This window comes from Streptomyces sp. Act143, assembly GCF_003143935.1.
Classification (GTDB): Bacteria; Actinomycetota; Actinomycetes; order Streptomycetales; family Streptomycetaceae; genus Streptomyces.
Window position 1 is genome coordinate 4738646 of record NZ_QFRX01000001.1, and the last position, 55306, is coordinate 4793951.

The 55306-nt window shown below is 69.8% G+C and carries 57 protein-coding genes and 1 pseudogene (2 of these 58 cut by a window edge); 26 read left to right on the forward strand and 32 right to left on the reverse strand.

The features are described 5' to 3' along the window. Nucleotides 1-107: the start of a hypothetical protein gene (locus DI272_RS21400; protein WP_181387269.1), read on the reverse strand. 664 nt of this gene lie to the left of the window's left edge; the window shows 107 of its 771 coding nt (coding positions 1-107); the start codon lies at nt 105-107; its stop codon lies off the left edge, out of view. A gap of 151 nt (nt 108-258) precedes the next feature. On the opposite strand from DI272_RS21400, the gene DI272_RS21405 reads away from it, so the two are divergent. Next, the gene (locus DI272_RS21405) at nt 259-621 is read left to right on the forward strand and encodes a DsrE family protein (protein WP_109496918.1); all 363 of its coding nucleotides are present in this window, start codon (nt 259-261) and stop codon (nt 619-621) included. On the opposite strand, the gene DI272_RS21410 is transcribed toward DI272_RS21405, so the two are convergent. The 9 genes from DI272_RS21410 to DI272_RS21445 all read right to left on the reverse strand — a co-directional run bounded on the left by DI272_RS21410 (nt 618) and on the right by DI272_RS21445 (nt 6164). Then, nucleotides 618-995: a VOC family protein gene (locus DI272_RS21410; protein ID WP_109496919.1), complete on the reverse strand. Its 378-nt coding sequence runs from the start codon at nt 993-995 to the stop codon at nt 618-620. The genes DI272_RS21405 and DI272_RS21410 overlap by 4 nt on opposite strands. A gap of 10 nt (nt 996-1005) precedes the next feature. After that, complete coding sequence (locus DI272_RS21415) at nt 1006-1266, reverse strand: DUF3099 domain-containing protein (protein WP_109496920.1); 261 nt, start codon at nt 1264-1266, stop codon at nt 1006-1008. Nucleotides 1267-1364: 98 nt separating this feature from the next. After that, nucleotides 1365-1652, reverse strand: a complete 288-nt coding sequence (locus tag DI272_RS21420) for a DUF1416 domain-containing protein (RefSeq protein WP_020122955.1) — start codon at nt 1650-1652, stop codon at nt 1365-1367. A gap of 71 nt (nt 1653-1723) precedes the next feature. Then, on the reverse strand, nt 1724-2563 hold the full coding sequence (locus DI272_RS21425; protein ID WP_109496921.1) for a sulfurtransferase: 840 nt from the start codon (nt 2561-2563) through the stop codon (nt 1724-1726). A gap of 135 nt (nt 2564-2698) precedes the next feature. Beyond that, nucleotides 2699-2779, reverse strand: coding sequence for a putative leader peptide (locus tag DI272_RS46240; protein ID WP_350310325.1), 81 nt, complete (start codon nt 2777-2779; stop codon nt 2699-2701). Between the two features lie 222 nt (nt 2780-3001). Then, nucleotides 3002-3730 (reverse strand): DUF2993 domain-containing protein, encoded by a 729-nt coding sequence (locus DI272_RS21430; protein WP_109496922.1) that lies wholly within the window; start codon nt 3728-3730, stop codon nt 3002-3004. 105 nt (nt 3731-3835) lie between these two features. Further along, on the reverse strand, nt 3836-4984 hold the full coding sequence (locus tag DI272_RS21435; RefSeq protein ID WP_109496923.1) for a hypothetical protein: 1149 nt from the start codon (nt 4982-4984) through the stop codon (nt 3836-3838). Nucleotides 4985-4987: 3 nt separating this feature from the next. Beyond that, on the reverse strand, nt 4988-5242 hold the full coding sequence (locus DI272_RS21440; RefSeq protein WP_109496924.1) for a MoaD/ThiS family protein: 255 nt from the start codon (nt 5240-5242) through the stop codon (nt 4988-4990). 37 nt (nt 5243-5279) lie between these two features. Further along, entirely contained in the window at nt 5280-6164 is an 885-nt protein-coding gene (locus DI272_RS21445; protein WP_109496925.1) for an alpha/beta hydrolase, read from the reverse strand. 118 nt (nt 6165-6282) lie between these two features. On the opposite strand from DI272_RS21445, the gene DI272_RS21450 reads away from it, so the two are divergent. The 8 genes from DI272_RS21450 to DI272_RS21480 all read left to right on the forward strand — a co-directional run bounded on the left by DI272_RS21450 (nt 6283) and on the right by DI272_RS21480 (nt 15215). After that, nucleotides 6283-7062, forward strand: a complete 780-nt coding sequence (locus DI272_RS21450) for a response regulator transcription factor (RefSeq protein ID WP_109496926.1) — start codon at nt 6283-6285, stop codon at nt 7060-7062. 116 nt (nt 7063-7178) lie between these two features. Further along, entirely contained in the window at nt 7179-8201 is a 1023-nt protein-coding gene (locus DI272_RS21455; RefSeq protein ID WP_109496927.1) for a LacI family DNA-binding transcriptional regulator, read from the forward strand. A gap of 143 nt (nt 8202-8344) precedes the next feature. Next, nucleotides 8345-9505: a S1C family serine protease gene (locus DI272_RS21460; protein WP_109496928.1), complete on the forward strand. Its 1161-nt coding sequence runs from the start codon at nt 8345-8347 to the stop codon at nt 9503-9505. 56 nt (nt 9506-9561) lie between these two features. Beyond that, entirely contained in the window at nt 9562-9732 is a 171-nt protein-coding gene (locus tag DI272_RS44570) for a hypothetical protein (protein ID WP_181387270.1), read from the forward strand. Between the two features lie 106 nt (nt 9733-9838). Next, entirely contained in the window at nt 9839-10579 is a 741-nt protein-coding gene (locus tag DI272_RS21465; RefSeq protein WP_109496929.1) for a response regulator transcription factor, read from the forward strand. After that, a complete protein-coding gene (locus tag DI272_RS21470) occupies nt 10576-12018 on the forward strand; it encodes a cell wall metabolism sensor histidine kinase WalK (protein ID WP_109496930.1) in 1443 nt (480 codons plus the stop codon). Before DI272_RS21465 ends, DI272_RS21470 begins: the two co-directional genes overlap by 4 nt. A 78-nt stretch (nt 12019-12096) precedes the next feature. Beyond that, complete coding sequence (locus DI272_RS21475; protein ID WP_109496931.1) at nt 12097-14154, forward strand: pectinesterase family protein; 2058 nt, start codon at nt 12097-12099, stop codon at nt 14152-14154. Between the two features lie 71 nt (nt 14155-14225). Next, nucleotides 14226-15215 carry an immunity 49 family protein gene (locus DI272_RS21480; RefSeq protein ID WP_109496932.1) on the forward strand — a complete coding sequence of 330 codons (990 nt, stop codon included), beginning with the start codon at nt 14226-14228 and terminating at the stop codon, nt 15213-15215. Nucleotides 15216-15254: 39 nt separating this feature from the next. On the opposite strand, the gene DI272_RS21485 is transcribed toward DI272_RS21480, so the two are convergent. The 4 genes from DI272_RS21485 to DI272_RS21490 all read right to left on the reverse strand — a co-directional run bounded on the left by DI272_RS21485 (nt 15255) and on the right by DI272_RS21490 (nt 19437). Beyond that, nucleotides 15255-17003 (reverse strand): ABC transporter ATP-binding protein, encoded by a 1749-nt coding sequence (locus DI272_RS21485; protein ID WP_109496933.1) that lies wholly within the window; start codon nt 17001-17003, stop codon nt 15255-15257. Nucleotides 17004-17076: 73 nt separating this feature from the next. After that, nucleotides 17077-17202: a hypothetical protein gene (locus DI272_RS45425; RefSeq protein ID WP_258314621.1), complete on the reverse strand. Its 126-nt coding sequence runs from the start codon at nt 17200-17202 to the stop codon at nt 17077-17079. 47 nt (nt 17203-17249) lie between these two features. After that, complete coding sequence (locus DI272_RS45430) at nt 17250-17381, reverse strand: hypothetical protein (RefSeq protein ID WP_258314622.1); 132 nt, start codon at nt 17379-17381, stop codon at nt 17250-17252. Nucleotides 17382-17631: 250 nt separating this feature from the next. Then, nucleotides 17632-19437 carry a bifunctional UDP-sugar hydrolase/5'-nucleotidase gene (locus tag DI272_RS21490; protein WP_109496934.1) on the reverse strand — a complete coding sequence of 602 codons (1806 nt, stop codon included), beginning with the start codon at nt 19435-19437 and terminating at the stop codon, nt 17632-17634. Between the two features lie 194 nt (nt 19438-19631). Between DI272_RS21490 and mshD the strand changes: the two genes are divergently transcribed. After that, on the forward strand, nt 19632-20558 hold the full coding sequence (mshD, locus tag DI272_RS21495) for a mycothiol synthase (protein WP_109496935.1): 927 nt from the start codon (nt 19632-19634) through the stop codon (nt 20556-20558). A gap of 225 nt (nt 20559-20783) precedes the next feature. Here mshD and DI272_RS21500 read toward each other — a convergent pair whose 3' ends face one another. From DI272_RS21500 to DI272_RS21520, 5 genes are read right to left on the reverse strand one after another with little or no spacing between them, the layout of a single operon-like run. Further along, entirely contained in the window at nt 20784-21428 is a 645-nt protein-coding gene (locus DI272_RS21500) for an ABC transporter (protein ID WP_258314623.1), read from the reverse strand. Beyond that, nucleotides 21419-22939 (reverse strand): ABC transporter permease, encoded by a 1521-nt coding sequence (locus tag DI272_RS21505; RefSeq protein WP_109496936.1) that lies wholly within the window; start codon nt 22937-22939, stop codon nt 21419-21421. The genes DI272_RS21500 and DI272_RS21505 overlap by 10 nt, the downstream gene beginning before the upstream one ends. Next, a complete protein-coding gene (locus DI272_RS21510; RefSeq protein ID WP_109496937.1) occupies nt 22936-23796 on the reverse strand; it encodes an ABC transporter ATP-binding protein in 861 nt (286 codons plus the stop codon). Before DI272_RS21510 ends, DI272_RS21505 begins: the two co-directional genes overlap by 4 nt. Further along, a complete protein-coding gene (locus tag DI272_RS21515; RefSeq protein WP_109496938.1) occupies nt 23793-24611 on the reverse strand; it encodes a hypothetical protein in 819 nt (272 codons plus the stop codon). Before DI272_RS21515 ends, DI272_RS21510 begins: the two co-directional genes overlap by 4 nt. Continuing rightward, nucleotides 24608-25147, reverse strand: coding sequence for an RNA polymerase sigma factor (locus tag DI272_RS21520; protein ID WP_109496939.1), 540 nt, complete (start codon nt 25145-25147; stop codon nt 24608-24610). The genes DI272_RS21515 and DI272_RS21520 overlap by 4 nt, the downstream gene beginning before the upstream one ends. Nucleotides 25148-25379: 232 nt before the next feature. On the opposite strand from DI272_RS21520, the gene DI272_RS21525 reads away from it, so the two are divergent. Together DI272_RS21525 and DI272_RS21530 are read left to right on the forward strand one after the other, a co-directional pair. Continuing rightward, nucleotides 25380-25943, forward strand: a complete 564-nt coding sequence (locus DI272_RS21525; protein WP_109496940.1) for a GntR family transcriptional regulator — start codon at nt 25380-25382, stop codon at nt 25941-25943. Beyond that, nucleotides 25940-26092, forward strand: a pseudogene (locus DI272_RS21530) (ABC transporter ATP-binding protein); the annotation flags it as partial. The gene DI272_RS21525 and the pseudogene DI272_RS21530, both read left to right, overlap by 4 nt. Nucleotides 26093-26340: 248 nt before the next feature. Here DI272_RS21530 and DI272_RS21535 read toward each other — a convergent pair. The 3 genes from DI272_RS21535 to DI272_RS44575 are packed head-to-tail and all read right to left on the reverse strand — an operon-like array spanning nt 26341 to nt 27031. Then, nucleotides 26341-26625 carry a hypothetical protein gene (locus DI272_RS21535; RefSeq protein WP_109496941.1) on the reverse strand — a complete coding sequence of 95 codons (285 nt, stop codon included), beginning with the start codon at nt 26623-26625 and terminating at the stop codon, nt 26341-26343. Next, nucleotides 26622-26867 carry a hypothetical protein gene (locus DI272_RS44215; RefSeq protein ID WP_146238375.1) on the reverse strand — a complete coding sequence of 82 codons (246 nt, stop codon included), beginning with the start codon at nt 26865-26867 and terminating at the stop codon, nt 26622-26624. Before DI272_RS44215 ends, DI272_RS21535 begins: the two co-directional genes overlap by 4 nt. Next, nucleotides 26864-27031, reverse strand: coding sequence for a hypothetical protein (locus tag DI272_RS44575; protein ID WP_181387271.1), 168 nt, complete (start codon nt 27029-27031; stop codon nt 26864-26866). Before DI272_RS44575 ends, DI272_RS44215 begins: the two co-directional genes overlap by 4 nt. A 500-nt stretch (nt 27032-27531) precedes the next feature. Between DI272_RS44575 and DI272_RS21540 the strand changes: the two genes are divergently transcribed. Beyond that, on the forward strand, nt 27532-28743 hold the full coding sequence (locus DI272_RS21540; protein WP_109496942.1) for a helix-turn-helix domain-containing protein: 1212 nt from the start codon (nt 27532-27534) through the stop codon (nt 28741-28743). Nucleotides 28744-28806: 63 nt separating this feature from the next. Here the strand turns inward: DI272_RS21540 and DI272_RS21545 are convergent, their stop codons facing one another. The 3 genes from DI272_RS21545 to DI272_RS21555 form a co-directional block, all read right to left on the reverse strand. After that, the gene (locus DI272_RS21545; RefSeq protein WP_109496943.1) at nt 28807-30045 is read right to left on the reverse strand and encodes a phage major capsid protein; all 1239 of its coding nucleotides are present in this window, start codon (nt 30043-30045) and stop codon (nt 28807-28809) included. A 1235-nt stretch (nt 30046-31280) separates the two neighbouring features. Continuing rightward, nucleotides 31281-32585 carry an AAA family ATPase gene (locus DI272_RS21550; RefSeq protein WP_146238376.1) on the reverse strand — a complete coding sequence of 435 codons (1305 nt, stop codon included), beginning with the start codon at nt 32583-32585 and terminating at the stop codon, nt 31281-31283. Nucleotides 32586-33493: 908 nt separating this feature from the next. Further along, the gene (locus DI272_RS21555) at nt 33494-35089 is read right to left on the reverse strand and encodes a recombinase family protein (protein WP_109496945.1); all 1596 of its coding nucleotides are present in this window, start codon (nt 35087-35089) and stop codon (nt 33494-33496) included. Here DI272_RS21555 and DI272_RS21560 point away from each other — a divergent pair. From DI272_RS21560 to pstB, 11 genes are all read left to right on the forward strand, one after another. After that, nucleotides 35088-35918 carry an ABC transporter ATP-binding protein gene (locus tag DI272_RS21560; RefSeq protein WP_109496946.1) on the forward strand — a complete coding sequence of 277 codons (831 nt, stop codon included), beginning with the start codon at nt 35088-35090 and terminating at the stop codon, nt 35916-35918. The genes DI272_RS21555 and DI272_RS21560 overlap by 2 nt on opposite strands. Beyond that, nucleotides 35915-36964: a TMEM14 family protein gene (locus DI272_RS21565; protein WP_109496947.1), complete on the forward strand. Its 1050-nt coding sequence runs from the start codon at nt 35915-35917 to the stop codon at nt 36962-36964. The genes DI272_RS21560 and DI272_RS21565 overlap by 4 nt, the downstream gene beginning before the upstream one ends. Continuing rightward, complete coding sequence (locus DI272_RS21570) at nt 36961-37956, forward strand: hypothetical protein (protein WP_109496948.1); 996 nt, start codon at nt 36961-36963, stop codon at nt 37954-37956. The genes DI272_RS21565 and DI272_RS21570 overlap by 4 nt, the downstream gene beginning before the upstream one ends. Continuing rightward, nucleotides 37953-38804, forward strand: a complete 852-nt coding sequence (locus tag DI272_RS21575; protein WP_109496949.1) for a hypothetical protein — start codon at nt 37953-37955, stop codon at nt 38802-38804. The genes DI272_RS21570 and DI272_RS21575 overlap by 4 nt, the downstream gene beginning before the upstream one ends. 233 nt (nt 38805-39037) lie before the next feature. Beyond that, nucleotides 39038-41410 (forward strand): RNA degradosome polyphosphate kinase, encoded by a 2373-nt coding sequence (locus DI272_RS21580; protein ID WP_109496950.1) that lies wholly within the window; start codon nt 39038-39040, stop codon nt 41408-41410. After that, the gene (locus DI272_RS21585) at nt 41391-42509 is read left to right on the forward strand and encodes a CHAD domain-containing protein (RefSeq protein WP_109496951.1); all 1119 of its coding nucleotides are present in this window, start codon (nt 41391-41393) and stop codon (nt 42507-42509) included. The genes DI272_RS21580 and DI272_RS21585 overlap by 20 nt, the downstream gene beginning before the upstream one ends. 34 nt (nt 42510-42543) lie before the next feature. After that, nucleotides 42544-42966, forward strand: a complete 423-nt coding sequence (locus DI272_RS21590) for an NUDIX hydrolase (protein ID WP_109496952.1) — start codon at nt 42544-42546, stop codon at nt 42964-42966. A 230-nt stretch (nt 42967-43196) separates the two neighbouring features. Further along, nucleotides 43197-44324, forward strand: a complete 1128-nt coding sequence (gene pstS / locus DI272_RS21595; protein ID WP_109496953.1) for a phosphate ABC transporter substrate-binding protein PstS — start codon at nt 43197-43199, stop codon at nt 44322-44324. 102 nt (nt 44325-44426) lie between these two features. Beyond that, nucleotides 44427-45431, forward strand: a complete 1005-nt coding sequence (pstC, locus tag DI272_RS21600; RefSeq protein ID WP_109496954.1) for a phosphate ABC transporter permease subunit PstC — start codon at nt 44427-44429, stop codon at nt 45429-45431. Then, the gene (pstA, locus tag DI272_RS21605; protein WP_109496955.1) at nt 45428-46486 is read left to right on the forward strand and encodes a phosphate ABC transporter permease PstA; all 1059 of its coding nucleotides are present in this window, start codon (nt 45428-45430) and stop codon (nt 46484-46486) included. Before pstC ends, pstA begins: the two co-directional genes overlap by 4 nt. A 45-nt stretch (nt 46487-46531) precedes the next feature. Continuing rightward, nucleotides 46532-47308, forward strand: coding sequence for a phosphate ABC transporter ATP-binding protein PstB (gene pstB, locus DI272_RS21610; protein WP_109496956.1), 777 nt, complete (start codon nt 46532-46534; stop codon nt 47306-47308). A gap of 169 nt (nt 47309-47477) precedes the next feature. On the opposite strand, the gene DI272_RS21615 is transcribed toward pstB, so the two are convergent. The 3 genes from DI272_RS21615 to DI272_RS21625 form a co-directional block, all read right to left on the reverse strand. After that, nucleotides 47478-47894, reverse strand: a complete 417-nt coding sequence (locus DI272_RS21615; protein ID WP_109496957.1) for a hypothetical protein — start codon at nt 47892-47894, stop codon at nt 47478-47480. 108 nt (nt 47895-48002) lie between these two features. Beyond that, nucleotides 48003-49001 carry an inorganic phosphate transporter gene (locus tag DI272_RS21620; protein WP_109496958.1) on the reverse strand — a complete coding sequence of 333 codons (999 nt, stop codon included), beginning with the start codon at nt 48999-49001 and terminating at the stop codon, nt 48003-48005. A 7-nt stretch (nt 49002-49008) separates the two neighbouring features. Beyond that, complete coding sequence (locus DI272_RS21625) at nt 49009-49629, reverse strand: DUF47 domain-containing protein (protein WP_015659485.1); 621 nt, start codon at nt 49627-49629, stop codon at nt 49009-49011. Nucleotides 49630-49851: 222 nt separating this feature from the next. Between DI272_RS21625 and DI272_RS21630 the strand changes: the two genes are divergently transcribed. Further along, entirely contained in the window at nt 49852-50178 is a 327-nt protein-coding gene (locus DI272_RS21630) for a metal-sensitive transcriptional regulator (RefSeq protein WP_109500966.1), read from the forward strand. Between the two features lie 33 nt (nt 50179-50211). On the opposite strand, the gene DI272_RS21635 is transcribed toward DI272_RS21630, so the two are convergent. Both DI272_RS21635 and DI272_RS21640 read right to left on the reverse strand, forming a co-directional pair. Next, a complete protein-coding gene (locus tag DI272_RS21635; RefSeq protein WP_109496959.1) occupies nt 50212-50391 on the reverse strand; it encodes a hypothetical protein in 180 nt (59 codons plus the stop codon). A gap of 97 nt (nt 50392-50488) precedes the next feature. After that, nucleotides 50489-51313 (reverse strand): hypothetical protein, encoded by an 825-nt coding sequence (locus DI272_RS21640; protein ID WP_109496960.1) that lies wholly within the window; start codon nt 51311-51313, stop codon nt 50489-50491. 603 nt (nt 51314-51916) lie between these two features. On the opposite strand from DI272_RS21640, the gene DI272_RS21645 reads away from it, so the two are divergent. Then, on the forward strand, nt 51917-53491 hold the full coding sequence (locus DI272_RS21645) for an FAD-binding oxidoreductase (RefSeq protein WP_109496961.1): 1575 nt from the start codon (nt 51917-51919) through the stop codon (nt 53489-53491). Between the two features lie 3 nt (nt 53492-53494). Here the strand turns inward: DI272_RS21645 and DI272_RS21650 are convergent, their stop codons facing one another. Continuing rightward, nucleotides 53495-54202, reverse strand: coding sequence for a phosphatase PAP2 family protein (locus DI272_RS21650; protein ID WP_109496962.1), 708 nt, complete (start codon nt 54200-54202; stop codon nt 53495-53497). Nucleotides 54203-54432: 230 nt separating this feature from the next. Further along, nucleotides 54433-55306, reverse strand: partial view of a bifunctional lytic transglycosylase/C40 family peptidase gene (locus DI272_RS21655; RefSeq protein ID WP_258314624.1) — the 3' portion only. 134 nt of this gene lie beyond the right edge of the window; the window shows 874 of its 1008 coding nt (coding positions 135-1008); its start codon lies off the right edge, out of view; the stop codon is at nt 54433-54435.

Consider the following 55306-nt stretch of genomic DNA (forward strand, 5'->3'; position numbering starts at 1 on the left):
GCCGCGGCGACGAGCAGCGTCGTGCGCCCGCGCCGCCGCGCCGGACGGGGTACCGGCGGCGCTCCCAGCACTCCCGGCGCTTCCAGCACATCCGGCACTTCCAGCACTTCCGGCACCTCGTCAGGTACCGGTGTTTCCTGAACTTCAGGTACTTCCAAGACGTCCCCCCACAGAACGTGAAGAGCGCATTCCGTATGCGCGCACAGGAGACTCATGGCCAACGGTCTGGGTTGTGGCCGCGTTGATTACGATTCAGCCATGGCGAAGAAGCTCGTGATCAAGGTGACCGCGGGGGCCGATGCCCCCGAGCGCTGCTCGCAGGCGTTCACCGTGGCGGCGGTGGCCGTGGCCAGTGGCGTCGAGGTGTCCCTGTGGCTGACCGGCGAGTCCGCGTGGTTCGCCCTGCCGGGCCGCGCCGCCGAGTTCGAGCTGCCGCACGCCGCCCCCCTCCCCGACCTGATCGAGGCGGTCCTGGCCGGCGGCACGCTGACCCTGTGCACCCAGTGCGCGGCCCGCCGGGAGATCACGGAGAAGGACGTCATCGAGGGCGTACGGATCGCGGGCGCCCAGGTGTTCGTGCAGGAAGCCCTGGGCGACGGGACCCAGGCACTCGTCTACTAGGACCGGGACGTCCACAAGCAGAACGGATGCCCCGCCGGGTCGAGGAACACCCGTACGTCGTCCTGCGGCTGGTACTCCGCCAGCCGCGCCCCCTCGGACAGCGCCCGCGCCGTCTCACTGCGCAGGTCGTCGACCTCGATGTCGAGATGCAGCATCATCTGCTGCTCACCGGGCCGGCGGCCGGGCCAGACCGGCGGCACGTACCCGGGCTCGGTCTGGAAGGCCAGCGCCACGCCTCCCCCGGGCGGCCCGATGAGCACCCAGTGGGCCTCTTCCTCGCGCACCACGTATCCCAGGAGGCGCTGGTAGAAGTCGGCGAGCCGGTGGGCGTCCGGTGCGTCGAGTACGACGGTCGACAACCTCATCGGTGGCATACGGTCCTTCCTACCGCCGCCGCCTCTTCCCGTCCAGCTCGTCCCACCACTCGTCGGACTTGGGGTCCCCGGACGGGTCGTCCCACCAGCGGTCGTCGGGGCCGCGGCGGTTGGCGACCATGGCGGCGACCGGCGGGATCAGCATGGCGACCACGCACATGCCGACCGCGACCGGGACCGACCAGAGACGCACGACACCCCACGCCAGGACGAAGAGCCCGATGCAGGTGCCCATCATGGCGAAGTAGACGTGCCGTCGACGCGCCAGCATGACTCCAGCGTAGGTCCGCCGACGCGGAAAGGCCGAAGGGCCGCACCCCCTGGAGTCCAACCCTCGGGGTGCGGCCCTCGGCCGTTCGGGTACGACGCTCAGACGGCGATCGCGACCTCGGCGAGGCCGCCCTGCTGGGCGACGACCGTGCGGTCGGCGGTCGCGCCCGGCACCAGCGCGCGGACGGTCCAGGTGCCCTCGGCCGCGTAGAAGCGGAACTGGCCCGTCGCGGAGGTAGGGACCTCGGCGGTGAACTCGCCGGTCGAGTCCAGCAGGCGGACGTAACCGACCACCGGCTCGCCGTCGCGGGTCACCTGGCCCTGGATCGTGGTCTCACCGGGCTTGATCGTCGAGGCGTCGGGGCCGCCGGCCTTCGCTCCACACATGTCTTTCTCCAGATTCAGATAGGGGTCTGACCGGAAGGAAGGCCGGTCGGGGATGGCTGAAGAGGGGGTGCTTACTTGTTGGCGCCGAGCTCGATCGGGACGCCGACGAGGCTGCCGTACTCGGTCCAGGAGCCGTCGTAGTTCTTGACGTTCTGCACGCCGAGCAGCTCGTGCAGCACGAACCAGGTCAGCGCGGAGCGCTCACCGATGCGGCAGTAGGCGATGGTGTCCTTGGCGAGGTCGACCTGCTCGTCGGCGTAGAGGGCCTTGAGCTCCTCGTCCGACTTGAAGGTGCCGTCGTCGTTGGCGTTCTTCGACCACGGGATGTTGCGGGCGGACGGCACGTGGCCGGGGCGCTGGGACTGCTCCTGGGGCAGGTGGGCGGGGGCCAGCAGCTTGCCGGAGAACTCGTCGGGCGAGCGCACGTCGACCAGGTTCTGCGAGCCGATCGCGGCGACGACGTCGTCACGGAAGGCGCGGATGGAGGTGTCCTGGGCCTTGGCCTTGTACTCGGTCGTGGGGCGCTGGGGGACCTCCTCGACCAGCTCGCGGGCGTCCAGCTCCCACTTCTTGCGGCCGCCGTCGAGGAGCTTGACGTTCTCGTGGCCGTAGAGCTTGAAGTACCAGTAGGCGTAGGAGGCGAACCAGTTGTTGTTGCCGCCGTAGAGGATGACCAGGGTGTCGTTGGCGATGCCCTTGGCGGACAGCAGCTTCTCGAAGCCGGCCTGGTCGACGAAGTCACGGCGGACCGGGTCCTGGAGGTCCTGGGTCCAGTCGATGCGGATCGCGTTGCGGATGTGGTTCTTCTCGTAGGCGGACGTGTCCTCGTCCACCTCCACGATCGCGATGTTCGGGTTGTCGAGGTTGGCCTCGACCCAGTCGGCGTCGACCAGGACGTCGCTGCGGCTCATGCTCTTTCTCCTCCGGGGCAGTTGCGGCGGGGCGTACGAATACGTGGATGCGCGGACCGGGCGGACCGCGGCGCACGGGTGCCCATGAACAGGGCGGGGGGATGCGGAGGCCGCCGGTCGGTCGGCGCCTGCCGCTCAGAAGGTGCGACAGAGCATGGCGGCAACGCGGCACAGGTCCACTGCCCGCCGCTTCGTGAGATCCGCCTGTCGCTTCATGCCGTCGATCGTAGGGACGGACAGCGGGGCGTGTCACCGGTGTGTCGTATTTTGAGATGCGATCGTCCGGCATGTGGGACCAGAACGCCCCGAGGGCCCTGTTCGCACGGGTTCCGGGCGCCGGTGGCCGTCGTCACATCTGCCCTGCGGACGACTCGTCTCGCCCCTCGGACAACCGTTGTCCACCGCCTCGCCCCGGCAGCCGCGCCCGCCGCCCGCGTCCTACCCGGCCAGCTCGACGTTCGAACCCTTCACCGTGACCTCGACACCGTCCTGCGCGGCCTCGACCTTGTCGAGCCGGATGCCGCCCGGCAGGTCGTCGATCTTCTGCTCGAAGTCGGTTATCGACCGGACCTTGCCCTCCGCGACCTCGACGACCAGGTTCGGCAGGTTGTCGGCGTGCACTTTCACGGTGTCGCCGTCGACGGTGACCGTGCTGAGCACCGGGTACGTCGTCGACCGGCCCAGGGCCGTGACCTTGACGTTCACCTTGATCTTGCCGTTGCCGCCGTCGGCGAGCCCGACGACCTCGGCGGTCGCCCCGGGGAAGATCTGCGTCGGTTCGGACTCGGCGGCCTTGAGCAGCTCGTCGTAGGAGATCGACGCGGTACCGCTCGCCGTGGCGGCCGTGGCGGAGCTGTAGTCGCCGGAGAAGGAGACGCCCTTGAAGTTCGCCTTGATGTCGTCGATCCGGATCTTCTCGCCGGAGGTACCGGCGGCGGCCTCGTAGTCCTTGATCCCGACCTCGGCGTCGTCCAGCTCCCCGGAGACGACCTGGGTGAGGAAGGGGAAGCCCTTGATCGAGACATCGGGCGTACTGGCGAGGTTCTCGGTGCTCCGGAGCTTGTCCGCCACCTCACCCTCGGCGAAGTGGACCGCCACCCGGTCGGCGATGACGAAGAGCCCGCCCAGCACGACAACAACAATCAGCAGTATTCGCAGTGCGCGCATTCTTTGGTGTTCCCCCACCTAGGCGGTCTACGTCGCCTGTCACCGTAACGCCGCGGGCAAGGCCTCCCGGCACATTGTTGATCACCTGTGACAGGCGACCGCCCGCTACCCGAGCGCCCGCCCCAGCACATAGACGGCAGGAGCCGCAGCGGCCAGCGGCAGGGCGACGCCGGCCGTGAAGTGCACGAACCGGGACGGGTAGTCGTAGCTCGCCACCCGGTGCCCGACCAGCGCGCACACCCCCGCACCGGCCCCGAGCAGCGCGCCCTCCGCGCCCAGCCCGGTCATCCCGCCGACGGCGATGCCCGCCCCCGCGGCGGCGAGCAGCGAGACGACCACCGACGCGGCCGTGGGCAGCGGCAGCGCCCGGGCCAGTACGGCCACCGCGACCGCGGCCGCGCCGACCGACACCGCGTCCGCCGAGGCGGCGAGGTGTCCGGCCGCGACGATCGCCAGCGCGGACGAGGCGACGGTCGCCATCAGGCCGTACATCCGCTCGTCGGGGTCGGCGTGCGAGCGCAGTTGCAGCACCAGGCACAGCAGCACCCACACCCCCAGCGTGCCGAGGATCGCGGCGGGCGAGCGGTCGGCGGCCAGCAGCGCCGCGTCCGCGACCAGCGCGCCGAGGAACGCCAGCGCGATGCCTTGCCGGGCGGGCCACATGCCGTTCAGCCGGAACCAGCCGGCCGCCGTGACGGCCTGGAGCAGGACGAGCGGGACGAGCAGGGCGTACGAGCCGACGGCCGCCGCGCCGGAGAGCAGCAGCCCGAGCAGCGCCGTGAGGGCGGCGGGCTGCATACCGGGCTCGATGATCGGCGAACGCCCTTCGAGCCGGGCCCGCTGGGCGTCGGTGACCCGGGCGTTGCCGCCCAGGGTGGCGGGGCCGTAGTCGGCGGAAGGCGCGGCGACCGGCTCGGGCGCGGGAGCGGGGAGCGGCTCGCGGTAGGCGGGTTCCTGGTAGGCCGGGGCCTGGTGCGCCGGGTTCTGATACCGCGGCTCTTCGTAGGCCGGCGGCTCATGTCCCTGCGGCGGCAGATAGGCCGTCTCCGCGGACGCCTGGGCGACCGGCGCGACCGGGGACTGCATCTGCGTCTCCCAGGTCTGCCCCTGCCACTGCTGGGTGTACTGCTGGGCGGCGTGCGGGTCCTCGTACGCCTGCTGCCACGACGGGTCGTACCCCTGCGGGTACTGCTGCCCCTCGTACGGCCCGTGCTGCCCGTACGTCTCGTGCGGCTCATACGGCTGGTTCGTCATCGCTCACCCTCCTGCGAACGGCGGGAGCACCTCGACCGTGCCGCCGTCGGCCAGCCGTACCGTCTCATGTCCGCGGGTGCCCACGGGGTCACCGTCGATGAGGAAAGAGCATCGCTGCAGCACGCGCGTGAGTTCACCGGGGTGTCGCTCGCGCACCGCGTCGAGCGCCTCGGCGAGGGTGGCGGCGTCGTACGCCTCCTCGGCGACCCCGGCCGCGGCCTTCGCGGCGGCCCAGTAGCGCACCGTGACCTTTGGCATCCGGTTCCTCAATCGATCGGCTGTGTACACGGTCAGGCTAGCCGCCCTGTGCGACGGCCCAGTCCGCGATGCGCCGCAGCAGCTCGTCCGGGGCCGCGTTCTCGGCATGGCCCATGCCGTGCTCCACCCAGAGTTCGGCGTGGCCGGGGGCGGCGTCGGCGAGCATGCGGGGGTGGTCGAGGGGGAAGTAGCCGTCGCGGTCGCCGTGGACGACGAGGAGCGGGGTCGGCGCGATCCGCGGGACCGCCTCCACCGGGGACAGCGGGACCGGGTCCCACTCCTTGTGGTGGATGCGGGTACGGAATCCGTACCTCCCCACCAGCCGCCCCGCGGGCCGCGTTACCAGCCAGTGGAGCTTCCGCATAGGTGCCGTGCCCCGGTAGTACCACCGGGCGGGGGCACTCACCGACACCACCGCGTCCGTGTGCGCACCCGTGCGCCCGTCGTGCCCCGAGTCGCCGCCCGGCCCCTCCGGCCGGTACAGCGCCGCGTGCCGCAGCACCACGGACCCGCCCATGGAGAAGCCGACGGTCACCACGCGCGGGTGCCCGAGCGAGCGGGCCCACTCCACCGCGGCGGCCAGATCGAGCACCTCGCGGTCGCCGACCGTGGAGCGCCCTCCGGAGGCCCCGTGGCCGCGGAAGGAGAACGTGACCACGCCGCCGTACTGCGCGAACACCGCCGCCACCCTCCGAACATGAGGACGGTCGGCGTCGCCCGTGAAACCGTGCGCGACCACGAACACCGGGTGACGGGACAGTGGCCCGGAGGCGTCGTATACGGAGGCCGGCGGATCGTATACGGAATCGATCGTCACCCCGTCGGCGGTGTGCAGAAACGTCCGTATAGGTGCGGGTCTGCTCGTCTCAGAGTGCGGACGCGCGGTGGATCGCACCACACGACCTGCCGGATCAACGCTCATGTGGGCTATTCTCCTGGGAAGAGGACTCGGGCGACGCAGCCCCCGGGTCCTTTTGTGCTTTCGGAACCCCTGTATACGAAAGCTACGACCTCGCCGGGACCGAGGAGGAACCAGCCGTATGAGTTCTCTGCTGCTCCTGACCAACGCCCTCCAGCCGTCGACGGAGGTGCTCCCCGCTCTCGGCCTGCTCCTGCACAACGTGCGAGTGGCTCCGGCGGAGGGCCCCGCCCTCGTCGACACCCCGGGTGCCGACATCATCCTGATCGACGGACGCCGCGACCTGCCCCAGGTCCGCAGCCTGTGCCAGCTCCTGCGCTCCACCGGCCCCGGCTGTCCGCTCATCCTCGTCGTCACCGAGGGCGGCCTCGCCGCCGTCACCGCCGACTGGGGCATCGACGACGTCCTCCTGGACACCGCGGGACCGGCCGAGGTCGAGGCCCGGCTCCGGCTGGCCATGGGCCGCCAGCAGATCGTCAACGACGACTCCCCCATGGAGATCCGCAACGGCGACCTGTCGGTCGACGAGGCGACGTACTCCGCCAAGCTCAAGGGCCGGGTCCTGGACCTGACCTTCAAGGAGTTCGAGCTCCTCAAGTACCTGGCCCAGCACCCGGGCCGCGTCTTCACGCGCGCGCAGCTGCTCCAGGAGGTCTGGGGCTACGACTACTTCGGTGGCACCCGGACCGTGGACGTGCACGTACGACGTCTGCGCGCCAAACTCGGCCCCGAGCACGAGTCGCTGATCGGGACCGTCCGGAACGTCGGTTATCGATTCGTTACGCCGGAGAAGGGCGAGCGCTCCGCGGACGAGGCCAAGGCCCGCGGCGGCCAGCCAAAGGCGGCGGATGCGGACGAGACGGCCGCCCTGGACGCCGCAGAGGTCAGCGCCGACGCATAGCGCCGCTCGGGCGAGCACAGGGACCGCTCGGGCGAGCACAGAGGTCGCTCAGCCGGAGCACAGGGAAGCCGGCTTACGCCCTGCCCAGAGCGGGTCCATCCGCGTAGACTCCGCGCGTGGCCAAGGTGACTCGAGATGATGTGGCGCGGCTGGCAGGGACGTCCACTGCCGTCGTCAGTTACGTCATCAACAACGGACCCCGGCCGGTCGCCCCGGCCACGCGCGAGCGCGTTCTCGCCGCGATCAAGGAGCTGGGGTACCGGCCCGACCGGGTCGCCCAGGCGATGGCGTCCCGCCGGACGGATCTCATAGGCCTGATCATCCCGGACGCCCGTCAGCCGTTCTTCGGCGAGATGGCGCACGCGGTCGAACAGGCAGCGGCCGAGCGGGGAAAGATGGTCCTCGTCGGCAACACCGACTACGTCGCCGAGCGCGAGACCCACTATCTGCGGGCCTTCCTCGGGATGCGGGTCTCCGGCCTGATCCTCGTCAGCCACGCCCTGAACGACCTGGCCGCCGCCGAGATCGAGGCCTGGGACGCGCGCGTGGTGCTGCTGCACGAGCGGCCCGAGGCGATCGACGACGTCGCCGTCGTCCTGGACGACCTCACCGGCGCGAAGACCGCGGTGGAACACCTGCTGGGGCACGGCCACCCCTACGTCGCCTGCATGGGCGGCACGGCGGACACCCCCGCCGTCGGCGACCCGGTCTCCGACCACGTCGAGGGCTGGCGGCGCGCGATGGAGGAGGCCGGCCTCCCCACCGAGGGACGGCTCTTCGAGGCGCCGTACAACCGCTACGACGCCTACCAGGTGGCGCTGGGGCTGCTGTCGGGCCCGGACCGGCCCCCGGCGATCTTCTGCTCGACCGACGACCAGGCCATCGGCCTGCTGCGGGCGGCGCGCGAGCTGCGCATCGACGTACCGGGCGAGCTGGCGGTCATCGGCTTCGACGACATCAAGGAAGCCGCGCTCACGGACCCGCCGATGACAACGATCGCATCGGACCGGTCGGCGATGGCGCGGGCCGCGGTGGATCTCGTCCTGGACGACGGGCTGCGGGTGGCGGGGTCGCGGCGGGAGCGGCTGAAGGTGTTCCCGTCGCGGTTGGTCGTACGGCGGTCGTGCGGTTGCGAATGAGGCTCTGAGGGGCCTTTATGAGGCTTCCCTGAGAGAGCTCCAACGGGTCCCAGTACCGGCTTTATATCGGGCGAACGAGGTTCTGGCGGCGTTCTCAGGGAGCACTCAGGAAGCTCTCATGGTCGGGCGACAAGCTCAGTGTCATGACCGAGAGCTTCCGCCGCGACGGCGAGTACGACCAGTACGCGAACCCGTATCAGGGCGCCCAGCAGCACGCCTCCTCCCCCGCGAACTCCTCCCCGGTGAACCCGGAGTGGCCGCCCCCGCCGGCGCAGCCGCCCGCGCCGCAGCCGGTGACGGTCGAGCCCGGGACGACGGTGTGGCCGGCGCAGACCCAGGTCGCCGGCGGCGGTGACGGAGACGGCATCGGCGGCGGTACGGCAGTCCTCACGGCGGTCCCGGCGGAACCCGCGGCGCCCGCGCAGCAGAAGCGCGCCCGTGGCCCCTTCGCCCTCCTCGCGGCCGTCGCGATCGTCGCCGCGGCGATCGGCGGCGGTACGGCCTACGGCATCCAGGAGCTGACCGGCACCGACACGGTCGCCTCCAGCAGCACCAGCACCAACGTGGTCCCGTCCGCCGACAAGGGCACGGTCTCCGGCGTCGCCAAGGCGGTCAGCCCGAGCATCGTCGAGATCAACGCGACGCTCAGCAACGGCTCCTCCACCGGCTCCGGCGTGATCATCACCAGCGACGGCGAGATCATCACCAACAACCACGTCATCTCCGGCGCCACCTCGATCAAGGTCTCGACGAGCGACGGCAAGGAGTACACCGCGAAGGTCGTCGGCACCGACAGCGCCAAGGACCTCGCCCTGATCAAGCTGGAGGGCGCCTCCGGCCTCAAGACCGCCACCCTCGGCAACTCCGACGGCGTCCAGGTCGGCGACACAGTCGTCGCGATCGGCTCCCCCGAGGGGCTGACCGGCACGGTGACCAGCGGCATCGTCTCCGCCCTCGACCGTGACGTGACCGTCTCGACGGACGAGAGCCAGGGCCAGCAGCAACAGCAGCAGGGCGGCGGCTGGCCCTTCGAGTTCGGCGGCCGGCAGTTCAACGGCGACACCGGTTCGTCGACGACGACCTACAAGGCGCTCCAGACGGACGCCTCGCTGAACCCCGGCAACTCCGGCGGCGCGCTGATCGACATGAACGGCAACATCATCGGGATCAACTCGGCGATGTACTCGGCGGCGGACTCCTCGTCCTCCTCCAGCGCCGGCAGCGTCGGCCTCGGCTTCGCCATCCCGATCAACACCGTCAAGGCCGACCTGGCGAAGCTGCGGGCCGGCGGCACCGACAGCTAGTCCCTGCGGGACCCGGGCCGAGTCCCCGTACGGCCTGAACCGAGAAGGAGTACGTCATGATCAAGCAGGTTTCCCACCCGGTGGCCGGTACCGACCCGGCCGGGTTCGCCCTGGCCCTCGCGGTGGCGTACGAGCTGCACGCGCCGGCGGCGCCGGCGGTCCGCGCCCCCGAGATCTCCACGGTGGCCGCCCGCCGCACCGCCCGCCGCCGCAGGGTGCGCGCCTGACCCTGCGCCTGACCTCCGAGCTTGACCCGTCAGCGGCCCGTCGGCCCGGAAACGTGCGAGGCTGAAGGCGCCCCCCGTCCCACCGCACCCTGAGGAACCGCGAGCGATGAGCCCCGCCGATGGCGACCGTGACCCCCAGCGCATCCTGATCGTCGACGACGAGCCGGCGGTGCGCGAAGCACTCCAGCGCAGCCTCGCGTTCGAGGGGTACGACACGGAGGTCGCGGTCGACGGCGCGGACGCGCTGGAGAAGGCGACCGCGTACCAGCCCGATCTGGTGGTCCTGGACATCCAGATGCCGCGCATGGACGGTCTGACGGCCGCGCGGCGGATGCGGGGCGCGGGGACGACGACGCCGATCCTGATGCTGACGGCACGGGACACGGTGGGCGACCGGGTCACGGGGCTGGACGCCGGAGCCGACGACTACCTGGTCAAGCCCTTCGAGCTGGACGAGCTGTTCGCACGCGTGCGTGCGCTGCTGCGGCGCAGCTCGTACGCGGCTGCCGCGGCCGGGGCCGGGGCGGTGCCGGACGACGAGGCGCTGACCTTCGCCGACCTGCGGATGGACCTGGCGACGCGGGAAGTGACGCGAGCCGGGCGGCCGGTGGAACTGACGCGCACCGAGTTCACGCTGCTGGAGATGTTCATGGCGCACCCGCGTCAGGTGCTGACCCGGGAGCAGATCCTGAAGGCGGTGTGGGGCTTCGACTTCGAGCCGTCGTCGAACTCGCTGGACGTGTATGTGATGTACCTGCGCCGCAAGACCGAGGCCGGTGGCGAGCCGCGGCTCGTGCACACCGTGCGGGGCGTGGGGTACGTGTTGCGACAGGGCGGCGCGGAGTGAGGAAGGTGCTGCGCCGCTTCCAGACGCTGCCGATCCGGGCGCGGTTGTCGTTGCTGGTGGCTGCGGCGGTGGCGTTCGCGGTGGCGGCGGTTTCGGTCACTTGCTGGTTCATCGTGCAGGGGAAACTGTACGACCAGCTGGACAACGACCTGCAGCGAGGCCGGCCTGCGCAGTTTCAGCAGGTCGAGTTCGCCCTCAACAACTGCTCGAAGAGCCCGCAGGGCACGACCACCCTCTTCCGCAACAGCTACTCCCAGGTGGTCACGGAGGACGGAAAGGTCTGTGTCACCGGCGACTCCACGGGCACCGTCAAGATCGCCCAGGCCGACAAGGAAGCGATCAAGAAGGGGGAGCCCAACCGGCTCTACTTCCGCAACGGCACTGCCGAGGACGGCACCGCGGTGCGTGTGATGACCCGGTACGTGGGCTCCACTGCTACCGCCACCGGCGAGACCGGCCCCAACGTGGGGCTCGTCGTGGCCGTACCGCTCAAGGGCACCCAGGACACCCTCAACGAACTCGCCCTCATCCTCCTCCTCGTCTCCGGCATCGGTGTCCTCGGGGCCGGTGCCGCCGGTCTTGCCGTGGCCCGCGCGGGGCTCCGTCCCGTCGACAAGCTCACCGAGGCCGTCGAACACGTGGCCCGTACCGAGGACTTGAACGTCCGTATCCCCGTGGAGGACGACGCCGAGGACGAAGTCGCCCGGCTCTCCCGTTCCTTCAACTCGATGACGGCGTCCCTCGCCAACTCCCGTGAGCTCCAGCAGCAGCTCATCGCCGACGCCGGGCACGAACTCCGCACCCCCCTCACCTCGCTGCGCACCAACATCGAACTCCTCACCCGCAGCGAGGAGACCGGCCGCCCCCTCCCCGAGGCCGACCGCAAGGCGCTGCTCGCCTCGGTGAAGGCACAGATGACCGAACTGGCCGCGTTGATCGGCGACTTGCAGGAGCTGTCGCGGTCGGAGGGGCAGCGCGGTGAGCGTGTCCAGGTGGTGTCCCTGGAGGACGCGGTCGAGTCGGCGCTGCGCAGGGCCCGGCTCCGCGGACCCGAGCTGACGATCAACGCCCACCTGGAGCCCTGGTTCACCCGCGCCGAGCCCGCCGCCCTGGAGCGTGCCGTGGTCAACATCCTCGACAACGCCGTGAAGTTCAGCCCCGACGGCGGCACCATCGACGTACGCCTGGACGAGGGTGTCCTCACCGTCCGCGACCACGGCCCCGGCATCCCCGCCGACGAACTCCCCCATGTCTTCGACCGCTTCTGGCGTTCCCCGAGTGCCCGCGCCCTGCCGGGCTCCGGCCTCGGTCTCTCCATCGTGGCCCGTACCGTCGAGCAGGCCGGCGGCCAGGTGACCCTGGGCCACGCGGACGGCGGCGGCACGATCGCGACCGTACGGCTGCCCGGGGCGCCGACGCCGCCCCCGGAGACGCCCTGACCACCCGGCAACCTTTTCCCCCCACGCGGCAACCACGTTCCGTCCCGCACTCACCCCCACGGAACGGAAGCCGTACGGATGACCGACACCCGCAGCACGCCACGCCATCGCCGGCGCAAGTCCGCTCTCGCCGCCGGTGTTCCGCTCGCCCTGACGGCAGCCGGTGCGCTCGCCTACAGCCCCGTCTTCGCTGACGCCGCCGAGTCGACCGCAGCCGCCGCCACCGCCGCCGCGCCCGCCTGGGCCACCGCCGCCGCCGACGGGTTCGCCTCCGTCAACGCCCTGGGCCAGAACGGCACTTACGGCGGCCGGGACGGGCAGATCGTCACCGTGAAGACGCTCGCCGATCTGGAGAAGTACGCGACCGCCGCCGAGCCGTACGTCATCGTCGTCGCGGGCACCATCACCATGGACCCGGTCGGCAAGGAGATCAAGGTGCAGTCCGACAAGACCATCGTCGGGTCCGGGACGTCCGGGCACATCGTCGGCGGTGGGTTCTTCCTCGGGGCCGGTGTGCACAACGTGATCATCCGGAACCTGACGATCCGGGACGCCTACCAAGGTGTCTGGAACGACAAGGAGCACGACTTCGACGGCATCCAGATGGACGGGGCGCACCACGTCTGGATCGATCACAACGACCTGCGGCACATGGCCGACGGGCTCATCGACGTCCGGAAGGACAGCACTTATGTGACCGTCTCCTGGAACAAGCTCAGCCAGGACAACAAGGCCTTCGGCATCGGCTGGACGGACAACGTCGTCACCGACATCACCATCCACCACAACTGGATACGCGAGACCGAGCAGCGCAACCCCTCCACGGACAACGCCGCCCACGCGCACCTCTACAACAACTTCCTGGAGGACGTGGCCGGGACGGACATCAAGTCCTCGTACGGGAACTACTCCCGCGGCGCGACCAGGATGGTGCTGGAGAACTCCTACTTCCAGGGCATCAACAACCCCGTCATCAAGGACAGCACCGCCACCATCGTCCAGAAGGGCAACACGTTCGTCGGGACGACGGGGAGGAACGAGAGCGGCGGCACCGCCTTCGATCCGAAGAGCTACTACGGCTACACGCCCGACGCGACCGCCGACGTGCCCTCCCTTCTCAAGTCCGGTGCGGGGCCGCGGAGTTCCATAGGGACGAGGGCCGGCACCCTGGCCGCTGCCGCCACCACCCTCACCGTCGCCAAGGACGGCTCGGGGCAGTACTCGACCGTGCAGGCCGCGGTGAACGCCGTACCGGCGAACAACGCCTCCCGGGTCGTGATCGCGGTCAAGCCGGGGACGTACCGCGAGCTGGTGAAGGTGCCCGCCAACAAGCCGCACGTCACCATCCAGGGCACCGGCGGCAGCCGCAAGGACACGGTGATCGTCTACAACAACGCGTCGGGGACGCAGAAGCCGGACGGTTCGGGGACCTACGGCACCGGAGGCAGCGCCACCGTCGCCGTCGAGGCCGATGACTTCCAGGCCCGCAACCTGACCATCTCCAACGACTTCGACGAGGCCGCCCACACCGACATCGCGCAGCAGGCGGTCGCGCTGCGCACGGCCGCCGACAAGGTGTTGCTCGACGGTGTCATCGTCCTCGGCGACCAGGACACGCTGCTGGTGGACACCGCCGTCAAGGACAGGCTGGGCCGCGTCTACATGACGAACTCCTACGTCGTCGGCAACGTCGACTTCATCTTCGGGCGGGCCACCGCGGTGATCGACAAATCCGTCATCACGCTGAAGAAGCGCTACAACGGCACCTCCGCCGGTTACATCACCGCACCCAGCACCGCCGCCGACCGCAAGGGCATCCTGATCGCCAACTCCACGGTCAACGGCGACGTCTCCGCCGCGAGCTTCTACCTGGGCCGCCCCTGGCACGCCGGCGGCGACGCCACCCTCGACCCGCAGACCACGGTCCGCAACACGTCGTTGAGCGCGGCGATCAAGTCCACGCCCTGGACCGACATGAGCGGCTTCTCCTGGAAGGCCGACCGCTTCGCCGAGTACAAGAACACCGGCGCCGGATCGGGCGCCGCGAGCAGCGAACGCCCCCAGCTGACCGACGCGCAGGCCGCCGACCAGGAGGTCGCGGACTGGCTGGGGGACTGGACGCCGACCGCCTCCTGACGCCGACCGCTGTCGGTGCCCGTTGATAACGTGCCTCGTCCAGTCGTGACATGCGTGAAGGGACGGGGCACGTGCGGGACGTGACATGCCATCAGGTCGGTGACCGGCGGTTGGCGGCGGCGCTCGACGACATCCGCGGGCGGGCCTACGCGCGGTGGCACTCGCTGCGGTACAGCGACCTCTCGCCGGCGCGGATACGGGCCATGGCGGACGAACTCCTCGACCATGTCGCCGCTCGGGCGGTGGCGGAGCCGGGCCTCGACGACCAGGCCCGCACGGCCGCCGTCACCGCCGCGGAGTGTGTGCACGGAGTGCTGAGCGTGATGTGCTTCCCGAACGGGGACCAGGAGATCCGGTGCCCCCTCGTCGGGGAGCGGATCAGCACGGACCCGGACGACGACGAGTTCGGGGACGGGCCCCTCACCTTCCGGGACGTCGTCCGGGAAGCACCCACCGCGCGGACCTGGCTCGACATGTTCGAGGTGTGTGTCGTCAGCGGGCACGTGTGGGACTGGGAGCGGGTCATCGGGCTGCTGCTGCGCGGGGACTACGCGCCCGCCATCCGGGACGGCGTGCCCTACAACCAGTACACCTCCGTCTCCGACCCCGCCGACCTCGCCGCCATGGACGCCCTCTGTCCCTACCTCACCGAGGCCGAGGGGCATCTGCCCCGCGACTGGCCGACCGTCCCGCTGCGCAAGCCCGGCGCCGAGGAGCGCGCGGAGGCCGCCCGGCGGCTCGACGAGCTCGGCGACGCGCTGAGCGCGGACCAGCGGCTGCTGCGCGTCCTTCTCGACGACGACCAGGACGCCTTCGAGGCGGCCCTCGCCGACCGCCTCGTCCGCCACCGCGAGGGCGTCACCGAGGACGATCCCGCGCCCCGCACCCTCCTGCCCCTCGGCGCCCTGACCCTGGCCTGCCTCGCCGTCCAGGTGCACGGGTGGGAGCCCGGCGTCCGCTCGGGGTATCTGCCGTACGGACTGCTGGGGCATACGGACGCGCTGCGCCGGGCGGCCGAGGGGAACCGGAACGCGCTGGGCGGCTGGACCGCCGCCCGGTGACCGGCTGAACCCGGGCCCCGCGCGGGCTCGGCCACGGCCTCAGACCGCCGCCGTGACCTGCCGCCCGGGCAGCGCCAGCCGGGCGTACGTCCCGTCCCGCGCCACCAGCTCGTCGTGCGTGCCCGTCTCCACCAGCCGCCCGCCGTCCACGACGAGGATGCGGTCGGCGTCGGGCGCCAGGCTCAGATCATGCGTGATCATGATCGTCGTACGGCCCGCCATCAGGCGTCGCAACGGCCGGACGACCCGCCGCGCGGCCACCGAGTCCAGGCCGGCGGTCGGTTCGTCGAGGAGCAGCACGGGCGCGGCACGGAGCATCGCGCGGGCGATGGCGATCCGCTTGAGCTGGCCGCCGGACAGGGCGGCGGTGCGGGGGGCGATGACCGTGTCGTACGCCTCGGGGAGCCGGCCGATGAACTCGTGCGCCGCCGCGGCCCGCGCCGCGCGCTCGATCTCCTCCTGCGTCGCCCCGGGACGTCCGCACGCGATGTTCTCGCGGATCGTGCCGTGCAGGATCAGCGTCTCCTGCGGGAGCAGGGCGATGTTCTCGCGCAGGAACCCCAGCGGTACGTCCGGCAGCGGGACGCCGTCCAGGCAGAGCACGCCGGACGCGGGGTCGTAGAAGCGGAGGAGGAGTTTGGCGAGGGTGGACTTGCCGGCGCCGCTGGGGCCGGTGACGAGGACGAGTTCGCCGGGGGCGGCGGTGAAGGTGACGTCGGTGAGGGAATCCCGGTCCGCGCCCGGGTAGCGGAAGCCGGCGCCGTGCACGCTGATCCAGCCGCGCACCGGCCACTGCCGCACCGGCTCGGCGGGATCGGTGACGGCGGGTTCGGCGTCGAGGATCTCGCCCAGGCGCTGGGCGCCGGCGGTCGCGGCGGTGAGGGTGAGGCCGAGCCCGCCGAGATTGCGGACCGGCGGGTAGAGGTAGCCAAGGAACGCGGCGAAGGCGAGGAGCTGACCGAGGGTCATCCGGTCGGCGGAGATCTCCCACACGCCGAGCCCGATGACGGCGAGCACGCAGAGCGTCTCGACGACCTCGACGAACTGCTCGTACATCTCGCTGAGCCGGGCGCCCCGGACACTCGCCGCCATCCAGGCGCGGGCCTCGCGGTCGAGGCGGCGGGCCTCGTCCGTCTGCCGGTTGTAGGCCTGGGTGAGGACGACATTGCCGAGCGACTCCTCGACCACGGACGTGATGGCGCCGTCGGCGACCCGCTCGTCCTGGGAGGCCGTGCGGATGCGCCCCGCGAAGCGGCGGGCGGCGAGCAGGAACAGGGGCGCGAGGACGAAGGTGGCGAGGGCGAGGTCCCAGCGGAGCCAGAGGGCGGCGCAGGCGTAGAAGACCGCCGAGAAGGCGGCGGAGACGGTGCTGGCGACCCCCGAGACGACCATCTGCTCGATGGCCTCGACGTCACCGGTCAGCCGCTCCACGAGGTCGCCCTGGCGGTGCCGCTGGAAGAAGTGGGGCGGGAGGTCCTGCACATGCCGGAACACCTTGGCGCGCAGGCGCAGGACGAATCGCTCGGCGGTCCAGGCGGCGAGCGAGTTGCCGAGGTAGCCGACGAGCGCCCCGAGCGCGGCGACGGCGAGCCAGGCGCCGGCCGGACCCCAGAACGCGGTGAGCGAACCGGCCTTCAGCGCGGTGTCGGTCAACTCGGCGAACAGCAGGATCGAGGCGGTCTCGGCGAGCGCGGACACCACCACGCAGGCGATGATCGCCGACAGCCACTTGCGGTCGCCGCGCGTCAGCGGCCAGAAGCGGTGGAAGGCCTCGCGGACTTCCCTCATGGTCTCTCCTCCGGATATGCCCGAGGCGGGGCCACCGAGTCCCTGTCGGTGGCCCCGCCTCGTCATGCGGGTGTCAGCAGCCCTTGTTCCTGTTGCCGACCGGGCGGGCCTGCTTGCGCTGCGGAGCCTTCTTCTTCGACGCCGGCGCGGCGGGCTGGGTGTTCTTCTTGGCGATGGGGGCGATCTTGTGGAAGCTCATGGGAATTCCCTCCCTGGTTATTAGGTTCAGATGATGCGGGTCTTATTTCAGTTCTTATGGGAGATCGGCCGGCGCTGCGGCGTCGCCTTCTTCACCTGGGCCTTCTTCTTCGCTGCCGGGGCCGGGGCCGGAGCGGACTTGCGGGCCTTCTTGACGGGGGTGACCTTGTGGAAGCTCATTGCTTTCTCCTTCGTCTCGTACGTGCCGTTCATGTCGTTCGCGTCTTTCGGATCTTTCGCTTTCGACACGGAAAACATTACGGGACGTCGGACACGGAAAAAGCCAATTTCACTGAGACCTCGATGAATTGCGGCTGAGACCATTTTTCAGGCGCCGGGCGGAACCAATCCGCCGTTCACACAGGTTTTAATACGCGAAGAGGCGGCCGCGTCGGACTCGACGCGACCGCCTCTTCTGCTCTCCGGCGGGTTACTGCACGATCGTGATCCGGTTCGTCACCGGAGGCGCGATCGGACTGGCGGCCGAGGAGTTGGCCGTCAGGTACTGCTCCAGGGCCGCGAGGTCGTCGGTGCCGACGACGTCGTTGGTGCCCTGGCCGAGGGTGGTGATGCCGTCGCCGCCGCCCGCGAGGAAGCTGTTGGTCGCGACGCGGTAGGTGGCGGCCGGGTCGAGGGCGACGCCGTTGAGCTTGACGGAGTCGACGACGATCCGGTCCGCGCCCGTCTTCGTCAGGTCCAGGGTGTAGGTGAGGCCCGAGGACGGCAGGAGGATCTTCGGGGAGGCCGCGTTCACGCCGCTGACCTGCTCCTGGAGGACCTTGATCAGCTGGGCGCCGGTGAAGTCCTGGAGGTTCACGGTGTTGGAGAACGGCTGGACCGTGAAGCCCTCGGCGTAGGTGACGACCCCGTCGCCTTCCGTGCCCTTCTGCGCGTACGTCAGGCCCGCCCGCACACCGCCCGGGTTCATCAGCGCCAGGTCGGTCTCCGGGTCGAGCTGCTTGCCGTACGCCAGCTGCGCGTCCGCGATCAGGTCGCCCATCGGGGACTCGGTGCCGGTGCTGGGGATGTCGGCGGAGATGTAGCCGATCGCGCGGTTGCCGACCGGCGCCGCCAGGGTGTTCCACCGGCTGATCAGCTCGGTCATGTCCGGCGCCTTGGCGACGGTCCGGGTGACCACACGGTTCGCCGACTTCACCGACGTACGCGCGATGTCACCCGTCCAACGGTCGTACGTCAGCGTCGTGTCCGTGTAGAGGCGGCCGAAGGAGGCGGCCGAGGTGACCGTGCGCGGGTTGCCCGCCGGGTCGTTGACGGTGCAGGCGTAGGCGGCGTGGGTGTGGCCCGTCACCAGCGCGTCGACCTGCGGGGTGATGTTCTTGGCGATGTCCACGATCGGGCCGGAGATGCCGTCGCCCGCGCCCGGGGAGTCGCAGTCGTAGTTGTACGCCCCGGAGGCCGGCGCCCCGCCCTCGTGGATGAGGGCCACGATCGACTTCACGCCCTGTGCCTGGAGCACCCGCGCGTACTTGTTGATCGTCTCGACCTCGTCCTTGAACTTCAGGCCCTTCACGCCGTCGGCGGAGACGACACCGGGGGTGTCCTCCAGCGTCACGCCGATGAAGCCGACCTTGACGCCGTCCTTCTTCCACACCCAGTACGGCTTGAGGATCGGCTTGCCGGTCTTCTCGTCCAGCACGTTGGCGGCCAGGTACGGGAAGTCCGCGCCCGCGAACTCCTCGTCCGTGTAGCAGCCGGCCGTCGGGTGGCAGCCGCCGTTCTGGAGACGGCGGAGCTCGGCGGCGCCCTCGTCGAACTCGTGGTTGCCGACCGAGGTGACGTCCAGGTCCAGCTTGTTGAGGGCCTCGATGGTGGGCTCGTCGTGGAAGAGGCCCGAGATCAGCGGCGAGGCGCCGACCATGTCACCGCCGGCCGCGGTGATGGAGTACTTGTTGCCCGCGCGCGCCTCGCGCAGATGCGTGGCGAGGTACTCGACACCACCGGCGTCGATCGTCTTGGTGGTGCCGTCCGCCTGGAGCTCGGTGACCCGGCCGGAGGAGCTGGACGGCGGTTCCAGGTTGCCGTGCAGGTCGTTGAAGGACAGCAGCTGCACGTCCTGGTAACGGCTGTACGATGCACCCTTTTTGCCCGATTCGACCGGCGCGGCCGACGAGGGCAGCGCGGCGGCGAGGGCACCGGCGGTGGCGAGACCGGCGGCTGCGGCGAGCAGTCGTACGGTCCGTCTGCGGCGGTGCGGCGGCTGGGACATGGCTGGCATACGCCCCCCTGTAAGTCGTCCGGAATCAGATCTGAGCAAGTGGGTTCCGTCCGGCGCAGCCTAGAGTCAACGCGCGTAGCACGACAGGGGGTTCTTGGTTACATCCTGGTTTCCCTTTGCCCTTTCCTTTGCTGACGCTTTGCGGGTTCTGCGGTGCCGCCACTTTGCGGGCTCCCCGCCGTACCCTCGTACGCATGACCAGCGACGACACCGTGCGGCCCGGCAGCACTCGCTCCATCCAGACCTACTCGGCACTCTCCCCGGACCAGACGGACGCCGTCCTCGCGCTCCTCGCGGCGGCCGCCCGCACCGACGGCCAGCAAGCCGTCTCGGAACAGGGCCGGCTGCAACTGCGCGGCGGCGCCCGCGAGGGCGTGGCCCATCTGCTGCTGACCGTGGACGACGAACTCGTCGGCTACGCCCAGCTGGAGGACACCGACCCCGTGGAGGCCCCGGCCGCCGAACTCGTCGTCCACCCCGAGCACCGCGGTCGCGGCCACGGCCGGGCGCTCGGCTCGGCCCTCCTCGCCGCCTCCGGCAAGCGGCTGCGGGTGTGGGCCCACGGCGGTCACGCCGCCGCGCGCCATCTCGCCCAGGTGCTCGGCCTGACCCTGTTCCGTGAGCTGCGGCAGATGCGGCGGTCGTTGACCGACCTCGACCTGCCCGAGCCGGTGCTCCCCGAGGGGGTGACGGTACGGTCCTTCGTCCCCGGCACCGACGACGCCGCCTGGCTCGCGGTGAACGCCGCCGCGTTCGCCCACCACCCCGAGCAGGGTTCCCTCGTCCAGCGCGACCTCGACGACCGGATGGCCGAGCCCTGGTTCGACCCCGCCGGCTTCTTCCTCGCCTTCCGCGGCGAGGAACTCGTCGGCTTCCACTGGACCAAGGTCCACGCGGCGGAGCAGCTGGGCGAGGTGTATGTGCTGGGGGTGAAGCCGGGTGTGCAGGGGGGCGGCCTCGGCAAGTCCCTCACGACCATCGGGCTGCGGCATCTGGCGAAGCAGGGGCTGCCGACCGCGATGCTCTATGTCGACGCGGACAACAAGGCGGCGGTGTCGGTGTACGAGCGGCTGGGGTTCGTGACGCACGAGACGGATCTGATGTACCGCACCGAGACGTGAAGGGGACGCCGGCGGGCTTGAGCCGAGGCCACGCCTGCCGCGGAGGCTGCGGCGCCCGGCGCCGGCGTCTCCCTCCCGGGGACGGCCGCCGCCGGACCCGCCGCCGGAACCCGCCGTCGGCGCCCCCTCCCAAAGGCTGCCGCCCCCGAACCCCCGCCGTCGGCGCCCCCTCCCAAAGGCTGCCGCCCCCGACCCCCGGCCGTCGGCCCTGAACGGGCCTCGTCCTCAAGCGCCGGACAGGCGGAGTGGCGCCCTTCGTCTCAGGGGCTCGGGCCCGCACACTCCCCACACCACCAACGCGCCGACCACCACCATCACCCACCGGTCATGCGCCGCCGCCCACCTCTCGTCGCCCGTCCCCACGAACAGTGCCCACCGCCTCGGCCACAGCAGGAGCCCGAGCACGGCCGAGGTCAGCACCGCGCCGGCCACCGCCCGCCCCGGCTCCGCCGCCTGGGTGAAGCGGATCGCCGCCGTCGCTGCCGCGAGCGTCCAGACGAAGGCCGCGCCCGCCTCCAGGGTCACGTCACCCACCGGGGGACGTAGCTCGTCCGGCACGAGCAGCACCGCCGCCGTCCAGCACAGCGCGGTGACGGGCGCGACCAGCGCGACCCGGAGGGCCTGGCGGGCAAGTCGGCGGGGCGGCACCGGAGTCGTGGTGTGCCGGGCGGGGTCGTCCAGCAGGAACGCCAGGCCCAGGGCGAAGGCCAGGGCTGCGGCCCGCAGCAGGTTGAGCGCCAGCAGGCCGTCGGTCTCGTGCAGCAGCCGTGCCGTGGAGGCGATCAGCAGGCCCACGCCTCCGGCGGCCGCGAGGGCCCGCCAGGGCAGGGTGCGCAGGACGGGCACCGCCAACGCACGGGTCAGTCGCACTTGTCCGCCCCCACCTTCCCCGTCACGCCCAGCAGCTCAGCCGCCCGGGCCGTCGTCACCTTCGGGGACGTCAGCTCCGCCCAGTTCGCCTTCACCTTCGCCGCCACCGCGTCCCGCGGCTGTTCCAGCAGCTTGCGCACGACGGTCGTCTGGCCCGCCGTCATCGTCAGGGGATTCGTCTGGGACAGGACGATCGCCGAACCGCTCAGGCTGTCGTCGAGGCGGACGTGCTTGAAGGAGTCGATCGGGTCGGACTGCCCGGCCAGGGCGAGCCACATGATGGTGACCATGCGGCCGTCGCACAGCTCGCCCATCGTCTTCTCGTCGCCGGTGACCAGCACCCCGGCGACGGCGGCCGAGAACTCGGGGATCCGGTTGCCGCCCCAGGCGGTGCTCACCGTCACCTGGTGCGGGGTCGTGGCAGGGTCGAGGGCGGCGTCGCCGTCGAGGCCGTAGCGCGCGTCGATCCGCTGGCGTACGAGAAGCGCCTGGTCGTGGGCCGCGCCGCCGGCGAGGGACTGGACCTCGGCCACGGTCCGCGCCCAGTCCGCGGTCCGGCCCCGCCACTCGGGGAAGGCGCAGTACCGCGAGCCGTCCCGCTCCACGCACGTCTGCACCTGCTCGGGGTGGAGGGTGGCCCGCTCCCGGGCGGCCGTCACGTCCGCGGAGACGCCCTGGCCCTGGGCGACCGCGCCGAGGACCGTCAGCGCCAGCGCCCCGACGCACCCCGCGTACACGGACCGCGCGCGGTGGCCGCCGCCGGCCAGCATCGCGAGCAGCGCCACGGTCAGGCCGAGTGCGGCGAGATAGAGCGCGTGCCAGCCGGCGGGCCGGCCGATCAGGTCGGAGGGGAGGGTGTCGGCGCTGGCGGTGCCTATCACCGGGGTCAGCCAGCGGGTCCAGCCCTCGTCGATCCCGGCGCCGGTGCTGAGCAGGAAGAGGAACAGGATGAAGACCACGACCAGCGGTGCCGTGAAGGCCGTCCGCACCAGGCGGGCGAGCAGTACCCCGGCCGCCCCGAACGCGAGCACCGTCAGCGGTCCCACCAGCAGCTCGCCCGGTGAACCGTGGCCGAGCGCGCCGGGCTTGAGGGCCTGCCAGCCGAACTGCCCGGCCACGCACACCGCGGTGAGCAGGACGGCCGGGACCACGGACAGCAGATGCGCGGCGGTGCGGCGGGCCTGGGTCATGACCAGCACCGTGAAGTGCCGTTCCGTGTCCCGGCGGCGGGATCTCAGCACCGCCTGGTTCACGGCCAGCAGGACCGCGAGGCCGACGAAGAGCGGGCCGCCCTGGGTGGCGCGGTCGGCGTCCTGGAGGGCGGGGTAGCCGTCCGCGTAGTCCAGGCCGCGCCACACGATCCAGGCCGCGTAGACGAGGAAGCCGAGGATTACCGGGACGGTCGTCAGCAGGCGGCGCGCCTCGAAGCGCGCCAGGGCGAGCACGGCCGCCGAGGAGGTGCGCGACTGCGTCTGCGGGGCGGCCGGGGCCGCTTCCAGTACCGCGCTCATGCCGCCACCTCCACGCCCGCGTCGTCCAGGGTGAGGAGGTAGCCGTCCTCCAGGGTGGGGTCGGCGAGGTCGGCGCCGGCGGGCGGATCGCCCACGTTGCGGAAGGAGCCGGTGCCGGTGCGCCAGCCGGCCTTCGCGCCCGGGTCGCGTTCCGCGCTGTTCCACACGCGTCCGGCGGCCACCGCGGTCAGCTCGGCCGGGGTGCCGTCGAAGCGGATGCGACCGCCGGCCATCACCACGACCCGGTGGCAGAGCATCGCCACGTCCTCCGTCTGGTGGGTGGACAGCAGGACCGTCCGGCCCTCGCCCGCCCGTGCGATCAACTCCCGGAACCTCATGCGCTGTTCGGGGTCCAGGCCGACCGTCGGCTCGTCCAGGACCAGGAAGCCCGGGTCGCCGACGAGGGACGCCGCCAGTGCCACCCGCTGCCGCATGCCGCCCGACAGCTTCTTGATGCGCTTGCCGCGGACGTCGGCCAGGTCGACCTCGTCCAGCACCCGCCGCACCTCGCGATGGCGGGCGTCGCGGTCGGTGAGCTCCTTGAGGATCGCCACGTAGTCGACGAACTCGAAGGCCGTGAAGTCCGGGTGGAAGCCGGGGGCCTGGGGCAGATAGCCGAGCCGCCGCCGCACCTCCTGCCGGCCGCGCGCGGTGGCCGGGTCCTGACCGAGGACGGTGAAGGCGCCGCGGTCGGCCGGGACGGCCGTCGCCAGCACCCGCAACAGGGTCGTCTTCCCCGCCCCGTTGGGACCGATCAGCCCGGTGACGCCCCGGGTCAGCCGCAGCGACACGTCGTCGAGGGCGCGGGTGCCGCCGTAATGGAGGCTCAGCCCCTCGGCGGAGACAGTGGGTGTCATACGGAACTCCTGTGGAAAACGTCGAAACGGTCACGTACGAGGAAGAGAAGGCCGACCGCGAGGGCGGCGACCGCCGCGGCGGCACCCTGGCCGACCGCGGTGAACGGCACGAGCGGGCCGTCACCGGCCCGTTCGGCGGCGACGAGCAGCACGACCCACGCACCGCCGACCAGGGACGGCGCGAGCACCGGCCCCAGGCGCGGGGTGAGCGCGAGCCCGGTCGCGGTCAGGGCGAGCGCGGGCAGCAGCCAGGCCAGGGCGCGCAGGCCGTAGGCCGGGAGGGCGAGGGTCGCCAGGCCGTTGAGCCCCAGGACCGCGGCGAGCACCGCGACCGTGCGGATCATCAGCAGCCGGAAGCCGTGCACCGGGCTGACGACCGCCATCTCATAGGTCGGGTCCAGCGCGGGGCCGTACGACAGCGCCACCCCGGCGAGCGGGAGCAGCGGGGCGAGGGCGAGGAACAGGGCCGGCGAGTCGGCCGTGTAGACCACGCCCACCGTCGTCACCAGCAGGAACACCACCGCCGCCAGCCATGAGCGGCGCAGCACGGGCGTCGCCGTGAGCAGCCGCGCGACATGGTCGGCGACCCCGAGCCGCACGAGCAGCGCCTCGAACACGCCCCGTCGGGGGACGTCGAGTTCGGCGTCGAGCCGCTCCCAGCCGACGTCGAGCGCGGCCGGGTCGCTCACCGAGGCGAGCGTCGCCCGGCAATGCCCGCACGACATCAGGTGGGTGTCGGCGGACCAGAGCAGCGGGGCCGCCAGCTCGCCCCGGGCGTAGGCCCGTAGGTCCTGTTCGTCCACGTGCCATGTCATGCCAGCGCCTCCCGCAGTTGCTTGCGGGCCCGCATCGCCCGCGTCTTGACCGTCCCCGGCGGAATCCCCAGGACGACGGCGGCCTCGCGGGTGCTCAGCCCGTCGATGACCGTCGCCTGGAGGACCGCGCGGAGTTCGGGCGAGAGCCGGACCAGGGCGCCCGCGAGGTCCCCGTGCTCCACCCCCGCGAGCACGCGCTCCTCCGCGGACGCCTCGTCCCGGTGCCGCAGCCTGGCCAGTGCCTGCCGCAGCCGGCCCCGCGCCCCGTCACCGCGCAGCGCGTCGACCAGGCGTCTCGACCCGATCCGCCAGAGCCAGCCCGCCACGTCCCCGTCCTCCCGATAGCGGGCCTTGCCCCGCCAGATCGCGAGGAACGTCTCCTGGACGACGTCGTCGACTATCGCGGCGTCGGCGCACCGGCCCCGCAGTCGCGCGGTCAGCCAGGGCGCGAACCGCCGGTACAGCTCCTCGAAGGCGCGCCGGTCCCCGTCCGCTGCGGCCCGCAGCAGATCGCCGTCGCTTCTCGTCTCGCTCACATCTCCTCATCGCACGAGCCCCGCCGATCGGTTCACGCAACCACGATCGATTTTTCGCGGGGCTCCGCGACCGACTTTCCCGCAGGTCTCCGCGGTCGGCCTGCCCGCAGCGTTCCGCGGCCGGCCTGCCCGCAGCGTTCCGCGGTCGGCCTGCCCGCAGGGCTCCGCTTGACTTTCCCACTCCCCTTCCACCACCCTTTCACTACTCAATTAGTGAAAGGGTGGTTCACGGGTGCTCGAGTACCGCATCGACCGGCACTCCGGGGTCGCCACGTACGTCCAGATCGTCCAGCAGACCAAGCAGGCCCTCCGACTGGGCCACCTGGAGCCGGGCGACAAGCTCCCCACGGCTCGCGAGGTAGTGGAGGCCACCGCCATCAACCCCAACACCGTCCTCAAGGCCTACCGCGAACTGGAGCGCGAGGGACTGGTCGAGGCCCGCCGCGGGCTCGGCACCTTCGTGCGCCGCGGCCTCGGCGCCGCCCCGGCCCACTCGCCCCTCAACGCCGAGCTGGACGGCTGGACGGCCAAGGCCCGCGAGGCCGGTCTCGACCGGGACGACGTGGCCGCCCTCTTCACCGCCGTACTCGACAAACACTTCGCGCCGCAGCCCGCCGCGCCGCACATCGCGCCGCAGCCCGCCGCGCCGCACATCGCGCCGGAGCCCTCCGCGCCACCCGTCACGACGCAGTCCTCCGCGCCACCCGTCTCGACACAGCCCGCCGGGCAACCCACCTCGCCGGAGCCCTCCGGACAACCCACCTCGACCGAGCACAGCCAGGGAGACCGTTCATGACCGACACCGCCCTTGAGGCAGCCGCGCTGGGCAAGCGTTTCGGCAGGCTGCGGCGGAGCGCCGGCTGGGCCCTGCGCGACTGCTCCTTCGCGCTCCCCGCCGGGCGGGTGTGCGCGATGGTCGGCCCCAACGGTGCCGGCAACCCCACTCATGACCTGTGTGCCTGATTCTCCCACAGAGGCGCAACCCTGCGTAGCGAGGCGCACGCGGGGGGCAAACGCCCAGGTGGGGGCGTAGACGCAACGAGCCCCCAACTGCGGCCCTTGCTCGCACAGTTGGGGGCGTTGCCCCGTCCCGTCGGGGGAAGCGGGACGGGTGTCTAGCGGGTGCTGCCCTTGCGCCTCGCAGCGCCCCGGAACGGCAGCCATCGGGTGTGGTGCTGGTCGTGCTGGGGCGCTCAGGCGCCCTGTGTGGCTTCCTGGGCGTCGATTTCCCGATACGGGTTGCCCTCCGCAGGGGTCACCCGCCAATACGTTTCGACCATGGCTTTGTACTGACGATGCGTCGGGTTGAGGCCCGTGTGTTTGATGGCCCAAACCTCAACCGGCAAAGGTTCATTGTCAGTTGGCTTGGCCTCCGCCCCACAGGCCATGCACACGGCGGAATAGATGCCCTCCGGGGCGCCCTCCGCCGTTTCCGGCCCCAGCGTCCATTCGGCTGCCTTGATGATGGAGCGGGTCACAGTTCCCCCCTTGAGCGCCGGTTGGCATCGGCCACTTTGGCGCTCAACACCTCACGGTCCTGGGCTTTGTCGGTTACCGGCTCGATGGCATCGAGGGACACAGGCCATTCCCGCCCGCCACGCTCCGGGCGCAGATATGCGGTTGTGCCCAGAATGTCAGTGAGAATGCCTACCCGCCCTTGCGGGTCACGGTGCAGTTTCCCGATTCTCTCGTCATATCCGGCGCGTTGCTGGGCGTTCATCGCTCGCCCCCTTGCAGGGTTTCGAGGGCCTGCACGACGGATTCCGGATAGGTGCCGTGTTCCGGGTGGCGGCGCAGCAAAACGGCGCAGTCTGTTTTCAGGCTTTCGTCACTGGTCGACGCTTTCAGCGTTTCCAATGACGCGCATTGCGTGCAGGCGCTCATGAGGCACCCGCCCAGGGGCCTGCCCAGGGTGCTGCCTGGGCGCTCGCGGCTGCCGTCCTGGGCGTCACGCCCAGGTGTGCCACGTAGGGCCGGACCATGGCGCCTACGGGTTCCCAGGCTTCCTCTGCCTCCCAGTCACGGGGCGCGCGTCGGGGGTGAGGCTGCGGGGGCGCTGGGCGCCTGTCCCTGCGGGTCCTGCGGGCCGTGACGAGTCGGGCGCCCATGACGTCCGGCCTGGGCCCGGTACGGGGCGCCTGGGGCGCTTCCTGGGGCGTGTGGGCACTGCTGTGCCTGCCTGGGGTGCGCGGTCCGAACAGGACCACTCGAACCCATTCGAGTGCACGTGATAGGAACTGCATTGTCAGCGCTCCTTGGAAGCGTTGGCCGTGCCCCGGGGCCGTTCGCGCGGTCGCCGGGGTCTGTCGTCTGACCACGCTTCCGCCCTGCCCGATCGGTGCCTAGCGGCCCCATGTAGGCCCGTTGTAGGCCAGACTTGGGGCATGCGCGGTGAAACAGCGGCCCACATGATCCGGCGCCTACGACAGGCCAAGGGGTGGAGTCAGGCACGGCTAGCGACGGAGGCATGCCGTGCGGCAGGCTTGCCGCCCGAATCGCTCACGCGGCAGGACGTTTACCGGTGGGAGAAGGGAAAACGCACCCCGCGTGAATGGCTGCCGTTCATCGCTGCCGCCCTGGGCGTGTCTGCGGTCGAGTTGGAACAGGCAGCCGCGAGTAACGCCCAGGGCGCCAATCCCGTGACGGTTGCTGACTTTCTTCCGGACGCCGACCCATTGGCGCCGTTGAAAGTCAGACAGGGGCGCCAAATTGGTGCGCGGGACGTTACCGACCTAGCCGGCCGCGTGCATGGATTGCGCCTCGCGGACGATGTCCTAGCGGGTGGTGACCTAATCGGCCCAGCGCTTAGGGAGTTGCGTTCTGCCGTCAAGCTGTACCGCGAGGGAAGCCACACAGAGGAAGTCGGGCGCGCGTTGCTCTCTCAAATTGGGGAGTTGGCACAGATTGCCGGTTGGATTGCTTCCGATGCTGGGCGCCATGAGGAAGCGGAGCGCATTTACAAACTGGGCATGAGCGCTGCCCAGCAAGCGGGAGACAACACGCTAGTTGGCAACCTTGCCGGATCGCTCGCCTACCAATACAGCAACACAGGGCAGGAAAAGGAAGGGCTGGCACTTGCGCGGGCAGCGCTCGCCCAGGCGGGCGAGGATGCGCCCGCGAAAGCACGTGCGCTGTACCTTGACCGCGTTGCCTGGGCGCACACCAAAGCCAACGAACCGCAACCGGCAATGCGCGCCCTGGGCGAGGCATCGGAAGCGTTGGCCGAAGATAGCGAGGGGCGAGAGTCACCCCAATACCTGTATTGGGTTGAGGCAGGCGAATTGGAAGTGATGGAATCGCGCGTCTATACGGAGTTGAAACGCCCGTTGCGCGCGGTTCCGTTGCTGCGGGACGTCATGACCCGGTATGACGCCACGCATACGCGGGAACTGGCGTTGTACCTCTCTTGGCTTGCCGTTGCTCTGGCAGACGCCAATGAGCCAGAGGAAGCGGCGGCAACGGCCCAACGCGTCATCACGCTTTCTGCGGACGTGGCAAGCGAGCGCACGGCGGAGCGCGTCAAGGTGGTGTTGCATCGTTTGGAAGAATTCCGGGACGTGCCGGAAGTGCGGGAAGTTCTCGACGAGGCAGCCTAGGAACGCAGAAAAGGGCCCCTCCCAACCCGTCAAGGGTCGAGAGGGGCCCAATTCTGTTGCCGCTTACGATGCGCCACCTACAAAGTGCTTGATTGCGCCGGTAAGGTCGACCATTGCCGCATCGGCGCGCATGAGCGCACGGAACGTCACAAGGTCGGAGTCAAACGCGAAATCGTCGCTGCGCTCGAATCGGACACCCCCAGCGATCCTCACGAAATACTGCGAGAAATCGCCGAAGATAACCGACTTGGCCGACAGTCCGATTGCGGGCACGTTCGGGTCAATGACAACCGGCTTATTGAGAAGCAAGTCGGGTTGCCCTGCGATCGTTGACGGCTGCCAAATGTACTGGCCGTTAGTCGCGTCCTTAATCTTGCGAATGGTTGACGCAGTGCCGTCCGCCATCATCCAACGGCAAGAGGAAGACTGCCGATAGGGCGCAATCACGCTATAGAACAGGGAAATGAGGTAATCGGCACCCCTGTCCGCCGTTTCCTGGGCGCCGAAACCACCACTCAGGCCCGTTGCGCCGGTAGCGCCTGCCGTTGAGTCCGTGAGGATGCCTCGCGGCTGCCCTGCGCCCGTTCCCGTGAGGGCGTGCACCCCGAACGCGTTGCCCAGGGCCCTGCCTGCCTGCATGGCGAAATACCCCTCAAGGTCAACGCCTGTGTCCGTGAGTAGTTCCGTACTGACTTGGAACTTGCAGCCGTACTTATAGGCGCCCAGGTCGACCGAACCGAAAGCCGGGTCGCTGGTCGAGATAGTTCCCGCCTCCGCGACCAGTGAGGCGGTGCTGTGAGCCGTGGTCTTGGGAATCGGCAGCGTTTCACCGCTTGTCGTGTTGAGGACCGTAACCCCTGCCTGCATAACCCCCGACGACTCAATCAGATGGGCCATGAGGCGGTTATAGAAACCCTGCGGAACGGTGCTTCCGCCTGCGCCGGCCGACAGGTTAGAGAGGGTGCGGAAATCGATCGGTCCCCCAGGGTGGCGGATTTCGAAACCGCGCCCACCCTGGCCCCTCGCCCAGGCCCTGAGTTCCTCGTTACGGATCACGCCACGCGCGCTATGCCCAGCCGCATAAAGAGCGTCGGATGCAGCCTGTGCGCTGCGTTCCTGCGCCTGAATCTCGTGAATGCGCTGGTCGTACGTGTCAATGTCCGTCATCAGACGTTCCCACTGGCGTTCTTCCTCGCCAGAGAAACCGCGCTTTTCAGCGTCCACACGGTCCGCGAGCGCCTTAGCTTCGTTCCAAGTGCGCTGCCTGTTTTCATGCAGCCTATTAATGAGTTCAGAAGACATGATGGGTTACCCACCTGTTCCATTTGTCGTGACTGGAATTCAGGTGGGTTTCGCCCTGCCTGGTAATGACGGTATTTAGTTAGAGGGATGGATTAAGCCTGTCCCTTTGCCGCACACGAAACCCCCGGCTGTCTGAGGGACCGGGGGTTTCGTGTGTGCGCTATTAAGTTGTCTCTCTCGGGATGGGTGGCGCCCTGTCCCGTGAAAGTGAGCGGCTACAGCGGGTGCGAGGTAGAAAGGGGCATACCTCGCGCCCGGTAAGCCACTCGATTGGGCCCGGCCCTAGGCGAACCGGACCCAAGATCACTGAGCGAAATTTCATCGCAGAAAAAAATGGCAGATCGCCACGGTGCTGGGAAGCCTGCCCCTCTAAAAAACGCAAGCCTCTGACCTGCGGTTTTGTGGTGAGCGCTCCGCCGGCCTGCGCCTGTGACCTGCGTCTTTGCCTGTGCCGCTTGGGTGCGTGTCGCGCTGCCCAGGCGGGTTATGCGGTGACGTTGTCGGGCGCTTTGTTTCTCCTGCTCCGCCATATGGGCCAGTAATGCGTCATGCACAAGCCCTGTGCGTGTTGAGGACGCGTGCAGCCTGCCTCTGTGCATGGTCCGAGGCGTCTGCCTCGCGCGTCCATATAGCAACGTCGGCAGAGTCCGCGAGCGATGGCGGATGCGGCGCATCCGTCGGTTGTGCATTCAGGGTTCATGGCTGCCCCCTCTGCTGTGTGTGCGCCCAGGCGAGCGGGCAGCCGACCGACCCACAGTCACCCTGCAATGCGGCGGGCCGGTCGGCAGCAGGAACGCCCAGAGCGCCCGTGAGGGTCGTTCCTGCGTCGGGTGGCGCCCGGTACCGGCAGGCGCCCAGGACGCGCCCAGGGGGCAGCGTGGCGCGTGCTGGGGCCGGACATGAGGAAGGCCCCGCCCAGGGGGCAAGGGCCTGAGTTCTGCGCCCAGGATTCCGGGCATGCCGGACGCCCATTTATCTTCGGTCGGACGCCCAGGGGGTGTCAATGAATTGCGGGCATGCGTGACGCCCCTCAATAGTGCACTTGATCATTTGCTTATGTCCAGTGATCCGGGATCTGTGCACAGCGCCCAGCATTACGACCCTGCCTTTGATCTTGATTGCTTTCTGTCTGCCTTCCTGTCTTGTGCCCTGCCCTGCCCCCTGCCCTGCCTATAGAGGCAGGGGCAGGGTGGCAGGGGCAAAAGGGACATTACAAGCCCTGCCGTACGGCGGGGTTACGGCAGGGTTCCGGCAGGGTTGGCAGGGTAGTGCTTTCGCGTCTGCCCCTCTTTTCTGACGCTCACCTGGGCGTGATCGCTAAGCCACTCCAGCGCCCAGTCAATCTCTCCGTTTCCGCCCTTGACGCCTCGCCGTACAGCGCCCTTGCTCGCGCCTGGGTTGGCCTTGACGAATGCGAGCACCGACTTTCTCAGGCGCTCCGGAGGCTCCGACTCATACCCCTTGTCTTCCGTTGCCCTTGCTGGCCACAGGTTGGCTACCGGCATAGGCTTGTCCTTGAAATCAATCACTAGGTCTGCAAAGTGCTGCGGAGTCTTCCCCGGTACGGCATTGGCGCGCACCCATCCGGGCCGGTCCTTCTCAACCTTGAGCCTGCTTTTCCCGATCACGCCTTTACCGATCGGATGGACAGGGTCAAGGAAATAGGACACTCCCGTGAGTGCCGACTTTTTGTGCTGTGATCCGATGGCGCGGTTTCCGTCGTGCGGCACGTGGTCGAGCACTACAACGGCCCATTGCGCGGCTGCGAAAGCCTTGGTCACTTTCGCGTGCCACGCGGCTACGTCCTCCGCCTTGATGCCGTCCAATCCCTCAAGGGCCATTGCCTCTGTCATTCCGTCGAATATGGCGAGGCTGCCGCCCAGAGAGATGAGCCGTTGAAACTCGCTTTCGTCGGCATCCGTGAGCGGCCCGCTTGGGTTGCAGTAGTGGAAGAACTCCGCTAGTTCCTCGCGGCTGACTCCCAGCGCTTTGAGGCGCCGGACAATAGAGGCTGCGTCATCCTCGAAATCGATATAGGCAACATGTCTGCGTGCCCGGATTTCCTGTACGGCAACCAAACAGGCAAGCCAAGACTTACCCGCTTCCGACTCGGCATGTACGCCGTTGATCTTTCCACGGTAGAAAACCCCTAGGGGCATGTCACCCGACAGTTTGCCGACGTCGGTTTGTGTCTCTGTCTGTGCGTCCTCCCATGCTGCGGCAACGTCGACAGGCGCCCAGGACGGACCCTTGCCGTTTTTCTCGGCAATCATTTTCTTGGCTAGCGTCTTGGCTTCCTCCCAATTCGCTATCCGTTGCGCCTCGCGTAGTACGGCCTCCCTGCGCCTGTGCGCCTCTATTAGTGCCTCGGTTTCGTCGTCAACGCGTTGAACGCTGAGGTTTGACGAAATGACGCTTACTAGGCGCTGCACTTCCTCACTGTGACTTTCTAGCGGTTGCTTATGCGGGTCGAGCAACCAAGCCAGGGCGAGGCGAGCGTCTATCTCTGACTGTGGGAGTTCCCGGATTTCCTCACTCAACCGGTACCCCCGCTATTTGGGTCACCGTCTATGACCCTCGAAACGTGGCCGGTGGCTATGGCTGCCCGCATAGCATCGGGTGCGTCCGGCAGGACCCCCCGCAATACCGGGCAGCTTTCATCGTGCCCAACCCGGACGTGATACACCCCGGATGAGTCTTGAACGATGTCAGCAACGCGCGAGTGACAGTGGCTGCATTTATAGTTCTGGGCGAACGTAAGGACCGTTTTAGGTGGTCCTACTGGCGCCGGCCTAGGCTTTCTCTTCTTCTTTTTCTTGGGCATGGTGGTGCTCCCTCCAGATAGGTAGGTTTGGGTTTTCTCTGGCCTATTCTCTTCAGTTGTTGAGCCCACTCTCTGTTGAGTTGTCAAGGTTCGTGGCCTGCGGGCCGGATAAGTACTCAGGGGTTAGTGAAGCGAGGACAAGAGGGAGCGCAGACGTGCCACCTGGGCGCGGTTGGGAGTTGGGGCGCTCGCAAATACGGCCCTGATGTGTTCCTCAAGTGACAAGGTCTTGAGTTCGCGCCGTTCCTCGGTCACGTCCGCTCGCGGGTCCTGCCGCTTGCGTCCGGCAATGCGCGCCCGGATATGGGCTTTCTCGTGTGAGATTGCCATGGGGGATGCTCCGTCCGGCTAGGGAATGAGGACCCGCCCAGCGTGCGCGCTTAACCGCCGTAGCTGAACGGGTGCCCTGCCGGTATCGCCCAGGGGGCAACCTGGGAATCACAACCTGTCCACCCGTGAGGGCGCTGCAATTCCTTGATTGGCTCGACGCTGCGCCCTGGGATTCCTGAGTTGCGTGCAACCTGGGCGGCAACGTTCCGTAGGCCCTGCGCAGCCTGTACGGCCCGCAGACGCACGAAAGCGCCCCCGCCCAGGTATCGGGCGGGGGCGCTCTGTACCGGACGCCTACGCGGCTAGGTCCTGCTCGCCCTGTACGGGCGCCGGACGCCTCACCGTGAACTCAACGGCGGACGTGTCGAGCAAGGGGCGTACGCGGGCCGCTCCGGGGTGCTTCCTGGGCTTCACCGTGATTCGGCCCAGCGCCTTGAGCACTTCCCGCCTACGGCCCAGGGACAACCCTTCCCACACGGCGGCAGCATCCTGGGCGCCCAGGAATGGCGCCAACGGGTGTTCGGAGGCTGCGGCCGTGAGTTGCGCCTGAATCTCGCTTTGTCGCTGGTCGATTTCCGACGTCACCGTTTCCAGCACAGCAAGGGTGATCTTGCCGCGCCCATAGGAAACGCCTGCCTCTTGCTTCCTGCCCTCAAGTTCCTTGGCCTCCGTGCGCAGGGCGGCAAAGTCGATTTCGGGCGTTGAGGGAATCAGTTGTGCCACGTCCTCGCGGGACAGGTGCTCAATGACCAGGGTTGTAATGTGCTGGTCGAGCGGAACGGCCAATTGCTTCCCACGGGTGCACGTCCGGCACCTGTACGCAGGCTCACCCTTGTTGTTGGCGCGAACAGTGAGCGTTGAACCGTCATCGCACACGGCGCACTCATAAATGAGGCTGCCAAGCCACTTGGGCGTGTTGCCGGGCGAGGTTTTCCGGGCGGGGTTGGCGAAAAGCGTGATGAGCGCCTGCCGCGTGTCCTCCGGAATGATCGCGTCATAGGCGTCACGCTTGACGATTTCACCCCGGTACTCGGCGTGACCGGAAACGCGGGGACTGGTGAGAATCCCTTGAATGGTTCGGCTACTCCATTTGCTCTGACCAGTCTTGCCCGTCCGCTTGTCGGTACGTCCGTCCGTCTGTGCCTGAGTCGGAACCTTGCGCTTTTCCAAATCGCGCAACAGTTGAGCCACGGCAACTCCCGAAAGCAATTCCTTTGCCCACAGGCGGATTTCGGCTGCCTCCGCCGGTCGGTGCTTGCTCATGTCGAGGATGGGGCGATCCTCGTAACGCCGTTCCGCAATGGGCGCCTTGGGATTCACGCACACGGACCGAAAGCGCCCAGTCTCGACGCCCCACCCGTACCGGCGCATTCCTCCGCCGAACTCTCCGTTTTTCGCCTGCCTCTTGCGTGCGAGGGTGACCCGCTCACCCTTGTGTGCGGATTCTTCCTGCGCTGCCACGATGTCTCGCAGGAAATCGGCTCGACCCTTGGCACGGCTGAACGCGTATTCCGAACCGCGCTGCACGCTGAAAAGCCGTACCTTGTGCTTTCGGCACAGCTCGATGAACGCCAACCCCTCTGCCGTGTCACGGGTTAGCCGGTCCGCGTGCCAAACCACCACAACGGCAATGAGGTTGGCGACGATGTCACGCAACAACCGCTGATAGTCCGGCCGTTCAATGCCCGAATATGCGGAAAATCCACTGTCCGAGTAGCGCCCGGAAATGGGGTGCTCAATCTCGTTGGCGAATTCTGTGTTTTCCTCGTACTGCGAGGCGACACCCCGCCCTGTCTGCTGTTCATCGAGCGACACGCGGTCATAGCTCACGTTGAGCCGTGCGAGGGCGACGGGTGCGGGTACGTTTGGCCTGGTCAATGCCGTGGTCATGGGTCCTGGTGACCTCCGTGTGCGGCCCTGTCAAGGGCTAGCGGATTGGGCACACAGGTCATGTGTCGGGAAGACCACCCTGCTCTCCCTCGCCGCGGGCCTGACCGCCCCGACCGAGGGCGCCCTCACCGTGCTCGGGACGGCACCCGGCGAGGCGCGGGCCCGCGTGGGCTTCGTCGCGCAGGACAAGCCGCTCTACCCCCAGCTCACCGTCGCCGAGACGCTCCGCATGGGCGGCGACCTCAACCCCGGCCGCTGGGACGCGCGCGCCGCCGAGCGGGTCGTGGCCGGCGGCGATCTCGACCCCAAGGCCCGCGTCCGCTCGCTGTCCGGCGGCCAGCGCACCCGGGTCGCGCTCGCCCTGGCACTCGGCAAGCGGCCCGAACTGCTGCTCCTGGACGAGCCGATGGCCGACCTCGACCCGCTGGCCCGGCACGAGCTGATGGGCGTGCTGATGTCCCAGGCGGCCCAGCACGGCACCACGATCGTCATGTCCTCGCACGTCGTGGCCGAACTGGAGGACTCCTGCGACCATCTGCTGCTGATCGGCGGCGGCCGGGTCCGGCTCGCCGGGGAGATCGACGAGCTGCTGGAGACGCACGCGCGCGTGTCGACCGCCGCCGACACCGACCTCGCCCCGCACACGGTCGTCGAGTCCCGCACCACGGGCCGCCGGCTCACCGCCCTGGTCCGCCCGGCCGCCCCGCTCCCCGCCGACTGGCGCCCCGCCGCGCCCTCCCTGGAGGAGCTGGTCCTGTCCTATTTGCGCAACCCTGAGGCGACGACGGCCACGGCCCCGGCGAAGTCGCGTGCGGAGTCCGTCGGATGAGCGCCCTCACCCCGCCGGCCTCCGCCGCCCCGCACCCCAACCCGCCCGCTGCCGCCGCCCCGCACCTCACCCGCTGGCTGATCCGCCTGCACCGCCCGGCCCTCCTCGCCTGGACGGCCGTGGTGGCCGCCGTCTCCGCCGTCCTGCTGTGGCTGCGCGGTCCGCTCGCGGACGCGTCCGCGGCGGCCTGGCGGGCGTACGACGCCTGCCAGACGGCGACCTGCGCGTACGACCAGGCCGCGATCGTCCACTACCGGGACGTGTACAGCTATACGACCTTCGCCGTCCTGGCCGCGCCCTTCCTGGTCGCCGCCTGGGCGGGCGCCGCCCTCACCGGCCGCGAGCTGGAGACCGGCACCGCGCGGCTGGCCTGGACGCAGAGCACCTCACCGCTGCGCTGGTTCGCCTCCCGGCTGGCGCTCCCGGCGGCCGTGGTCACCGCGGGCACCGGGCTGCTGGTCCTGCTGCACCGCCTGGCGTGGGCGGCGGGCGACGGCAGAATCGGTTCCGCCAAGACCTGGTACGACACCTCCACCTTCTACGCCAACGGCCCGGTCGTCGTCGCCCTGGCCCTGGCCGGCCTCGTCGGGGGCGCCCTCGCGGGCCTGCTCCGCCGCGGCTCCCTGCCCGCGCTGGCCGCGGGCCTGGGCTTCACCGGCCTGCTCTGGTACGCCGTCCAGCAGGTCGTGCCCCACCTGTGGACCTCGGCCACCAGCGTGGTGGGCCTGCGGCACTTCGTGCCGGGCGGCACCGGCATCACCGTCGACGAGGGCATCGTGACGGCCACCGGCGCCCGCGTCTCCGACCTGACCTGCCGCAACGCCGAGACCGACGCATGCCTCGCGTTCTACGAGCGGCACGACGCCGTCGGCTGGTACCGCGACTACCACCCGGCGTCCCACTACTGGCCCCTGCAACTGACCGCGACCGCCCTGGTCCTCGCCCTCACCGCCGTACTGACCCTGCTGGCCTTCCGCCTGCTGCACCGCGCGACCGGCGTCCGCAACCTCCCCGCCCGCACGCCCCGCCAGGAGTCCCCCGCATGAGCGCGACCACCACCGCCGCCGCCCCGGCGCCCCTGGCGGGAAGACCCGCCGCCACCGGCCGCACGGTCCTGCGGCTGCACCGCAGCGCGCTGATCGTCTGGCTGATCGTCGTGGCCGCCGCCGCGGGCAGCCTGCTGTGGGCGTACGGTCCCGGCGCGACCGACGCCTGGAACAACTGGCGGCAGCAGTGCCCCGACGACATCGACGCCTGCATGTGGGACACCACGATCAACGGCTACTACCGGGCCGTACGGCTTCCCGAGATGGCGCTCACCTGGCTGTGCCTCCCCGTCGCCGCCTGGGCGGGGGCCGCGCTCATCGGCCGGGAGCTGGAGAACGGCACCGCGAAGCTGGCCTGGACGCAGTCCGTCAGCCCGGCCCGCTGGCTGGTCGCCGAGCTGGCCGTGCCGGCCGCCCTGCTGACCGCGGGCACGACCGTGCTGGTGGTGGTCCACCGGCTGGTCTTCGAGGCGAACCCGTTCCCGGTGTTCCTGCGCTGGGCGGAGGAGGAGACCTTCGTCGCGAACGGCCCCGTCGCCCTCGCCCTGCCCCTGTGCGCCCTCGCCGTCGGCGCCCTCACCGGCCTGCTGCTGCGCCGCACCCTGCCCGCGCTCGCCCTCGGCACCGCGGTCACCTGGGCCGTCGTCCACGTCGCCGACCTGGTGACCCCCGACCTGTGGCCGTGGAAGACCGCCACCGGGTCCCTCGACTCCGGGTGGCCCAACCAGGGCGACAGCGTCCTGTACGGCGACCAGGGCATGCTCACCTCCACCGGCGCCCGCATCCCCTACCCGACCTGCGGGGACAACTTCACGCAGTGCATGGCCGACCACAACGCGGTCGCCTTCTACGCCGACTACCACCCCTCCTCCGCCTTCTGGCCCCTCCAGCTCATCCAGACCGGCATCCTGCTGGGCGTCGCCGCCATCGCCGTCGGCGCCGCGTTCTGGCTGCTGCGCCGGAAGACCGGGCCGACCGGGGCCGCCGCGTGAGCACCCTCGCCGTCCGCAGCACCCTGCGGCTGCACCGCCCCGCCGCGCTCCTGTGGGTCCTCGCGCTGGCCGCCGCCACGACGTACCTGATCCGCTTGCACGTCCTCGCCGACAAGGCCCGCGAGGGTGTCAGCGCCTGCGCGGTGCCGGCCCAGGACGGCCTGCCGCTCTGCTCGGCGGTCGAGGCGATCACCGCCGACGCGACCTACGCCGACGGCATCGCCCTGGTCACCGGCTGCCTGGCGCTCCTCATGTTCCCGGTGGCCGCCTGGGCGGGCGCCGTCGTCGGCCGCGAACTGGAGACCGGGACGGCCAGGCTCGCCTGGACCCAGTCGGCGCCCCCGGCCCGCTGGCTGGCGGGCCGGCTCGCCGTCCCGGCCGCGCTGCTCACGGCGGGCACCGGCACGGTCGTCCTGCTGAACAACTGGGCCCGCGGGGACGAGAACCCCGACCTGGTCGGGGACTGGTACTCCGCCGACGTCTTCGTCGGCACCGGCCCGGCCGCCGTAGCCCATGCCCTCGCGGGCCTCGCCCTCGGCACCCTCGCCGGCCTGCTCACCGGGCGCGCCCTGGCAGGCGCCGCCGCCGCCTTCGCCGGCTGCCTGGTCCTGCACAGCGCCGTGGACTTCTTCCGCGCCGACCTGTGGCCCACGCTCACCCACGTCGGCGCCTTCGAACCGCCCCGCTCGTACTACCAGGTCGACTGGGCGGCGGGCGAGACCGTCCTGACGTACCACCCCGCGTCCCACTACTGGCCGCTCCAGTACGTCGAGACCGGCCTCCTCCTGGCCGTCGCCGCCGCCGCGACGGCCGGCGCCTTCCTCCTGCTGCGCCGCCGCACCGCGTGAGCGCAACGCCGGACGACCGCAGCGCCATCCGCCCCACCCACCGAATGACCCCCCAGCCGCCCGCCCCACCAGCCGCCTGACCATCGCGTCACCCGACCTCCGGGCCGCACGTCCTCCCACGGGGGTGGGGGACGTGCGGCCCGGGCCCCTGGATGCCCGGGAGCCGTCCCGCGATATCCCACACGCCATGTCTCCGTAACCGCTGGTTCAGACGGGCTTGCGACGCTCGGCGAATGAAGCCCGCCGTGCCAGAGCCTTCGCCGCCCCCCAAGGGCTTTGCGGGGAACGGGGACGTCCGTCTCGCCGCCGCGCTCCCGCCCGCGCTGTCCGACGCGCCCGTATCGCCCGTGGCGCGGAAGAATGGGTCCATGAGCCAGCCCAACGCCCAGGCAGCAGCACAGGTCCAGCACGCGCAGCCCTCCGTGGGCTCCATAGCCGCGCACCGCCCGCACACCGTCGCGGCGGCCGTCTCCGACCTGGAACCCGACATCGACGCCGACCTCGACGCGTACGAGGAGGCACCGTACGACGGTGCCGAGCTGCCGCAGGGTCGTTTCCTCGACCGGGAGCGCAGCTGGCTCGCGTTCAACGAGCGCGTCCTGGAACTCGCCGAGGACCCGAACACCCCGCTCCTCGAACGGGCCAACTTCCTCGCCATCTTCGCCAGCAACCTGGACGAGTTCTTCATGGTCCGGGTGGCCGGCCTGAAGCGCCGCATCGCCACCGGCGTCGCCACCCGCTCCGCCTCCGGCCTCCAGCCGCGCGAGGTGCTGGAGATGATCTGGGCCCGCTCGCGTGAGCTGATGGCCCGGCACGCCGCCTGCTACCACGAGGACGTCGCCCCCGCACTCGCGGAGGAGGGCATCCACCTGGTCCGCTGGAACGAGCTCCAGGAGAAGGAACAGGCCCGTCTGTTCACCCTCTTCCGCCACCAGATCTTCCCGGTCCTCACCCCGCTCGCGGTCGACCCGGCGCACCCCTTCCCCTACATCTCGGGCCTCTCCCTGAACCTGGCCGTGGTCGTCCGCAACCCGGTCACCGGCCACCGCCACTTCGCCCGCGTCAAGGTGCCGCCGCTGCTGTCCCGCTTCCTGGAGAGCTCCCCCGGCCGTTACGTCCCCATCGAGGACGTCATCGCCGCGCACCTGGAGGAGCTGTTCCCGGGCATGGAGGTCCTGGAGCACCACGCCTTCCGCCTCACCAGGAACGAGGACCTGGAGGTCGAGGAGGACGACGCCGAGAACCTCCTCCAGGCCCTGGAGAAGGAACTCATGCGGCGCCGCTTCGGCCCGCCGGTGCGCCTGGAGGTGGAGGAGTCCATCGACCGCGAGGTGCTGGACCTGCTCGTGCGCGAGCTGAAGATCTCCGAGGCCGAGGTGTACCCCCTCCCCGGCCCCCTGGACCTCACGGGCCTCTTCCGCATCGCCTCGCTCGACCGCCCCGAGCTCAAGTACAAGAAGTTCATCGCCGGCGTCCACCGCGACCTGGCCGAGGTCGAGTCGGCGTCCGCGCCGGACATCTTCGCCGCCCTGCGCGCGAGGGACGTCCTCCTGCACCACCCGTACGACAGCTTCTCCACCTCCGTACAGGCCTTCCTCCAGCAGGCGGCCGAGGACCCGGACGTCCTTGCCATCAAGCAGACGCTGTACCGGACTTCGGGTGACTCCCCCATAGTCGACGCCCTCATCGACGCCGCCGAGGCCGGCAAGCAGGTCCTCGTCCTGGTCGAGATCAAGGCCCGCTTCGACGAGCACGCCAACATCAAGTGGGCGCGCAAGCTGGAGGAGGCGGGCTGCCACGTCGTCTACGGCCTCGTCGGCCTGAAGACCCACTGCAAGCTGTCCCTGGTGGTCCGTCAGGAAGGCGAAACGCTACGCCGGTACAGCCACGTCGGGACCGGCAACTACCACCCGAAGACGGCCCGCCTGTACGAGGACCTGGGCCTGCTCACCGCCGACCCCCAGGTCGGCGCGGACCTCTCGGACCTCTTCAACCGCCTGTCCGGCTACTCGCGCCGTGAGACCTACCGCCGCTTGCTGGTGGCCCCCAAGTCCCTGCGCGACGGCCTGATCTCCCGCGTCAACAAGGAGGTCCAGCACCATCGCGCGGGCCGCCCCGCCTTCATCCGCATCAAGGTCAACTCGATGGTGGACGAGGCGCTCATCGACTCGCTCTACCGCGCGTCCCAGGCGGGCGTGCCGGTCGACGTCTGGGTGCGCGGCATCTGCGCGATCCGCCCGGGCGTGGCCGGCCTGTCGGACAACATCAGGGTCCGCTCCATCCTCGGCCGCTTCCTCGAACACTCCCGGGTCTTCGCCTTCGGCAACGGCGGCGAGCCCGAGGTGTGGATCGGCAGCGCCGACATGATGCACCGCAACCTCGACCGCCGTATCGAAGCGCTGGTACGGGTCACCGACCCGGCTCACCGCGCAGCCCTCAACCGCCTTCTGGAAACGGGCATGTCCGACACCACCGCCTCCTGGCATCTGGGCCCGGACGGCGACTGGGAGCGGCACGCCACCGACGCGGACGGCCAGCCCCTGCGCAACATCCAGGAGATGCTCATAGACGCCCGGAGGCGCCGGCGTGGCACAGCAACACCTTGACCCGACGGACGCCACGGCCGGGGCGGTCACGGCGGACGCCCTCGCGGGCTACCTCCGCGCCCAGGCCACGGAGTTCCTCCGAGCCCTGCGCCAGCACCGCGAGAACGGCGGTGCGGCGGCGGGCGGCTCGGAGGCGTCCGTCGACGCGGCCCGGGCCCTGCGCCGCTCGGCCCGCCGCATCAGCGCCAGCCTGCACACCTTCCGCCCCCTCCTGGACCCGGACTGGTCGGAACGCATCCGCCCCGAACTGGCGTGGCTGTCAGGCACGTTGGCATTGGAGCACGCGTACGAGGCACGGCTGGAGCGGCTGCTGCTGGCACTGCACAGACTGTCGGGCGCGGCATTCCCGGCCCAGGCGGGCGCAGCCGATGCCTTCGCCCCGGCAGCGGGCAGTCGTGCCGCTGGGGCGGCACGGGTGGGCGCAGCGGCACCCGCCGGCGCGGCGAGCGGAAACCCCGGTACGCCCGCACCGGACCGCGGCAACCTCACAGTAGGCGCGGCCAAAGCGGGCGCCCTGCTCGACCGCCAACTGACCCTCGCAAGGACCCGAGCTCACTCCACCGCCCTCCAGGCCCTCGGCTCCTCCCGCTTCCACGCGGTCGCCGACACCATCGCCGTACTGGCCAGCGAAGTCCCGTTGACCCCCGCGGCACACACCATCGACCTCCATCCCCTCGCGCAGGCCGCCGAGGACCGCCTCCAGGACGCCGTCACCGCCCTCCCCCTCGTCACCGCAGGCCACCCCTACAACGCCGAGGCCCTCATCCACGGCCTCTCCCCGGACCCGTCCCCGCACCCCCAGGACGCCCCCTGGCACCAGGTCCGCCTGCTGCTGCGCCTGCACCGTTACGCCCGCGAGGTCCTCCACGGCGGCGACGGCGTCGACGTAAGACTGCTCACGGCGGGCGAGGCCCTGGACCGGCACCGGGACGCGTCGGAGGCGGCGGGCGCCGCGGCACAGGCGGCGCGCACCCCGCGTATCGCCCCGGCGACCGCGTACGCCCTCGGCGTGCTCCACGCCGATCAGCGTCACGAGGTGGAGGCCGCGCGGTTCGCCTTCCAGCAGGCCTGGCAGAAGGAAACAGTCGGCACCGCGTAGCCGAGATGGTCGAAGAGGAGGCGGTGAGCGCCCCGTGAGCTCTCCCGACAACACCACCGTCCAAGCGGCCGGCTGCGTCCTGTGGCGCCGCTCCCCCATCGACGGCGAGCTGGAGATCTGCCTCGTCCACCGGCCGAAATACGACGACTGGTCGCACCCGAAGGGCAAGCTGAAGCGCGGCGAGGACGCCCTCGCCGGCGCCCTGCGCGAGGTGGCGGAGGAGACCGGCTGCACCGCGACCCCCGGAACCCGGCTCAGCACCGTCCGCTACCTCGCGAACGGCCGCCCCAAGCAGGTCCGCTACTGGGCGGCCGAGGCCACCGCCGGGGCCTTCACCCCGAACACCGAGGTGGACCGCATCCTCTGGCTGCCCCCCACGGCGGCCCGCAACCGGCTGACCCAGTCGAGGGACCGCACGCTCGTCGACGACCTGCTGGCGACGCTGAACCTCGCCTGAAACCAGCGGCCCCCATGGAATGCAACCGTTCCGTGACCTAACCGCACCTTCCGCAGGGGTTCACCCCGCGTTCATTTCCGCCAGTCGGCGCCTTCACCTGATCTGCCTAATTTCGGCCTTACGCGGTGCGGACCGCGCCTCGCAGGAACACCTCGAAGACGCGTCCGCGCCACCCAGTCTTCGCACGCCGCCGGATTCAGGACGGCGGCTCTCGGAAGGAACTCCCTCAAGTGAAGCTTCAGCGCAAGAACCGGCGGGCCCTCGCTCTCGGCGCGATCGCCGTCTCCGGCGCCCTGGCCCTCACGGCGTGCGGCTCGGACGACACCGGCACCAGCAACGGCGGCGACTCCTCCGCCAGCGCGCAGGCCGGCAACATCAAGTGCGACGACGCCAAGGGCCAGCTGCTCGCCGACGGCTCCTCCGCGCAGAAGAACGCGATCGACCTCTGGGTCAAGGCCTTCAGCGCCGCCTGCTCCGGCGTCCAGATCAACTACAAGGGCGGCGGCTCCGGCGCCGGTGTCACCGCGTTCACCCAGGGCACGGTCGCCTTCGCGGGCTCCGACTCAGCGCTGAAGCCCGAAGAGGTCACCGCCTCCAAGAAGGTCTGCACCGGCGGTCAGGGCATCGACCTGCCGATGGTCGGCGGCCCGATCGCCGTCGGTTACAACGTCCCCGGTGTCGACAACCTGGTCCTGGACGCCCCGACCCTCGCCAAGATCTTCGACAGCAAGATCAGCAACTGGAACGACGCGGCGATCAAGAAGCTCAACCCCGACGCGAAGCTCCCGAACCTGAAGATCCAGGCGTTCCACCGCTCGGACGAGTCCGGCACCACGGACAACTTCACCAAGTACCTGATCGCCGCCGCCCCGAGCGACTGGAAGTACTCCGGCGGCAAGGCCTGGCAGGCCAAGGGCGGCCAGTCCGCCGCGCAGTCCTCCGGTGTGGCCCAGCAGGTCAAGCAGACCTCCGGCGCCATCAGCTACATGGAGCTGTCCTACGCCAAGGACGGCATCAACGCCGCCGCCATCGACACCGGCGCCGGCACCCCGGTCCAGGCCACCGTCGAGAACGCCACCAAGGCCATCGCCGCCGCGAAGGTCGTCGGCACCGGCAAGGACCTGGCGCTTCAGCTGGACTACGCGACCAAGGCCGAGGGCGCCTACCCGATCACCCTGGTCACGTACGAGATCGTCTGCGACAAGGGCAACAAGTCCGACACCCTGCCCGCCACCAAGGCGTTCCTGAACTACATCGCGAGCGAGGACGGCCAGAAGGTCCTGTCCGACAACGACTACGCCCCGATGCCCGACGACATCATCGCCAAGGTCCGCGAGACCATCTCGACCCTGAGCTGACCTGAGTGCGGTCCGGTCCCCACGCGGGACCGGACCGCACCGTCCGGTGCACCGCCGCCACGAGCCGCACGACCCCTGCGGCTCCGCAGACCGGAGAACCCGATGAACACCACACAGATAACCGACGCACCTCCCCCCACGCCGCAGCCGACCGTGACCGAGCGCAAGCGCGCCGCCCGCGGCGCCACCCGGCCCGGAGACCGCATCTTCCTCGGTCTGACCCGCGGCTCAGGCATCTTCCTGCTGGCCACCATGGCCGCCATCGCCGTCTTCCTCACCTGGCGTGCCGCCCTCGCGATCAGCGACGACGAGGGCAACTTCCTCACGACCTTCGAGTGGAACACCAGCGCCCAGCCGCCGGTCTTCGGCATCGCGGTCCTGGCCTACGGCACGATCGTCTCCTCGATCATCGCCATGGTCATCGCGGTCCCCGTCGCCGTCGCCATCGCGCTGTTCCTCACCCACTACGCCCCGCGCCGGCTGCGCGGCCCGATCGCCTACGTGATCGACCTGCTCGCCGCCGTACCGTCCATCGTGTACGGCCTGTGGGGTGCCCTGATCCTCGTACCGCACATGACCGGGCTCTTCGGCTGGCTCAACGACTACCTCGGCTGGTCCGGCCTCTTCGACTGGGAGGGCGGCGCCCCCCGTTCGATGCTCACCGTCGGCATCCTGCTCGCGATCATGATCCTGCCGATCATCACCAACGTGAGCCGCGAGGTCTTCAGCCAGGTCCCGCAGATGCACGAGGAGGCGGCCCTGGCCCTCGGCGCCACGCGCTGGGAGGTCATCCGCATGTCGGTGCTGCCCTTCGGCCGCTCCGGCGTGATCTCCGCCTCGATGCTCGGCCTCGGCCGCGCCCTCGGCGAGACCATGGCCGTCGCCACCGTCCTGTCGCCGGACTTCCTGATCCACGGCAGCCTGCTCAACCCGGGCGGCGGCACCTTCGCCCAGAACATCGCCAGCAAGTTCGGTGAGGCCACCGAGTTCGGCCGGGACGCGCTGATCGCCTCCGGTCTGGTCCTGTTCGTCATCACGCTGCTGGTCAACGGCGCGGCCCGCGCGATCATCGCCCGCCGCAAGGAGTACTCGGGGGCCAACGCATGAGCACCACGACCGCCGTCAAGCCGCCGAGCACCCTGCGCGGCGCCAGCCTGCCGAAGTGGTCCGCCGGGGCGATCGCCGCGGGCTCCCTCGCCGTCTCCATCGGCCTCTGCCTGGCCACGGGCATCGAGAGCCGCGTCCAGTGGGGCCTGATCGCCGCGCTGCTCTTCCTCCTGGGCACGTACGTCATCGCCGCCCGCGTCGAGGGCCGCCGCCAGGCCAAGGACCGCATCGCGACCTCGCTGGTGTGGGTGGCCTTCCTGCTCGCCGTGGTGCCGCTGGTCTCCCTGGTGTGGGTGACCGTCTCGCGCGGCGTGAAGGTCCTCGACGTCTACTTCCTGACCCACTCGATGGGCCTGGTCGCCGACTCCGAGGCGGGCGGCGGCATCTACCACGCCATCATCGGCACCCTGGAGCAGGTCGGCATCGCCACCCTGATCGCCGCGCCGATCGGCGTGTTCACCGCGATCTACCTGGTGGAGTACGGGCGCGGCGCGCTCGCCCGGGCCGTCACCTTCTTCGTCGACGTCATGACGGGCATCCCCTCGATCGTCGCCGGTCTGTTCATCCTCAGCCTGCTGCTCATCTTCGACATGGGCTTCTCCGGCTTCGCCGGCGCGCTCGCCCTGGCGATCCTGATGATGCCGGTCGTCGTCCGCTCCACCGAGGAGATGCTCAAGCTCGTCCCGAACGAGCTGCGCGAGGCGTCCCTGGCGCTCGGCATCCCGAAGTGGCGCACCATCCTGAAGGTGGTCCTGCCGACCGCGATCGGCGGCATCACCACCGGCGTCATGCTGGCGATCGCCCGTATCGCCGGTGAGACCGCCCCGGTCCTGCTGCTGGTGTTCGGCAACCCGTTCATCAACAACAACCCCTTCGAGGGCCCGCAGGCGTCGCTGCCGCTGTACATCTACCAGCAGTACTCGCAGAGCGCGGGCTCGCCCGCGGCGTACGACCGTGCCTGGGCGGCGTCCCTGACGCTGATCGCCTTCGTGATGATCCTGAACCTGGTGGCCCGCGGCATCGCCCGCTGGAAGGCCCCGAAGACCGGTCGCTGACGCGGCCAACAGCGACCGATCTGAATCTCTGGAAGTGAAGCAATCATGGCCAAGCGAATCGACGTAAGCGGACTCACCGCCTACTACGGCTCCCACAAGGCGATCGAAGACATCTCGATGACCGTCGAGCCCCGCTCGGTGACGGCGTTCATCGGCCCCTCCGGCTGCGGCAAGTCGACCTTCCTGCGCACCCTGAACCGGATGCACGAGGTCACCTCCGGCGGCCGCGTCGAGGGCAAGGTGATGCTGGACGACGAGGACCTGTACGGCGCCGGCATCGACCCGGTCTCCGTCCGCCGCGAGGTCGGCATGGTGTTCCAGCGCCCGAACCCCTTCCCCACCATGTCGATCTTCGACAACGTGGCGGCGGGCCTGCGCCTGAACGGCAACTACAAGAAGTCCGAGCTCTCGGACATCGTGGAGAAGTCCCTCAAGGGCGCGAACCTCTGGAACGAGGTCAAGGACCGCCTGAACAAGCCCGGCTCCGGCCTGTCCGGCGGCCAGCAGCAGCGCCTGTGCATCGCCCGCGCGATCGCGGTCGAGCCCAAGGTCCTCCTCATGGACGAGCCCTGCTCGGCCCTGGACCCCATCTCCACCCTCGCCATCGAGGACCTGATCGGCGAGCTGAAGGAGCGCTTCACGATCGTCATCGTGACGCACAACATGCAGCAGGCGGCCCGCGTCTCGGACCGCACCGCCTTCTTCAACCTGGCCGCCGTCGGCCAGCCCGGCCGGCTGATCGAGATCGACGAGACGGAGCGCATCTTCTCCAACCCGTCGGTCCAGGCCACGGAGGACTACATCTCGGGCCGCTTCGGCTGATCCCGGAGCTCTACGGATCTCTCCGGAGCTCTACGGATCTCTCCGGAGCTCCCCGAATCTCCCCGGATCCCCTCGCGGTGCTGCATGGCGGTGCCACCGCGAGGACGCAAAAGGGCCCGCCCCCTGGCTCCCAGGGGGCGGGCCCGTTTCATGCGATGCTGCGGCCGGTTTACGGAATGCCGTCCGCGTAGCCCTTCTCCCAGGCGCTGCAGGTGCCTTCCTTGACGTCACCGTCGTCGCGGAGACAGGCCTTGATGTAGACGGTCGCCGACTCCGCGAGGTCCTGGTTGGAGGTCGCGCAGGTACCGATGCCGCCGCCGTTGTAGAGCGAGTGGACGGTGCCGCCGCTGCCGACCTTCCAGTAGCCGATGACTCCGGCGCCGTCGGACCAGTTGTCGCAGGCGTTGAACTTGTCGCCCAGGGAGTCGAACCGCATGGTCCCGGCCTGGGACAGATAGCTGCCGGACGCGACGGTGTCCGCGTAGTAGCTGGTGTCGGCGTCCGCCAGGGCCGGCGTGGCCGCCAGGACGATCGCCGCCGCACCGGCACCCGCTGTGGTCAGCAGCCGCCTGCCGAGATTCGACATGAAACACCCCTCCCGTTTCGAGTTGTCGAACACGCGTTCGCTTGAACACGTGTTCCACACCCTGTCACGGGAGGGGCAGAGGGGTCCTGTGTTTTGCCGACGCCTTGCCTAAAGGAAAGCGAGGTTGACGATCCCGAACGACGCCGCCGCCACGATCGCCGCCGCCGGCATCGTGATGAACCAGCCCAGCACGATGTTCTTGGCCACGCCCCACCGCACGGCGTTCACCCGCTTCGTCGCGCCGACGCCCATGATCGCCGAGGTGATGACGTGGGTCGTCGAGATCGGCGCCTTGAAGAGGAACGCGGTGGTGAACATGATCGACGCACCGGTCGTCTCCGCGGCGAACCCCTGGGGCGGGTCCAGCTCGATGATCTTCCGCCCCAGCGTCCGCATGATCCGCCAGCCACCGGCGTACGTCCCCAGCGACAGCATCACGGCGCACACGATCTTCACCCACACCGGGATCGGATCGCCGTAGTCCTCGACATCGGCGATGACCAGCGCCATCACGACGATGCCCATGGTCTTCTGGGCGTCCTGCAGACCGTGCCCGAGCGCCATGCCGGCCGCCGAGACGGTCTGCGCGATCCGGAAACCGCGCTTGGCCTTGTGCGGGTTGGCCCGCCGGAAGATCCACATGATCGCGGTCATCACCAGATAACCGGCGATGAGACCGACGAACGGCGACACGAACATGGGGATGACGATCTTCTCCAGCACCCCGTGCCAGTAGACCGTCGTACCGCCCGCGAGCGCCGCCCCCACCATGCCGCCGAACAGGGCGTGCGAGGACGACGAGGGCAGGCCGAAGTACCAGGTGATGAGGTTCCAGGTGATCGCACCGATCAGCGCCGCGAAGAGGATGCCCATCCCCTTCGAGCCCTCGGGCGTCTCGATCAGGCCCTCGCTGACGGTCTTGGCGACCCCGGAGCCGAGGAAGGCACCGGCGAGGTTCATCACGGCGGCCATCGCCAGGGCGGCCCGCGGGGTCAGCGCCCGCGTGGACACCGACGTCGCGATCGCGTTCGCCGAGTCGTGGAAGCCGTTGGTGTAGGTGAATCCGAGCGCGACGCCAATGGTCACGATCAGCGCAAAGGTGTCCATGAGGTGCTCAGGACTCCTTGACCGCGATGGTCTCCACCGTGTTGGCCACGTGCTCGAAGGCGTCCGCGGCCTCCTCCAGCACATCCACGATCTGCTTCAGCTTCAGCACCTCGATCGCGTCGTACTTGCCGTTGAAGAGGTGGGCGAGCAGCTTGCGATGGATCTGGTCGGCCTGGTTCTCCAGCCGGTTGACCTCGATCCAGTACTCGGTGAGGTTGTCCATCGTCCGCAGATTGGGCATGGCCTCGGCGGTCAGCTCGGCCGCCCGCGCCAGCACCTCGATCTGCTGCTCGACGCCCTTGGGCAGTTCCTCGACGTTGTAGAGGACGACGAGGTCGACGGCCTCCTCCATGAAGTCCATGATGTCGTCGAGGGAGGACGCCAGGGAGTAGATGTCCTCACGGTCGAACGGCGTGATGAACGAGGAGTTCAGCTGGTGGAAGATCGCGTGCGTTGCGTCGTCACCAGCGTGTTCCGCGGCCCGCATACGCTCGGCGATCTCGGCCCGGCCGGCGGTGTCCGCCCCGAGCAGTTCCATGAGGAGCTTCGAGCCCGTGACGATGTTGTCCGCGGACGCGGCGAACATGTCGTAGAAGCTCGTCTCCCTGGGGGTCAGACGGAAGCGCACAAGGGGTCCTCGGGGTGCATCGGTTTCGGTCAGGCTGATGCTAAGTGCATCATCCGGCCACGGCTAATGGGCCGTCCCCCAGTGTCGCCCATCAGGCAGAGTGGTCGGCACGGGGGCCTTCCGCAGGCCCTATACCCGCCAAAGTTCGGTACGATATACCCAGTAGGGGTATATAACTGCCCAGGTGACGCCCGGGTGACACCAAGTGACATGGAGGACGCGATGACGACCACCGAGGCCGGCGCGGAAGCGCCCTCCGAGCACACGACCCACGGGTACCACAAGCAGAAGGACGAACACCTCAAGCGTCTGCGCCGCATCGAGGGCCAGATCCGCGGCCTGCAACGGATGGTCGACGAGGACGTCTACTGCATCGACATACTCACGCAGGTGTCCGCCTCCACCAAGGCGCTCCAGTCCTTCGCCCTGCAGCTCCTGGAGGAACACCTGCGGCACTGCGTGGCCGACGCGGCCGTCAAGGGCGGCGACGAGATCGACGCGAAGGTGCAGGAGGCCACACAGGCGATCGCCCGCATGCTGCGGACGTGATGCGGTCCCTGCCTCTTGAGGAGCGCCTCCGGCTCACTCGCCGGAGGCGTCCTCGCGTTCCTGGGCCACTTTCAGCACCTCGTCGATGCTCTCAAGGCTGAGCCGGTCCTCGTGCGCGGCCGAGGCCGCGATGATCAGCTCTCCGCACAGCTCGATCTCGGCGAGGGCCACGTGGTCCTGAACTGCCGTACCGCCGACCGGAGCCACGTGCATCACCTCTTCTCTGCCGTCACCGCTTCCTAGAGTAGGGAGCGGTCTACACACCGCGCATGGCACGGACGGGCTAGTCCTTGACGCCCGTCCCGACCGCCTACCCCTCCGCGATCTTCCCGGCGTAGATGTCCTCGCCGTCCGGCAGGCGTACGTCGACGGCGACGCCGAAGTCGAACAGCAAGGTCGTCGATGCGACGGCGACGGTGCCCTGCTGCTGCCCGTTGACGAAGCTGAACCGGTGCCGGATCTTGCGGATGCGCCCGTCGTCGTCGAGGTACGCGTCGAAGGGGACGTGCGCCGTGGCGAACCCTTTCGCCGCCGCGCCCAGGGATGCCTTGTTCGCACCGGACGAATCCCGCGCGGCCAGGGCCAGATCGGCGGTCCCCCGATAGTGCCGGACGGCGATCCCGGCCACGTCCGTCGTCCCCACGTACGTCGCCGTCCGCGCCCCGCGCAGCAACTCGGCGGCGGCGAACGGGTCGGTGGCACCGCCGGTGACCAGATTGCCGTCGGAGAGCGTGGCGGTGTCGACGCGCACCCACTTGTCGGCGGGCACACCGGCACCGCGGTTCTTCATGAACAGGGCGCCGGGAGCGAGCAGTTCGGTGATGGGCCGGTGTTCACTCTGTCCGGCGGGGTCCTGCGGCAGCATCACCTTCAACTGCCCGACCTGCCGCCGGTAGTCGTAGACACCCTCGCCCCGGATGGTGACGCGCGTGCCGCCGGTGGCCATCTCCATGGAGGTCCGGGTCTTCGAACTCCCCGCCTCCACCAGCCGGCCGGCGGCGGCGTGCAGCGCGGCGACGGGGTCACCGCCCCGCCCGTCCGCACCGGCCTCACCCCCGGCGCACCCGCTGACCGGCCAACAGACCAAGACCCCCGCGACGACCGCCCCGCCGACCCTGTGCTGCCGCTCCGCCATCGCCTGCCTCCGTCACGGACCCCCTGTCGCTCCCCTTAACGACGGGTCCGTGGGGCCGTCACGCCTACCGCCCCTTTACCGAAGCTGGGTAACGTTGTCGCCGTGGCGCAGCAGGACAGGGTCCCCTCACCTCAAGAATCCCCCGACCATCTGACGACAACGGTCGACCAGGGCCGCTTCTGCACAGCCCGCTGCACCTGCGGCTGGCGCGGCCCGGCAAGAAGAGCAAGAAGCCAGGCAAGAACAGACGCCGAAAACCACACACCGACGTAACCCCCACCCACGCAGCCGCGAGCAGTCATGCCACCCACCCACGCACGTAGCTGCGGGCAGTCGTGCCGCTGGGGCGGCACGGGTGGGCGCTGGGGCCCCCTCTGGGGAGGCACCCCGCCAGCGCGGGCAAGCGAAACCCCCGCGCCAGCCCCCACCCCGCCGCACCTCACCCCACCCTCAAGCCCTCACCACACCCCACCGCCCCCACAAGCCCCCACCCCACCCCACCCCACCCCACCCCGCCCCAACTCCGTGCACCATGGAACCCCGGCCACCCCCACCCCGTCTCGTTCCACGACAGCCGACCCAAGGCCACGGAGGGCACGCACCATGGAACGCCGTACGTTCATCGGAGGCGGCGTCGCCGCACTGGCCGCCGCAACCACCGCCGCCTGCACCGGCAACGACTCCGCCACCGCGGCCCAGACGAGCACGGCCAACACCGCGACCGCCTCGAACACCGCCGCGTCCGGCAAATCCGCCGCCCTCCCCGCCGCCCCCGCCAACTGGACCGCCCTGGCCCAGGACCTCGACGGCCCCCTCCTGCGCCCCGGCGACACCAACTGGCCCGCCGCCCACCAGCTCTACAACACCCGCTTCGACGACCTGAAGCCCACCGCCGTCGCCTACGTCGCCCACCCCGACGACATCCGCACCACCCTCGCCTACGCCCGCGCCCACCACCTCAAGGTCGCGATCCGCAACGGCGGTCACTCCTACGCCGGTTGGTCCTCCGGCAACGGCCGTCTGATCATCGACGTCTCGAAGCTCAACAAGGTCCGCTCCAGCGGCGGCACCGCGGTCGTCGGCGCCGGTGCCAAGCTCATCGACGTCTACCGCGCCCTCACCGCGAAGGGCGTCACCATCCCCGCCGGCTCCTGCCCCACCGTCGGCGTCTCCGGCCTCACCCTGGGCGGCGGCCACGGGGTCGTGTCCCGCGCCTACGGCCTGACCTGCGACAGCCTCACGCAGGCCACCCTCATCACCGCCGACGGCAAGCAGCTCACCGCGAACGCCACCACCAACAAGGACCTCTTCTGGGCCCTGCGCGGCGCCGGCAACGGCAACTTCGGCGTCGTCACGGAGTTGCAGTTCAAGACCCACCCGGCGCCCCAAGCAGTGACCGGCTACCTCTCCTGGCCCTGGTCGAAGGCCGCCGCGGTGATCAAGGCCTGGCAGGAGTGGGGCCCTGACCAGCCGGACGAGATCTGGTCGTCCCTGCACCTGGCGGGCACGACCGGCGGCTACACCACGATCAACGTCGCCGCCTTCTCCCTCGGCACCTACGGCGAGCTCCAGAACGCGGTCGACCGCCTCGCGGACAAGGTCGGCGCCTCCGCGAGCAGCGTCTCCCTGCGCCGCCGCTCCTACGAGGAGGCGATGGAGATCTACGCCGGCTGCTCCTCCTTCGCCACCGACGCCCAGTGCCACCTGCCCGGCAAGACCCCCGGCCGCTCCCCGCAGGGCGCGCTGAACCGGGAGACGTACGCCGCGAAGTCGGACTTCTTCGACCGCTCCCTCTCCACGGCCGGCATCAAGGCCCTGCTGAAGCAGATGGAGACGGTCCGCGGCGGCTCCGGCAGCATCGCCCTGACCGCGCTCGGTGGCGCGGTCAACCGGGTCTCCCCCACGGCCACGGCGTTCGTGCACCGCCGCTCCCGGATGCTGGCCCAGTACATCGTGTCCTGGCGGGCGGGCACGTCCGGCGCCACCGGCCAGTCCTGGCTGACCGCGGCCCACGACGCGATGAAGCCGTACGCGTCGGGAGCGGCGTACCAGAACTACACGGACCCGACGCTGACGGACTGGCGGAAGGCCTACTACGGCGACGCGGCGAACCGCCTGGCGACGCTGAAGAAGCAGTACGACCCGCAGGGCTTCTTCACGTTCCCGCAAGCCCTGTAGGAGCTAGGCGGCGAGGTCCCGCTCCTCCGCGCCCGCTTCCTTGCGCGCCCCGGGCACGACGGCGCCCTGTCCGTCGTACGCCGAGGCCTTCCGCGACCGGATCAGCCACCCCGCGCGCGGCGACCGCTCGATCGCCTTCGTCAGGGGCGTGAGCAGGGCCATGGCCAGCGGGGAGAGGAGCAGGGCGACGGCGGTGCCGAGAGCGAGGCCGCCGAGGACGTCGGTCGGGTAGTGGACGCCCATGTAGACCCGGCAGAAGCCTTCGAACAGGGCGAGCAGGATGCCGAGGACACCGAACCTGCGGTTGGCGAGGAACAGTCCGACGGCGAGCGCCATGGTGATCGTCGCGTGATCGCTCACGAACGAGTAGTCGGTCTTGCCGCTGACCAGGACCTCCAGGCCGTCGTGGTCGACGAACGGCCGGGGCCGCTCCACGAATCCTCGTATCGGCACGTTGATCAGCACGGCGACACCGGCGGCGAGCGGTGCCCAGACGAGGGCCGCGACGGAGGGCGCGGCCTCGTCGCCGCCGCGCCGCCGCACGGACATCCAGCACCACAGCACGAGCAGCACGGTGGCGAGCAGGATGCCGTACTCACCGACGAACTCCATGACCCGGTCGAACCAGTGCGGCGCGTCCTTGGCCAGGCCGTTGATGTCGTAGAGCAGCTCGACGTCGGGGTTCGACCCGGATGCGGCGAGTCCAGCCATGGTGCTGCGGCCCCTTCGTCGTCTGTCCCGGCGCGCAAGGTTTCGCGCGCCGCTGTTCCACCCCCGTGGTGTGTAGATCGGCCCTACGAGAATCCGCTCTGCGGCATCCGCCTACGCCAACAGGAACGCACGGTCCCCGTTAATACGTTCCACACTCCACTGAATGATCACTCAGACGTTATCGAAGAGAGACACATCGCTGCAGCTCAGGGGGTAGGTTCACAGCCTGTTCAGACCGTCGTGGGGAGCGCTTTCGCGCCATCTTCGGTGACCCGGGTCGCGCCGAAGTAGTCGGGGGTGTCGATCGGGTCGAACCGGATCACAGCACCCGTTCTCGGGGCGTCGATCATGTACCCGCCGCCGACATAAATCCCCACATGCCGGATGGCACGGGAGTTGGTGAGGTCGTCGGAGAAGAAGACCAGATCGCCCGGCAGCAGCTCGTCCCTGGCCGGATGCGGACCCGCGTTCCACTGGTCGTTGGCGACCCGCGGCAGCGTGACCCCGACGCTCTCGTAGGCGGCCTTCGTCAGCCCCGAGCAGTCGAACCGCCCACCGTCCTGAGCAGTACCGTCACCGCCCCAGAGGTAGGGCGTGCCGAGTTTGTTCTGCGCGTAGGTGATGGCGGCGGCGGCCTGCTTGGAGGGGTCGACGCGGGTGACGGGAGCGGCGAAGCTCTCCTCCAGCGTCGTGATCGTCTTCACGTAGTTCTGGGTCTCCCTGTACGGCGGCACGCCCCCGTACTTGATGACCGCGTACGCCCCCGCGTTGTAGGACGCGAGCATGTTCCTGGTCTGGTCCCCGGGGACGTCCTTCACGTACGAGGCGAGCTTGCAGTCGTACGACGCGGCCGACGGAATCGCGTCATTCGGATCCCAGACGTCGCGGTCGCCGTCACCGTCGCCGTCGATTCCGTGTGTGGCCCAGGTGCCGGGGATGAATTGCGCTATCCCCTGCGCCGCCGCGGCGCTCTGCGCCCTCGGGTTGAACCCGCTCTCCTGGTACAGCTGGGCGGCGAGCAGCGCGGGGTTGATGGCGGAGCAGAGGTTGCCCCACTTAGCCACGAGCCCCGAATAGGCAGCCGGCACAGCCCCCTTGGCGAGC

Excerpts from the sequence above, each read along its gene's own strand:
- DI272_RS21405 (WP_109496918.1), top strand. The coding sequence starts at position 259 with ATGGCGAAGAAGCTCGTGATCAAGGTGACCGCGGGGGCCGATGCCCCC.
- DI272_RS21410 (WP_109496919.1), bottom strand. The coding sequence starts at position 995 with ATGCCACCGATGAGGTTGTCGACCGTCGTACTCGACGCACCGGACGCC.
- DI272_RS21415 (WP_109496920.1), bottom strand. The coding sequence starts at position 1,266 with ATGCTGGCGCGTCGACGGCACGTCTACTTCGCCATGATGGGCACCTGC.
- DI272_RS21420 (WP_020122955.1), bottom strand. The coding sequence starts at position 1,652 with ATGTGTGGAGCGAAGGCCGGCGGCCCCGACGCCTCGACGATCAAGCCC.
- DI272_RS21425 (WP_109496921.1), bottom strand. The coding sequence starts at position 2,563 with ATGAGCCGCAGCGACGTCCTGGTCGACGCCGACTGGGTCGAGGCCAAC.
- DI272_RS46240 (WP_350310325.1), bottom strand. The coding sequence starts at position 2,779 with ATGAAGCGACAGGCGGATCTCACGAAGCGGCGGGCAGTGGACCTGTGC.
- DI272_RS21430 (WP_109496922.1), bottom strand. The coding sequence starts at position 3,730 with ATGCGCGCACTGCGAATACTGCTGATTGTTGTTGTCGTGCTGGGCGGG.
- DI272_RS21435 (WP_109496923.1), bottom strand. The coding sequence starts at position 4,984 with ATGACGAACCAGCCGTATGAGCCGCACGAGACGTACGGGCAGCACGGG.
- DI272_RS21440 (WP_109496924.1), bottom strand. The coding sequence starts at position 5,242 with ATGCCAAAGGTCACGGTGCGCTACTGGGCCGCCGCGAAGGCCGCGGCC.
- DI272_RS21445 (WP_109496925.1), bottom strand. The coding sequence starts at position 6,164 with ATGAGCGTTGATCCGGCAGGTCGTGTGGTGCGATCCACCGCGCGTCCG.
- DI272_RS21450 (WP_109496926.1), top strand. The coding sequence starts at position 6,283 with ATGAGTTCTCTGCTGCTCCTGACCAACGCCCTCCAGCCGTCGACGGAG.
- DI272_RS21460 (WP_109496928.1), top strand. The coding sequence starts at position 8,345 with ATGACCGAGAGCTTCCGCCGCGACGGCGAGTACGACCAGTACGCGAAC.
- DI272_RS44570 (WP_181387270.1), top strand. The coding sequence starts at position 9,562 with ATGATCAAGCAGGTTTCCCACCCGGTGGCCGGTACCGACCCGGCCGGG.
- DI272_RS21465 (WP_109496929.1), top strand. The coding sequence starts at position 9,839 with ATGAGCCCCGCCGATGGCGACCGTGACCCCCAGCGCATCCTGATCGTC.
- DI272_RS21475 (WP_109496931.1), top strand. The coding sequence starts at position 12,097 with ATGACCGACACCCGCAGCACGCCACGCCATCGCCGGCGCAAGTCCGCT.
- DI272_RS21485 (WP_109496933.1), bottom strand. The coding sequence starts at position 17,003 with ATGAGGGAAGTCCGCGAGGCCTTCCACCGCTTCTGGCCGCTGACGCGC.
- DI272_RS45425 (WP_258314621.1), bottom strand. The coding sequence starts at position 17,202 with ATGAGCTTCCACAAGATCGCCCCCATCGCCAAGAAGAACACCCAGCCC.
- DI272_RS45430 (WP_258314622.1), bottom strand. The coding sequence starts at position 17,381 with ATGAGCTTCCACAAGGTCACCCCCGTCAAGAAGGCCCGCAAGTCCGCT.
- DI272_RS21490 (WP_109496934.1), bottom strand. The coding sequence starts at position 19,437 with ATGCCAGCCATGTCCCAGCCGCCGCACCGCCGCAGACGGACCGTACGA.
- mshD (WP_109496935.1), top strand. The coding sequence starts at position 19,632 with ATGACCAGCGACGACACCGTGCGGCCCGGCAGCACTCGCTCCATCCAG.
- DI272_RS21505 (WP_109496936.1), bottom strand. The coding sequence starts at position 22,939 with ATGAGCGCGGTACTGGAAGCGGCCCCGGCCGCCCCGCAGACGCAGTCG.
- DI272_RS21510 (WP_109496937.1), bottom strand. The coding sequence starts at position 23,796 with ATGACACCCACTGTCTCCGCCGAGGGGCTGAGCCTCCATTACGGCGGC.
- DI272_RS21515 (WP_109496938.1), bottom strand. The coding sequence starts at position 24,611 with ATGACATGGCACGTGGACGAACAGGACCTACGGGCCTACGCCCGGGGC.
- DI272_RS44215 (WP_146238375.1), bottom strand. The coding sequence starts at position 26,867 with ATGAACGCCCAGCAACGCGCCGGATATGACGAGAGAATCGGGAAACTG.
- DI272_RS44575 (WP_181387271.1), bottom strand. The coding sequence starts at position 27,031 with ATGAGCGCCTGCACGCAATGCGCGTCATTGGAAACGCTGAAAGCGTCG.
- DI272_RS21540 (WP_109496942.1), top strand. The coding sequence starts at position 27,532 with ATGCGCGGTGAAACAGCGGCCCACATGATCCGGCGCCTACGACAGGCC.
- DI272_RS21545 (WP_109496943.1), bottom strand. The coding sequence starts at position 30,045 with ATGTCTTCTGAACTCATTAATAGGCTGCATGAAAACAGGCAGCGCACT.
- DI272_RS21560 (WP_109496946.1), top strand. The coding sequence starts at position 35,088 with ATGGGTCCTGGTGACCTCCGTGTGCGGCCCTGTCAAGGGCTAGCGGAT.
- DI272_RS21555 (WP_109496945.1), bottom strand. The coding sequence starts at position 35,089 with ATGACCACGGCATTGACCAGGCCAAACGTACCCGCACCCGTCGCCCTC.
- DI272_RS21565 (WP_109496947.1), top strand. The coding sequence starts at position 35,915 with ATGAGCGCCCTCACCCCGCCGGCCTCCGCCGCCCCGCACCCCAACCCG.
- DI272_RS21570 (WP_109496948.1), top strand. The coding sequence starts at position 36,961 with ATGAGCGCGACCACCACCGCCGCCGCCCCGGCGCCCCTGGCGGGAAGA.
- DI272_RS21580 (WP_109496950.1), top strand. The coding sequence starts at position 39,038 with ATGAAGCCCGCCGTGCCAGAGCCTTCGCCGCCCCCCAAGGGCTTTGCG.
- pstC (WP_109496954.1), top strand. The coding sequence starts at position 44,427 with ATGAACACCACACAGATAACCGACGCACCTCCCCCCACGCCGCAGCCG.
- pstA (WP_109496955.1), top strand. The coding sequence starts at position 45,428 with ATGAGCACCACGACCGCCGTCAAGCCGCCGAGCACCCTGCGCGGCGCC.
- pstB (WP_109496956.1), top strand. The coding sequence starts at position 46,532 with ATGGCCAAGCGAATCGACGTAAGCGGACTCACCGCCTACTACGGCTCC.
- DI272_RS21615 (WP_109496957.1), bottom strand. The coding sequence starts at position 47,894 with ATGTCGAATCTCGGCAGGCGGCTGCTGACCACAGCGGGTGCCGGTGCG.
- DI272_RS21620 (WP_109496958.1), bottom strand. The coding sequence starts at position 49,001 with ATGGACACCTTTGCGCTGATCGTGACCATTGGCGTCGCGCTCGGATTC.
- DI272_RS21630 (WP_109500966.1), top strand. The coding sequence starts at position 49,852 with ATGACGACCACCGAGGCCGGCGCGGAAGCGCCCTCCGAGCACACGACC.
- DI272_RS21635 (WP_109496959.1), bottom strand. The coding sequence starts at position 50,391 with ATGCACGTGGCTCCGGTCGGCGGTACGGCAGTTCAGGACCACGTGGCC.
- DI272_RS21640 (WP_109496960.1), bottom strand. The coding sequence starts at position 51,313 with ATGGCGGAGCGGCAGCACAGGGTCGGCGGGGCGGTCGTCGCGGGGGTC.
- DI272_RS21645 (WP_109496961.1), top strand. The coding sequence starts at position 51,917 with ATGGAACGCCGTACGTTCATCGGAGGCGGCGTCGCCGCACTGGCCGCC.
- DI272_RS21650 (WP_109496962.1), bottom strand. The coding sequence starts at position 54,202 with ATGGCTGGACTCGCCGCATCCGGGTCGAACCCCGACGTCGAGCTGCTC.